The organism is Nocardia inohanensis NBRC 100128 (genome assembly GCF_001612945.1).
GTDB lineage: Bacteria > Actinomycetota > Actinomycetes > Mycobacteriales > Mycobacteriaceae > Nocardia > Nocardia inohanensis.
Map to the genome: position 1 here is coordinate 228816 of NZ_BDBK01000008.1, position 54928 is coordinate 283743.

A 54928-nucleotide genomic window follows, 5' to 3' on the forward strand; every position below is an offset into this window, starting at 1 on the left:
GGGGCCCATATTCACGACGATGCGTTCCTCGGCGGCCCCGTCCAGGGCGGCGGCGATCTCGTCCCAGTCGTTGCCGACGGCGGTGAATTCCCGTTCGGGAGTGGGAGAGACGGGTGTATCCGGCGTACCGCTCTCGGTGCGCCGGGTGTCGATGTCGTTCATTACTTGTACGCCCTCCGCTCGTCGGGCGGCGGGATGCGCGCGCCCTTGTACTCGACCGGGATCCCGCCGAGCGGGTAGTCCTTGCGCTGGGGGTGTCCGCGCCAGTCGTCGGGCATCGCGATCCGGGTCAGCGAGGGGTGCCCGTCGAACAGGATGCCGAAGAAGTCGTAGGTTTCCCGCTCGTGCCAGTCCGTCGTGGGGTAGACGGAGTAGAGCGAGGGGATGTGCGGATCCGCGTCGGGCACCGAGACTTCCAGGCGCACCCGGCGGTTGTGGGTGATGGAATTGAGCGGGTAGATGGCGTGCAACTCCCGGCCCTTCTCATCCGGGTAGTGCGCGCCGCTCACGCCCAGGCACAACTCGAAGCGCAGCGGCTCCTTGTCGCGCAGGGTCTGTGCCACCAGCGGCAGGTGTTCGCGGACCACGTGCAGGGTCAGCTCGCCGCGGAAGACCACGATCTTCTCGATGGCCTCGGCGAAGACGCTGCCCAGCGCGACCCGCAGATTGGCCACCAGGTCGTCGAAGTAGCCGCCGTAGGGCGGTTCACTGCCGCCGGGCAGGCTCACCGTGCGCACCAGGCGGCCGTAGCCGGAGGTGTCGCCGGTGCCGGTCACGCCGAACATGCCGTGCCGGACGCCGATCACCTCCGCCGCCTGCGGTTCGGACGCGGAATCCGGTGTGCCCGGGGCGGTTTCCTCGGGTGGTTCGATCGGCTGGTTCGATTCGCCGTGCGCTTTCACGGCTTCCTCCGGGGGGCTCTCCGTGCCTGTGGCTGAATCGAATGTCATCGCAACAGCCCCTTCAACTGGATGGTCGGGGTGCTGGCCAGCGCGGCGCGTTCGGCCTCGCGAACGGCCTCTTCGCGATTGACGCCGAGCGGGGATTCCTGAATCTTCTCGTGCAGCTTCAGGATCGCGTTCAACAGCATCTCCGGGCGCGGCGGGCAGCCGGGCAGGTAGATGTCGACCGGCACGACGTGGTCGACGCCCTGCACGATCGCGTAGTTGTTGAACATGCCGCCGCTGGATGCGCAAACACCCATGGCCAGTACCCATTTGGGTTCGGTCATCTGGTCGTACACCTGGCGCAGGACGGGGGCCATCTTCTGGCTGACCCGGCCCGCGACGATCATGAGATCGGCCTGGCGGGGGGAGGCACGGAACGCCTCCATGCCGAAGCGGGCGATATCGAATCGCCCGCCGCCGGTGGCCATCATCTCGATCGCGCAGCACGCCAAACCGAATGTGGCGGGCCACAGCGAACTTTTACGCAGGTAGCCGGCCATTCCTTCCACTGTGCTCAGCAGGAATCCGCTGGGCAGTTTCTCCTCGAGACCCATGTCGAACTACTTCTCCATCGGATCGACTCCGTCGAAGGCGGAGTTGGTTTTCGGAATCCCCCTGTGCGGCAATCAATCCCAGCTGAGCCCGCCCCGCTTCCACTCGTAGGCGTAGGCCACCGAGACGTTGAAGATGAACAGCGCCATGGCGGCCAGGCCGAACAGGCCCAGCGAATCGAAGTGCACCGCCCACGGGTAGAGGAAGACGATCTCGATATCGAAGATGATGAAGAGCATGGCGGTGAGGTAGTACTTCACCGGAAAGCGTTGTCCGGCAGGGCTTCCGGGCCCGCCGCCGATGGCGTGCGGGGTGGGCTCGATACCGCATTCGTACGGTTCGAGCTTTGCCCGGTTGTAGCGTTTCGGGCCGATCAGCGACGCCAGGAACACGGAGAAGACCGCGAAGCCGGCGGCGACCGCGCCCAGGACAAGCGTGGGTGTTTCGATGTTCACAACAGCACTACCCCTCCTGCGAGCTGGACGACGCGATGTACGGACGCAGCTGCCGACGCGCGGGGGGCCGGTGGAGTAATACGCCTACCGCGCGCGGTGTGAGCTAGGGCACAGACTACAACTCACGCGACAACATACATGACGATTCACCACTGCGTTTGATCGAATTCGGAACAGTCTTTTATGACCGAATAGACGCAATCGCCGTCGTCACGTGACAGAAACAACTCTCGTAACTCTCAGGGGTTTCACCCCTGAAACCCCCGGTCGCGTGGATCGATTTCGCCTGGTCGACGCTGCACCCCAGAAACCTGGTCGCGGGCCGTTCGGCCACTTGGGGTTTCAGGGGTGAACCCCTGAAGAATGATCCAGCGAGCCATGCGGCTTCAGGCTGCGGAACGGCTCCGGAGCACGCCGAGGACCGCGTCCGTCAGGCGGATGGGGTCGATGGGGTGGGAGACCGCGGCATCGGCACGCGACCAGTTCGCCAGCCAGGCGTCATCCGGACGGCCGGTGATGACGACGATGGGTGGGCAATCGGCGATTTCGTCCTTGAGCTGCTTGGCCAGGCCGAGCCCACCGGTGGGTGCGGACTCACCGTCGAGGATCAGCAGATCCAGTTCGTGATTGTCCAGCTGCTCGATGACCACCGCTCCGGTGGCGACTTCGAGGTATTCGATGGGCGGTAGGTCGGCATGCGGCCTTCTGCCCAGCGCCAGCATGACTTGGCTACGGGTATCGGTGTCGTTGCTGTAGACCAGCACTCGCACCGCTGCGGGACGTTTCGCTTCGGCCACGTCCCGCATGGTACGGGTTGCACATGGGTGCAGGTGGCAGCTTCGGGTGAACCCGTGTGCGCGTCGCGATTTCGCCGGACGCACGACAAGTCGATCACAATCGATACCCGATTCACGCCCGGTAGCATCCGGAAAATGCGGGGAGACATCGATGAACGGCTGAGCGAAACCGACGCCCGGACCGATGGGATGCCACACCGGCGCGGCAGCGGAGGCCGGATCGCATGACCGGGCGGGTGGAGGTGGTGCCCGGCGGGCATCTGGTGGCGTGCGTGGACGGGGTGGTGGTGGTCGTCGCGCACCGTGACGACGCCGCGGTGACCGCCGAATCGGAGTCCCTGGCGGTGCTGGACAAGCTCGCCGAACTGGTGCGCGAGGCGGCCTCGCGGGAAACCCGGCGCACCGGAAGGACTTTCGCGCGGCTGGCCTCCACCTGGCTGATGAGCCGCGAGGACGAGGAACGGGTCGAGTTCGGTGTCCTGACGCCCGGGACCCGGGCCCTGGCGGTCTTCTTGCACGGCCGGATCACCGCCGTCCTCGAAGGCGACGACGGACGTGAAGTCCTGCACGGGAGCGATGCCGGGTTCACGGTGGATCGCGTGGTGCTGCCGACGCCCGCGCGTGCGGCCGCCTTGTTCGTGGATGAGGAGACCCCGCGCGACGAGCTGCCCGCGCCAGGCGTCTGGTCATTGGGCGCCGGGCGCATGCCCGGGTCGGGCGCGGTGCTGTGGGTCGGTGAAGCGGGCGAAACTACTTCCAGCGGTGGATTCCTCGCGGTGCGCGACTTCGGATCTCCATCGGAGCGGCCACCGCTGGGCGTGCTGGTGCTCGATGACGGCACGTCGTTCGCGTTGGACGGCGATCTGGTGATCGGGCGGGAACCGGAACGCTCCGAGCGGGTGCGACGGGGTGCGAAACCGATACGGCTGCATGATGTTTCGGGTGGGATGTCGCGGGTGCACGCCGAGGTGCGTTTGGCGGAGCGGGAGGTGACGGTGGTGGACCGGGGATCGGCCAACGGGACGCATATCAAGCCGCCGGGACGGGCGGAGTGGATGCGAGCGGTGCCGGGGCATCCGGTTGCACTCGAACCGGGCAGTCAGTTGATGCTCGGCGGTCGGGTGTTCACGTTCGAGTCGCCGCAATAACCGCGCTGATCCGGCGGTGGGATAGCGTCGAGGGCGAACGCCCAGCGAACCCGAGGAGCCGTTATGCCCGCTGAAGTCGTGGACGCCGTCGTGATCGGGATGGGTCCCGGTGGTGAGGAACTCGCGATGCGGCTGGCTCGGGGCGGGCTGTCGGTGGTCGGCGTGGAGGGGCGGCTGGTCGGCGGCGAATGCCCGTACTACGCCTGCGTTCCCACCAAGATGATGGTGCGGGCGGCGTCGGCGCTGGCCGAGGCGCGGCGGGTGGACGAGCTCGCGGGAACGGCCACGGTGCGGGCGGATTGGGCCCCGGTGGCGGCGCGGATCCGGGACGATGCGACCGCCGATTGGGACGATGCCTCGGCCGTCGAACGATTCGAGAAGGCGGGCGGGCGGTTCGTGCGGGGCTGGGGGCGCATCTCCGCGCCGAACGAAGTCACCGTGGCGACCGCGGACGGAGATCGGGTCTTCCGCACCGAGCGCGCCATCGTGCTGAATCCCGGTACCGCCCCGGTGGTTCCGAAGCTGCCCGGCCTCGCCGATACCCCGTACTGGACCAACCGTGAAGCGGTGACCGTGACCGAACTGCCGGCGTCGCTGATCGTGGTCGGCGGCGGACCGGTCGGTGCGGAATTCGCGCAGCTCTTCGCCCGCTTCGGCGTGCAGGTCACCATGATCGTCCCGCATCGCCTGCTGCCACGTGACGAACCGGAGGCGGGGGAGTTGCTGGCGAAAGTGTTCGCCGCCGACGGCATTACGCTGCGCACCGGCGTGCACGCCGAGTCCGTGGCCCACGACGAGCAGGGCTTCACGGTGAAGCTGGAAGGCGGCGAGAGCCTGCACGCCGAGCAGCTGCTCATCGCCACGGGGCGTTTCACCGATCTCGCGGGCCTCGGTGTCGCCGCGCTCGGGCTGGACGACAGCGCGAAGGGGCTGACCGTGGACGAACACCTGCGCGTCGCCGACGGTGTCTGGGCCATCGGCGATGTCACCGGTCGCGGCAACTTCACGCACGTCTCGATGTATCAGGCCCGGATCGCGGCCCAGGACATCCTCGGCGAATCCACCGAACCGGCCCGCTACCACGCGGTTCCGCGGGTGACCTTCACCGATCCGGAGATCGGCGCGGTCGGGATGACCCAGGCGGAGGCCGAGTCAAGTGGCCTGAACATCCGGATCGGGCACACCGAACTGCCCGACTCGACGCGCGGGTGGATTCACAAGGCCGGCAACGACGGATTTCTCAAGCTGATCGAGGACGCCGATCGCGGGGTGCTGGTCGGTGCCACCTCGGCGGGCCCCACCGGGGGAGAAGTCCTGAGCGCGCTGGCCGTGGCGGTGCACGCCCAGGTTCCCACCGCCACCCTGCGCGAGATGATCTACGCCTACCCGACCTTCCACCGCGCCATCGAATCCGCGCTCGACGCTCTCGCGTCCGGTTAGGTATCGCGTCGTAATCGTTGCTGTTCACCTGCGGCAAATCGCGCGATCCTGTTAAGCATCGAAGGGTCCCGAGGGTTGGCGGTGGACATATGCGCATCTCCGAAATCCTGCGCCGGAAAGGCTCCGACGTAGTCACGATCGCACCCGATGCAACGGTGCGTGAACTGCTGAGAGTGCTTGCGGCACAGAATGTGGGCGCGGTCGTCGTCTCCCCGGACGGGATGGCCATCTCCGGCATCGCCTCCGAGCGCGACATCGTCCGCCACCTGCACACCTACGGCGCGGAACTGCTGGATCAGCCGGTGTCGGCGATCATGACCGCGGCCGTGCACACCTGTGCGCCGGAGGACCATGTCGAAACCCTCAACACCGCCATGACCGAGCACCGCATCCGCCATCTGCCGGTACTGGTGGACGGGCGCATGGTCGGCATCGTGAGCATCGGCGATGTGGTGAAGAGCCAGATCTCCGAACTCCAGACCGAACGCGAACATCTGGTGCGCTACCTGCACGGGTGAAAATGGGGATTGTTCACCACCCCGACAGCTGAAAGAGTGTTTACCGACGCTTCGGTCACCCGCATCGCGGATACCTTCGCGCTCGACCTTGTGCAGCCCGATACTCCCGGCGACGGGAGCATCAACCCTCGAGATTGTGAACGCTCCACCATATGAGTTCTCCACTGTCGGCGAATCGAATTCCCGAACTGGTGTCCATCATCATCCCCGTCTACAACGGACTTCCCGATCTGGACGAGCAACTCGAAGGGCTGGCGGAACAGGATTACCCCGGCGATTTCGAGGTGCTGGTAAGCGATAACGGGTCGAAGGACGGCCTGCGCGAACATATTGCGGGGCATCCGCTCACCGAAAAGCTGCGCCTGCGATATGTGGACAGTTCCGGCAAACGGGGTGCGCCTTTCGCCCGCAACAATGCGGCCGCGGTCGCCGGTGGTGATTTCCTGGTCTTCGTCGACCAGGACGACCGCGCACACCCCACCTGGCTGAGCGCGCTGGTCCGGACCGCCGCGGAGTTCGACGCGGTGAGCGGGGCGATGGAGACCGACAGCCTGAACGACCGCACCGCCGCGACCTGGCGGCCCGCGCCGCCGCCCGAGCAGGGCTTCCCCACCCATTGGATGCCGTTCGCCAATGGAAACAACACGGCGTATTGGCGTTCCGCCTTCGAAAAGATCGGCGGTTACGACGAATCCCTCGTTGTCGGCGCGGACGATGTGGACATCTCCTGGCGTTTGCAGCAGTCCGGTCAGAAACTCGGGCACGCCCCCGACGCGGTGATCGCGTATCGGCTGCGGCGGAATTTCCGTGACGCCTGGAGCCAGTGCTTCGATTACGGCTACACGTATGCCGAGGTTTGCATAAAGCATCGCCCGCTGGGCTGTCCTCGAATTCCGTTCCGCGCCACGCTGCTTTCGCTGGTGACGGCGATCGTCTGCAATCCGCTGAATCCGTTCCCCCGGAAGATAGTGCCGACCGGTCTGTGGATTCTGCATACCGCCGGACTCCTCGGCCGCCTGCGAGCGAACATCCACCACCGCACCTACACCGGCTGACCCCGTCCGCGCCATGCGGTTCGAGGGTTGCCGAAGGTCCCGATTAACCTTCGAATCCTTGGGTGTGGCGGCGGATGGTGAGGTATGGGCAAGAATCGGCGGCACAAGGAGCGGCAGCGGGCCGCGGGCGATCCGGGGTTCGCGGCCGTCGCCTCCGGACTCGGCGCGGACGCGACCGGCGAACAGATCGGGCAGGCGATCCTGACCGGGGCACTGGCGGTCGCTCGCGGCAATGCCAAGGCGGCGCGGCAATTCGCGGGCGAACTGGGCGCACTGTCTCCGGCGCCGCTGAGCGAAGGCGCGGATTCGGCTGGGCGGCAACTTGTTTCGGCGGTGTTCCGCAACGGCTGGCTGCCGGGGGATATCGAGCAGGTGGCCCGCCGCCGGGTGGACGAGTTCGCGCAGGGGTACCTGATCGATGTGATGGCGGCCCACGTCCGCCCGTACCCCGCCGAATCGGTGGACGCGACCTGGCTGGCCCAGCTCGCGGCGGCCGGGGCCACGGTGTGGTGGTCGCCGGACGAACCGCACTTCGGCCAGTGGGCGGCGAAGCGCTTGCTGACGCCCGCCGAGGCGCTCGCCACGGTGATCGAAGCTCTCGCTCTGCTGCTCCAATTGCCCGCGATGCCGCTGATCCGCCCGCTGCCGGGGGCCGCGCGGCCCGAGCAGAGCGTGCCGCACGCGGTCGACGAGAAGGTGCTGGGCCGCGTGCGCGGTCTGCTGGCCAAGGCCGAGTCGACGGCCTACCCCGAAGAGGCCGAAGCGCTTTCGGCCAAGGCGCAGGAATTGATGACCAAGTACGCCATCGACCGGGTGCTGGTCGATGCCGATCACCGTGCGGTCGATCTGCCCGGCGCGCGCCGGCTCTGGCTGGAAACCCCGTACGTCGATGCCAAGGCGCTGCTCGTCGACGCGGTCGCCAAGGCCAATCGATGCCGGGTGATCCTGTCCGCCGAGTGGGGGTTCGTGGCCATCGTCGGCGACGAGACCGACCTCGACGCGGTCGAACTGCTGACCACCTCGCTGCTGGTGCAGGCGACCCGCGCCATGATCGCCAGCGGCAATCACCAGGACCGCGTGGTGGAGGCGCGCAGCCGCACCTTCCGCAAATCCTTCCTGATCGCCTACGCCACCCGCATCGGCGAACGCCTGGCCGCGGCCGAGCAGGCCACCATCGCGAAATCGGCTGCGCCGGAACGCCTGCTCCCCGTGCTGGCGGCCCGGCGGCAGGATGTCGACAAGGCCTTCGAGACGTACTTCCCCGCCGCGAAATCGTCCCGGATCTCCGCGGGCAGCGCCGAAGGCTGGCAGGCCGGGCGTGCGGCCGCGAACCAGGCTCAGCTCGGGGCGCATCCTCCGATCGGGAAAGGACGGAAGTAGCGCCGAACCACCGGCCGCTTACTGGTCCAGTGCGTCGATGAGAAGCAGCAGCGTCGACTTGAGGTCCTCGCGCTGTTTCGGTTCGAGCCGCTCCAGCGCGGCGGCGAACCGGTGGATGCGCTCGGAGGTCAATCCGCTGACCAGGTCATGCCCCGAACCGGTGGCCGAAAGCAGTTGCGCCCGGCCGTCTTCCGGATCGGCGTCGCGGGATACGTGCCCCGCCTTCTCCAGCCCGGTGATCATGCGGGACATGGTCGGGGCGCTGACCCGCTCGAGCTGCGCGAGATCGCTCAAGCGCATGGGACCCGAGCGGGCCAGCGTGGCCAGGGCCGAGGCGGAGCCGGGGCTGAGCGCGCCCAGATCCCCGGAGTGACGCAGGAGCCGGATGGTGCGGCCGATCGCGTGATAGAGGTCGGCGGCTTCGCTGAGCTGGTCGGTATCGGCGATACTCGCGGACTCGGTCAGCACATCCTCCTGCGTCATCGGATCAGATTCCGGCGCGGTCGGCTTCGCGGAGTTCGGTGGCCTCGTCGACCACCTTGGGCGTACCGGCGAACCAGGACGCCACCGCGCCGATCAGCATCATAAGCGCCGCACCGAGGAACACGACCACCAGCCCGGAGTGGAAGGGACCGGAGATCAGGTTCGGGAAGAACTCGCGACCGGTGAGCACATCGGTGTGCACGCCCGGCTGGTTCAGCACGCCGCTGTGCCCCAGCAGTTCCTCGATCGGGTTGTAGCCCAGGAACGCCGCGAACAGGCTGCCGACCGGCGGCAGATCCGCGACCTGACCGGCGACGTCGGCGGGTACGCCCTGCGCCTGCAAGCCCGAGTCCATGGCATCGGGCAGCGGACCGGAGAGGCCGATGATCATGAGCGAGAAGAAGATTCCCATGGACAGCGCCATGCCGCCGTTGAACAGCGTGCCGCGCATACCCGAGGCCACGCCGCGCTGCGAGGCCGGAACGCTGTTCATCACCTCGGCGGTGTTGGGGGAGGCGAACATGCCCGAGCCCAAACCGTTGAGCATGACGATGGCCGCGAAAGCCCAGTAGTCGAAGTCCGCCGGAATCACCACCAGCAGTACGAAAGTCGCCGCGGTGATGAGCATGCCGAGGGTGGCGAAGGTGCGGGTGCCGTACCGATCCGACAGCCAGCCCGACACCGGACCGGCGATCAGGAATCCGACCGTCAAGGGCAGCAGGTAGATGCCCGCCCACAGCGGCGTCGCCTCGTAGTCGTACCCGTGCAGCGGCAACCAGATGCCCTGCAACCAGACGATCAGCATGAATTGCAGGCCGCCGCGCCCGATCGAGGACATCAGCCCCGCCAGATTGCCGAACGCGAACGCGCGATTGCGGAACAGCGAGAGCTGGAACATCGGCTGCGCGACCCGGGTCTCGATCCAGCAGAACAGCGCGAGCAGCGCGAGACCGCCGAACACCGACCCGATCACCCAGGGGTTGCCCCAGCCGGTGGCCGAATCACCGTACGGCTGAATGCCGTACGTGATGCCGGTCAGCAGCGCGGTGAGACCGAGCGCGAAGGTGAGGGTTCCCGGCAGATCCAGCGAGCCCGGGGTCCGCGCCCCGAAATCGTGCAGCGACCGGTACGACCACACCGTGCCCAAAATGCCGAAGGGCACGCTGACCCAGAAGACGGCCTTCCAATCCCACTCCGACAGCACGCCGCCGATCACCAGGCCCAGGAACGAACCGGCCACCGCGGCAACCTGATTGATACCCAGTGCGAATCCACGCTGCTGCACCGGGAAGGCATCGGTCAGGATCGCCGTCGCATTCGCCATCAGCATGGCTCCGCCGACGCCCTGGATCACCCGCCATACGATCAGCCACATCGCGCCGCCGCCGTGCGTGAACGGGTCGAACGACAACGCGATCGCCGACAGCGTGAACACCACGAACCCGAGGTTGTAGATGCGCACGCGGCCGAACATGTCGCCCAGCCGCCCGAACAACACCACCAGCACCGCGGATGCCAGCAAGAACCCCATGAGCAGCCACAGCAGGTAGCTCACGTTCCCTGGCTCGAGCGGATTCAACCCGATCCCGTGGAAGATCGCCGGCAGCGAGATGATGACGATCGAGGAGTTGATGGTCACCATCAACATCCCCAGCGTCGTATTGGACAGCGCCACCCACTTGTAATGCGGATGGTCCCGGTCGACCCGGAGCCGCCGCCGAATGGTCTTCACATCATCGGCGTCCAAGCCGGTGGTGGGAGCCGTAGCCATCTGAGCCTCCCCAGGAGTCGAACAAGTACGAACAGCGTCCCAATATAGTTGCATTACGCTAACTAACGAAATCGAAGACGCTGCCCACCCTCGCCGCGGCACCACATTACATACGGTGACCTGCGGTTTTTACTCCAAAGATCGGTTCGGACGGCGGTGGCCGATCAGCTGAGACGGACCTCGGCGGTGGCGAGGCCGAAGATCTTGCGGCCGCCGGACTTGGCTGTGATGACTACGACGGCGGTCTTGGTCTCGGGGTCGAGGGATTTGATGCGGCCGGTGAATTCGACGGTGCCAGCTGTTTCTGCCTCGATGACGGTGTAGTTGGAGAGACGGACCGCGTACCGGGTGAGCGCGCCGGGATCGCCTAGCCAGTCGGTGACGAAACCGGCGCCGAGGGCCATGGTGAGCATGCCGTGCGCGATCACATCCGGCAGTCCGGCTCGAGCGGCGATGTCGTCGTGCCAGTGGATGGGGTTGGCATCGCCGGCCACGCCCGCGTAGTTGACGAGGTCGCCGCGAGTCAGGCGGGCGGTGCGGGGCGGCAGTTCGTCGCCGACCGCGGCCTTCTCGAAGTCGATCGCGGTGCGCGCGACGCGGTTTCGGGTGACCGCGGAGTACGGGCCGAGTTCGGGCGCGGAGGTGGATTCGGTCTCCGCGGTCGTGGTGCGGGACGGGATCTCGATGCCGTGCATCATGACGCGCTGAATCGCCTCGCCGAGACCGGCATCCACGTCCTCGTCGGTGATGCCGACGACCGTGGTGTGCATGACCTGCACGATCTCACCGGTTTGCGCGGTGAAGGTATTGGTGACGGTGAGCAGTTCCTTGCCCGCGATCCGGCGCACCGCACTGAGTTCGACATCGCTGGTCAGGCGGTCGCCGGTGACGACGGGCTGATACATCTCGAAGACCTGGTCGGTCTGCACGAACACGTCGTAGCCGCTGATGACGGTTTCGAAGAGCCGCCGATTGGCCAGCATGGCGACGATCGAATAGAAGGTGGTCGGGGCGACCAGTCCGGTGTAGCCGAGTTCGTTCGCGGCATCCTCGCTCCAGTGCGCGGGATGGAAATCCTGCACCGCCCGGGCGTATTCGCGGATCTTCTCGCGACCGACCTCGTAGTAGTCGTCCACCCGATAGTGATGCCCGACCAGCTCGGCCGTATCGAACGTCGCTTCCACCAAGGTGCTCCTCACTTCAGACTCCCCGGCATCGCCCGAAAAACTTCTTTCGAAAATCTTCGGGTGATGCGTCGAGATCCGGTCGGCGGCTCCGACCTTCGGGTGACAGTAGTTCAAACGCTTCCCTCAGGAGTCGTCATGACCACGCTCAATACCTTCATCTGGTTCGACAACGCCGCCGAGCAGGCCGCCGAGTTCTACGCGGCGACCGTGCCCGGTTCCAAGATCGTCGAGATCACCCGCAATTCCGACGGTTCCGCGTTCATCGTCACGCTCGAGCTCGCCGGGCAGGCGGTCACGATCATGAACGGCGGCCCGGATCATCCGCTCACCGATGCCATCTCGCTGCAACTGGTCGTCGACACCCAGGAGGAAATCGATCAGCTGTGGGCCGTGCTCACCGAAGGCGGCGCCCCCGGCCCGTGCGGATGGCTCACCGACCGCTACGGCCTGAGCTGGCAGATCGCGCCCTCCGCCATGCCGCGGCTGATGAACGGCGAACCGGAGCAGGCCCTCGCCGTCGCCATGGCGCTGCGGTCCATGTCGAAGATCGACGTCAAGGTCTTGCAGGACGCCTACGACCACGCCTGATCCGCGCTTTTGCCACCATCGCCGCCCCCGTGGATGTGAGTCATCGCGTGGGCGGCGATGTAGGCGTGCAGGCGGGCTACCGCCGGGGTCGGGCGGTGCGCTCCGGAGACCAGGCCGATGCCGCGGGTGCGCGGATCCCGGATGGTGAGGCGATGCAGATCGGGGTGCGGGGTCTCCGGCTCCGGCAGCAGCGCGACACCCAGCCCGTGGCCGACCAGGGCGCGCAGGGTGTCGAATTCGGTGATCTCGAATGCGACGGTGGGCGCGAATCCGGCTTCGGCACACCAGGTATCGAGCAGCTGGCGCAGGTGATAGCTGGGCGGGTTGGCGATGAACCGCTCCCCGGCCAGGTCGGCCAGATCGATGACATCGTGCCGAGCCAGCGGGTGACGCCGGGCGACGTAGAGCTGAATGGGCTGCTGCCCCAGCACCATCGCCGGTAGGTCGGCGGGCGCGGGAATCATGACCGCGAGGTCCAGTCGTCCGGTGCGGATCTGCTCGGCGAGGGGCTTCGCCGTGCGCCTGCACCAGGTGCAGCCGGATTCGCGGTGCCGTGGCGTGGAAGCCGGCCAGCAGCGACGGCATGCTGACCGGTCCGAGGCTGAGCGGGAAACCGAAACGCACCAGCCCGGTTTCCGGATCGGCGTTCCCGCGCACCATGTTGATAGCGTCGTCGAGTCCGCGCACCAGATGCCGCGTGCGCTCGAACAATTCACGCCCCGCCGGGGTGAGCGTGATTCCACGACCGACCGGTTGGAACAGTTGAAGCCCGAGCGTCTTCTCGATGGTCTTCAACCTGCGGCTCAAGGATGACTGCGGCACGCCCAGCACCTGCGCCGCGCGTGTGATGTGGCCCGCACCCGCCGCGGTATCGAAGGCCGCGAGCAGGGGCGCGAGCGCCTCCAGCTGCGCGTACGGCGACTCATCCATATTCGGATCATATTGGCCCGCAATCGATATTGGACGGATCAATCCGTGCGGTGTGACGATCCCAGCATCACGACGGTAGGGAGGCCGAAATGGAAGACGTCCTGGATGTGGCATTGATCGGCGGGGGCATCATGTCGGCGACCCTGGGTGCGATGCTCGCGCGGCTGCAACCGGATTGGTCGGTCGCACTCTTCGAGCGCCTCGGTGAACTCGCCGCCGAGAGCTCCGATCCTTGGAACAATGCGGGCACCGGGCATTCCGGGTATTGCGAGCTGAACTACATGCCCGATCCGGAGGATGCGGGCAAGGCCGCCGAGATCGCCAGGCAGTTCCGGTTGTCGCGGCAGTTCTGGGCCTCGCTCGCGGATACCGGATTCGTCAGTGCGGCACCGCATATGGATGTGGTGTTCGGCGAGCGTGACGTCACTTATCTGCGGGCACGATTCAAGACCTTGCGGTCGCTGCCGGCGTTCGAGGCGATGGAGTACACCGAGGATCCCGAGCGGATCGCGCAGTGGGCTCCGCTGCTGATGGACGGCCGCGAGCCCGGCGAGCCGATGGCGGCGACACGGTTCGAAGGCGGAACCGATGTGGACTTCGGTGCGCTGACGCGGTCACTCGTGGACGTCATGACGGAGACCGGGGCGCGAATCCAGCTAGAGCAGGAGGTGGTCAAGCTGCGCCGCGATGCCGACGGCGTGTGGACGCTGACGGTGCGTAATCGAATCACCAAGCGCCGCCGCACCGTTCGAGCACGGTTCGTCTTCGTCGGCGCGGGCGGGTACGCCCTGAAACTGTTACAGAAGGCACGCGTGCCGGAAGTACGCGGGTATGCGGTGCTTCCGTTCGGCGCTCAGTTCCTGCGCACCGACAATCCCGACGTCGTCGCACGTCACGGGGCGAAGGTCTACAGCCAGGCCGCGTTGGGCGCGCCGCCGATGTCGGTCCCGCACTTGGACAAACGAGTGGTCGAGGGTGGTGAATACCTGTTGTTCGGGCCGTACGCGACCTTCAGCACCCGGCTGCTGAAGCGCGGCCGCCTCATCGACCTGTTCACCACGATCCGCCTCCGCAATATCGCGGTATTGCTCGCCGCCGGACTCCAGAATCTGTCTTTGGTTGTCTATCTGCTCGGTCAGCTCCTGGCGACGCGCCGTCGCAAATTCGCTGAGCTGCAACGGTTCTACCCGTCCGCCGACCCGAGTGATTGGACGCTCATCCAAGCGGGCCAGCGCGCCCAGGTGGTGAAACCTCATCCCGGCAAGGTCGGCGAATTGACATTCGGCACCGAGCTCGTCACCGCGGCCGACGGCAGTATCGCCGGATTGCTCGGGGCCTCGCCGGGCGCGTCGACCGCCCCCGCGATCATGGCCGGCCTGCTGCCGCGCTGCTTCCCCGATCGCTACCGCGACTGGGAACCGGCGCTCCGTGATCTTATGGCGGCGCTGCCACCAACTAATGTCGAATCGTGAGCGAGAGCATCGAAGAGGTGACCCGGTTCGAACCGGTTCCGGATCCGCGGCCGTTCGACGAGCCCTGGCCGGAAATGGTCTGGCCGATCCCGGCGGATACCGAACTGACCGGAACCTCGGTGCTGCTGACGCCGCTCGACCCGGCCGCGGATACGGCGGACCTGTTCCGGGCGCTTGATCATGACGAGGTCTGGGCGCACGTCCCGTGGCGGCCTTCGGATCCGGACGAGTTCCGAACCCATCTGGAGGCCCGGTGCGCGCTGCCGGATTGGCAGGTCTGGACCGTGCGGACCCGGGCCACCATCTCCGGAGTGCCGGCCGGCACGGTGGTGGGTGTGACCGCATACCTGGCGGTGTCGGCGCGGGACGCGGCGCTGGAAATCGGATTCACGCTCTATGACCCGCAGGTTTGGGCCACCACCGTGAACCCCGAGGCCAAACTGCTGCTGCTCGAGTTCGCGTTCGAGAAGTTGAACGTCGGTCGCGTCCAGCTGAAAACCGATGTCCGCAATCATCGTTCGCAGCAGGCGATCGCCCGGCTCGGTGCGCGCTACGAGGGCGTGCTGCGCCGCAATTTCCGGCGCTCCGACGGCACCATTCGCGACAGTGTGCAGTTCTCGATCATCGCCGAGGACTGGCCCGAGACTCGGGCCCGGCTGACGGCACGCCTCTAGGGAGCGGGATCGTGCGGGGGATGAGTACCTTGTGGCCCGGGGGCGAGCCGGTCGGGGAGCCCGCCTCGGCGAGCAGCGTGGCCGATCTGCGGATCGATCACCGGATCTTCGCCGCCGACCCGGAGGACGGGCAGGCGGTGTGGTTGCGTCCGGTGCGGGATGTGGCGACCGTGCGGTTCCGCCACGAAGTGTTCCGTGATCTCCAGGATGAGCCCGTGCGCATGGCTTTCGAAGCGTTCGGGGCCGGAATGCGTTCGGTGCGAAAGCATCTGGCACAGGGACGGCGGCTCGAACAGCGCGACCGCTGGCAGCTCGATGCCGAAGAGGTGTACTGCCGGACGGTGGCGGAATTCGGGGAGGCGCTGCGAGCCTTGCCGATCCGCGCGCATGCCCTCCGGCGGTTGCGAGAGCGGCTGACGGAGTACCTCGAGGGGGAGTGGTTCACGAATCTGGTCCGCGAGCGGGCAGAAGTCCACGCGGCGCTGGACCGGGTCCGCTACAGCGTGCAGTTGAACGGGCGCAAGGTGGTGGTCGACCGCTATCGGGGGCAGGCGGATTACAGCGAGACGATAGCCGCCGCGTTCGCTCGATTCCGGCCCGGCGACGCGGAAAAGCCGGTCGTCGTGGTGGATCCGTGGCCGGATATGAACGAGGTCGAGGAACAGCTCATCGCCGCGGTCACCGAGCAATTTCCGGAGGTGTTCGAAAGGCTTGCGCGGCATGCGGAGCAGTTTCGCGAGTTCATCGATCCGATGCTCGCGCGGGTGGATGCCGAGATGCGGTTCTACCTCGGCTACTCCCGGTTCGTGCGGGGCTTGGGCGAGCGCGGGCTGACGTTCTGCTTCCCCGAAGTCACCGAGCGTTTCGAGGGCATCGTCGCCGAGGGCGCTTTCGACGTGATGCTGGCGCGTGCCCGGCACGGCGACCCGGCCGCCGTGGTGGTGCGCAATGACATTCGCCTCGATGGCCCCGAACGCTTGATCGTGGTGACCGGCCCGAATCAGGGTGGCAAGAGCACCTTCGCAAGGATGGTCGGGCAGCTGGCGTATCTGACCGCTCTGGGCTGCCCGGTGCCGGGAACGCGCGCGCGAATGATGCTGCCGGACAGGGTGCTCACCCATTTCGTGCACGAGGACGATATCGCCGAGCCGGGCGGTGCGCTGGCGCAGGAGCTGGCTCGCATGCGCGACATCCTGGGCGCGGTCACCGAGCGCAGCGTCGTGATTCTGAACGAGAGCTTCAGTACCACTACCGCCGCGGATGCCGTATCCATCGGCGGTGAAGTGGTGCGCCGGATTGTCGAACGCGGTGCGATGGGCGTGTACGTGACGTTCCTGGAAGAGCTCGCCGAGGTCGGGCCGGAGGTGGTGAGCATGGTCGCGGGCGTGGAATCGGATGCGGATACGACGCGTACGTTCCGGATCGAACGCAGGCCGCCCGATGGATTGGCGTACGCCACAGCGGTGGCGCAGCGGCACGGGTTGACCTACGACGCGATCCGGGAGCGAGTGCGATGATCCCGATCGGTCTGCTCCACCCGCCGGGACAGCGGGCGCAGGTGGCGCGCAACGGCGAAGCGGTGGCCGAGGACTTGGGCCTCGCCGACCTCTACACCGCGATGGCGGCCGGTGACGAATTCGTCGCCGATGTCGTGAAAGCGATTGTGCCGGTGAGCCTCACGGACCCCGACGTCATCCGGTACCGGCAGGATGTGCTCGCGGACTTCTGTGCCGACCAAGCACTGTTGCGCGAGCTGTACGCCATCGCCCGGGAGGCCGCTTCGGTGCGCCGCTGGACGGCCATGGCTTTGCAATCGCTCGAGGAGCTGGTCGGTCATCTGCGCCGACTCCGGCAGACCTGCGAGAAGCATGCCGCGGGCAGTTCCGCGGGGCTGACCCGATTCCGCGAGGTCCTCGCCGCCCAGCTCGACGACGAGTATCTGAGCGGTCTCGAAAAGCATTTGGCCGCCCTGTATTTCGAACACGGCATGTTGTTCAGCGCCGCCCTCGGCACCGGCAACAAGCTCGACCGGGTAACACTGCACGAACCACCCGCCGCGACCAGGCGTTCCCTCTTCGGCGGTCGCAGCGGATCGAGCTTCGTCGCCCTCGAGAACTTCGAATTCCACGACGGCGATCCGTTGCGGATCGTCACCGCCCCGGCGCTGGCCATCGTCAAGGAGGTGGTGGGCCGCGTCGCCGACAATGTGCAGGGCTTCTTCCGTGAACTCCGCACCGAGCTGGCGTTCTACCTCGGCTGCGTGAACCTGCGGGAACGACTGTCCCGTGCGGGAACCCCGACCTGCTTCCCGATACCGGCGCACCCCGGCGAGAACGTGCTGTCGGCCCGCGACCTACGCGACCCGCTCCTTTCGCTGGCGCGCTCCGAGGTCGTCGGCACCGACATCGACGCCACCGCAACCACCTTCACAGTGGTGACCGGCGCGAACAGCGGCGGCAAATCCACCTTCCTGCGCAGTGTCGGCTGCGCCCAGCTGATGATGCAGGCCGGCCTGTTCGTCACCGCCCGCGCCTGCACCGCCGACATCCGCCACGGCCTGTTCACCCATTTCGTCCGCGCCGAGGATCCCGCCATGCAGCACGGCCGCCTCGACGAGGAGCTGGCTCGCCTGCGTGAGATCACCGACCAGCTCGCACCCCACGCGATGGTGTTGTGCAACGAGCCTTTCGCCTCCACCAACGACCGCGATGCCGCGGCCATCACCGACCCGATCCTGTCCGCGCTGCTCGACTCCGGCGTGAAAGTCGTGCTCGTGACCCATCTGCACGATTTCGCCCGGCAGCGCTTCGCCCAGCGCCACCCGACGGACCTGTTCCTGCGCGCCGAGCGGGCTCCCGACGGCCGCCGCACCTATCGGCTGACGCCCGGCGCGCCCGAGCCGACCAGTCACGGCACGGATATCTTCGCCCAGATTTTCGGGTACGCGCCCGGCACGAACCCGCGACACGGACCGGATCGGTAGTCTCGTGCGGATGACGAGGACTTCAACGGCAGGGGTTGTGAGTCTGACGATCGCGGCCGTCTGCGTGACGCTGACAGCCTGCGGCGACGATGCGGGCAGCAGCGCGACCTCCACTCGCACCGCGACACCGCAAACAACGACATCTCTTTCCGCACAACCTGTTTCCCCCACGACCACCGCTTCATCCGCCCCGGGCCCGGCGGTGACGGTGGGCGCGGTGCCCGGCAACCCGAACGCCGCCACCGCCCTGACCCCTTGGGTGCGCGACCTGGTCGCAGGCGATATCGACCAGCTGGTCCGCAAATGCTGGACCATCGAACCCACCAACGCCCGCAACATGTACGCCGACCAGCCCGGCATCCTCGACGCCGTAGCCCAGCCCGGCCTCGACGGCCAATTCGCGGTGATCTGGAAAGGCGCGACCCGCACCGTCAGCGTGAAACGCAGCGAAATCGCCTCCGGCTACGCTTGCCCCCGCGTCAGCCCGGCCGACGACCCGGCCGCCTTCAACACCGCCGACGCCCGCTACGCCGTCCACCGCTACCTGTCCCGCTGGATCGGCAAGCCCGTCGACCCCAACGACGCCGAAGGCAAATACCCCCTGGTATGCGCAGGCTCGACCCTCGCCAACAACCCCGGAAAACTCACCGGCACAACCGGATTCAAAGACTCCGACATCACCGTCCAATCAGCCGGCCCGGACCAGGTCGAAGTCTCGGTTCCCCTGACCAACTCCTCCGGCGTGACCCAACCGGCCACCTTCGTCCTCAACATCGGCCAGGAAGGCTACTGCATCACCGATATCCGTTCCTGACCCCGCCTAGGCGCGGGGGCGTTTGTCGGTGGCTTCGGGTTCGAAAGCGTTCTCGCCCACCTCTTTCGGGTTCATGATGTGGGTGATGAAGAGGCGGGCGGCGGGGGTGGGGGTGCGGGTGGTGACGGCGTGCCAGGGGCGGGTCAGGGGGGTGCCTTCGAGGGGGATGACCTCGAGGCGGTGGGCGGAGAGGTCGGTTTCGATGGCGTCGGAGTGGATGAGGGTGATGCCGAGGCCCTCGCGGGCGGCGGCGAGGGCGGCGCCGTGGGTGCCGAGAGTGAGGGTGGGCGGGCGGATTTGGAGGCGGTCGAACAGGGCCAGGGTGGTGTCGCGGGTGCCGGAGCCGGTGCCGCGCAGTAGCCAGGTGGCTTCGAAGGGGTCGGGCCAGCGGTTGGGGGCGCCGACCACGACCAGTTGGCTGGGGCGGCGGGCGCGGGTGACCAGGCCGGTGTCGCGGGGTGGGCGGCCGGCGACGACGAGATCTGTTTCGTGGTGGGTCAATTCGAGGAACAGGACGTCGCGGGGCTGGATGGAGAGGCCGAGTTCGATATCGGGGTAGCGGGTTCGGAAGGACGCCAGCAGGCGCAGGAGTACGTACTCGCCGGCGGTGGCCACTACCCCGATGCGCAGGCGGCCGGTTTCGGCCTCGCGCACCGCGGCGTGCGCTTCCTTCATCAAGCCGAGGATGCTGCGGCAGTAGTCGGCGTATACCCGGCCCGCTTCGGTGAGGGCGATACCGCGCCCGGATTTGGCGATCAGTTTGGCGCCCAGCTGTTTTTCGATGTGCGCCACGGCCGCTGAAGCCGCGGCTTCGGTGATGTGCAACTGTGCGGCCGCACGGCGAATGCTGGAGTGGCGGGCTACGGCGAGGAAAGTTTCCATGCGGACCGCGCTCACCGTACCCATCTTCAGACGGTAGCAAACTCCACTAAACGGTTGAGGGAGACCAGGAATTATCCAATTGTTTGTGGTTAACGCCCCCGTCATCCTTGGAATCACTAGTCGCCCAACCCGCTTCGCAGGAGGAATGATGGCTGGAGCTTCCGATGATCAGGATGGGCGCGGCCGGTGGGATCCGGGTGTGCAGACCTATGCCTCGATGGGATACTACGCCCCGGACTATCAGCCCAAGGACACCGATGTGCTCGCCGTGTTCCGGGTGACGCCGCAGAAAGGCGTCGATCCGGTGGAGGCGTCCGCGGCGGTGGCGGGCGAATCCTCCACGGCCACGTGGACGGTGGTGTGGACCGACCGGCTCACCGCGCACAACCGCTACCAGGGCAAGTGCTACCGGGTGGACGAGGTGCCGGGCCGGCCGGGCGAGTACTTCGCCTACGTCGCGTACGATCTGGACCTCTTCGAGGAAGGGTCGATCACCAATCTGACCTCCTCGGTGATCGGCAATGTATTCGGCTTCAAGCCGTTGCAGGCATTGCGCCTGGAGGACATGCGAATTCCCGTTGCATACGTGAAGACCTTTCAGGGTCCACCGCACGGAATCGTTATGGAACGGGAATATCTGAACAAATACGGCCGGCCGATGCTCGGCGCGACGGTGAAACCGAAACTGGGCTTGTCGGCACGCAACTACGGCCGCGTCGTATACGAAGCCTGTAAGGGCGGACTCGATTTCACCAAGGACGACGAGAACATCAACTCGCAGCCGTTCATGCGCTGGCGGGATCGCTATCTGTTCGCTATGGAGGGCGTCAACCGCGCTATCGCGGAAACCGGTGAGATGAAGGGGCATTACCTCAATGTCACCGCCGGCGATATGGAGGACATGTACGAGCGCGCCGAGTTCGCCAAATCGCTGGGCAGCGTGATCATCATGATGGATCTGACGGTCGGCTACACCGCCATGCAGTCCATGTCCAAGTGGGCGCGCAAGAACGGCATGCTGCTGCACCTGCACCGCGCCGGGCACTCCACCTACACCAGGCAGAAGACCCACGGCGTGAGCTTCCGGGTGCTGGCCAAGTGGTGCCGGTTGATCGGCGTGGATCACCTGCACGCGGGCACGGTGATCGGCAAGCTCGAGGGCGACCCGCACACGGTCAAGGGCTTCTATGACACGTTGCGCGACAACCACATTCCGATGAATCCGCAGAACGGCATCTTCTTCGATCAGGAGTGGGCGAGCCTGCCCGGCGTCATGCCGGTGGCCTCGGGCGGCATCCACGCCGGGCAGATGCATCAGTTGCTGGATCTCTTCGGCGACGACGCCATCCTCCAGTTCGGCGGCGGCACCATCGGCCATCCGATGGGTATCGCGGCGGGCGCGGAAGCCAACCGCGTCGCCCTCGAAGCAGTCGTCAAGGCGCGCAACGAAGGTCGCGATCTGCTCAAGGAAGGCCCGGACGCGCTGCGCCGCGCCGCCGAGATCTGCCGCCCGCTGAAGGTCGCCCTCGATGTCTGGGGTGATGTCACCTTCGACTACACCTCCACCGACGCCCCCGACGCCGTCCCCACGGCCACCCGCTGAAAGCCGAGGTAAGACCATGCATCTGCGTCAGGGCACCTTCTCACACCTGCCCGAACTCGACGACACCGAGATCGCCGCGCAGGTCCGCTACGCACTGCTCAACAATTGGCCGGTCAGCATCGAGTACACCGATGATCCGCACCCGCGGAACGTGTACTGGGAGATGTGGGGCCTGCCGCTGTTCGATCTCGACGAACCCGACGGCGTGCTCGCCGAGATCAATGCCTGCCGGGCCACGTTCCCGCGCCACTACATTCGCGTGAACGCCTATGACGCCGCCTACGGGCGCCAGACCACGGCATTGAGCTTCATCGTGCAGCGCCCGGCGAACGAGCCGGGCTTCCGGTTGAACCGCTTCGACACCGACGACCGGCGTCAGCGTTACGGGTTCCACTCCTACGCCCAGGACGCCCGGCCGGGCGAAAGGTACGACGGCTGAATGTCTTTCGGTGACGGAGGTTTATTGTGAGCGCGGAACACCCCGCGGCAACGGACGGCCGCGGACCTGCACCCGGCCGTCCGGCGAGTGGGTTCCAGATGCATCGGCCCGGGGTCACGAGCCCCGGCCCGCTGCGCGGTACGGCCGCCGAGGGTCCCCGATCGGGGGATCCCGGGGCCGGCCACCCGGACCTGCTGCCCGACGACGCCCTGCTGGACCTATCCACGGATGTGGCGGGCAAGGACGTCGAGGACACCCTGCATCGCCTCGACGCCGAACTGGTCGGCCTCGCGAATGTGAAGCGCCGGGTGCGGGAGATCGCGGCCCTGCTCCTCATCGACCGCGCCCGTCAGCGTTTCGGCCTGCAAGCCACCCGGCCCACCATGCACATGAGCTTCACCGGCGGTCCCGGCACCGGCAAGACCACCGTGGCTCTGCGCATGGCCGAAATGCTGCACGCCCTCGGGTACATCCGTAAACCCAAGGTGCACACCGTCACCCGTGACGATCTGGTCGGTCAGTTCATCGGCCACACCGCGCCCAAGACCAAGGAAGCCCTCGCCAAAGCCGCCGGGGGCGTCCTGTTCATCGACGAGGCGTACTACCTGTTCCGGCCGGAGAACGAACGTGACTACGGGCAGGAGGTCATCGAGATCCTCTTGCAGGAGATGGAGAACGAGCGCACCAGCCTGGTGGTCATCTTCGCCGGCTACCCGGATCGGATGGAGACCTTCTTCTCCGCCAATCCGGGTCTCTCGTCGCGGGTCGCCCACCACATCGAGTTCCCCGATTACACGCACGGGGAGCTGCTGGCCATCGCCGAGCTCATGGTCGAACAGGAGAACTTCCACTTCGACGAGGCTGCGGTACAGGCGTTCTCGCACTATCTGCGGTTGCGGATGGACCGGCCGCGTTTCGCCAATGCCCGCAGCGTCCGCAACGCCCTGGACCGCTGCCGCCTGCGCCAGGCCAAGCGCCTGGTGGAACTCCAGCGGCCGGTGAGCCGAACCGATCTGATCACCCTGACGGACAGCGACGTCTACGGCAGCAGTGTGTTCGCCGATGCCCCCATCGACGAGGGGGCGTCCGGATGAGGAAATGAGCAGGGGATGCCCGAAGGATTGAAGACCCTCACCCGCTACACCATCGAGCAGGAGCATCGGCATCCCGGATCGTCCGGGGAGTTCTCGGCGCTGCTGAACGTGCTGGCCACCGCGACCAAGATCATCGCCAATCAGGTGACCAGGGGCGCGATCGTCGGGTCGCTCGGCGCGTCCGACGCGGGCAATCTGCCGATCACGGTGCACCGCAAGATGGATGCCATCGCGCACGACATCATGGTGGCCGAATCGCAGTGGACGGGTTTGCTGTGCGCGCTGGTCTCCGAGCAGCTCGCCGGATTCCACCCGGTGCCCGGCGAATACCGGCGCGGTAAGTACCTGCTCGCCTTCGATCCGCTGGACGGGTCCAGCAATATCGACGTGAACCTGCCCGTGGGAACGATTTTCAGTGTGCTGCGCGCGCCCGAGGACGGGGGTGAGGCGGGCGCGGCGGACTTCCTGCAACCGGGGGTGCAGCAGGTGTGCGCGGGCTTCACCCTGTACGGGCCCGCGACCATGCTGGTACTCACCACCGGCAACGGCGTGGACGGGTTCACCCTGGACCGGGAGGTCGGCGCATTCGTGCTCACCCATCCGCGCATGCGAATCCCCGAGGACACTTCGGGATTCGCCATCAACGCGGCCAATGAGCGCTTCTGGGAACGACCGGTGCGCCGCTACGTCCACGAATGCCTGGAGGGCGTCGAGGGGCCGCGCGGACGGGATTTCAATATGCGCTGGGTCGCGTCCTTGGTCGCCGACACCTTCCACATCCTCACCCGCGGCGGCCTCTACATGTACCCGCGCGACACCCGGCATCCGGCACGTCCGGGCCGGGTGTCGCTGCTGTACGGCGCGAATCCGATCGCCTTCGTGGTGGAACAGGCCGGGGGAGCGGCCATCACCGGTCACGAGCGCGTGCTGGATGTGAAACCCGAGGAACTGCATCAGCGGATTCCGTTCATCTTCGGATCCCGCAACGAGGTCGAGCGCATCGAGCGCTATCACCGCCACCCCGACGAAGGCCCGAGCTTCGACGCCTCGCTGTTCGGGTCGCGGTCGCTGTTCCGTTCGGCGGGGCACTGAGTTCGCGGTTCACCAGAACCGTTGTCCGGCAATCCAGGAGGTGCCATGTCGGTCAAACATCCCGTGGTCGCGATCACCGGGTCATCCGGTGCGGGAACGACCAGCGTCACGCGGACCTTCCAGGAGATATTCCGCCGCGAAGGCATCAATGCGGCCATCGTGGAAGGGGATTCGTTCCACCGCTTCGACCGCAACGAGATGAAGCTGGCCATGGCCGAGGCCGAACAGCAACGCAACCTGACCTTCTCGCATTTCGGGCCGGAGGCGAATCTGCTGGCCGAACTCGAAACTCTGTTCCGCGATTACGGGGAGACCGGGGTGGGTGCGGTGCGCAGGTACCTGCACGACGACGAGGAGGCCAAACCCTACGGACAACCGGCCGGCACTTTCACGCCGTGGGAGGAATTGTCACCGGGTTCGGATCTGCTGTTCTACGAGGGGCTGCACGGCGCCGCGACCAGCGGTGATATCGATGTGGCCCGGCATGCGGATCTGCTCGTGGGCGTGGTGCCGATCGTCAATCTGGAATGGATTCAGAAGGTGCACCGCGACCGCAACGAACGCGGCTACGACGATGAAGCCATCATCGATACGATTCTGCGGCGCATGCCCGACTACGTGAAGTACATCTGCCCGCAGTTCTCGCGCACCTACGTGAATTTCCAGCGGGTGCCGACCGTGGACACTTCGAATCCCTTTACCGCGCGCACCATTCCGACCGCCGACGAGAGTTTCGTGGTGATCCGGTTCGCCGATCCGAAGGTGATCGACTTTCCGTATCTGCTGTCCATGCTGCACGATTCGTTCATGTCACGGCCCAATTCGATCGTGGTGCCGGGCGGCAAGATGGACCTGGCCATGCAGCTCATCTTCACGCCGCTGATCCTGCGCCTGATGGACAAGCGGCCGAAGCGTTTGCGCTGAAACGAGAAACCGGCGGCCGTCTCGGAAGACGACCGCCGGTGTATCGGTTCGGGTGCTGCTCAGAGGCCCCTCGGCACGGCCTTCGAGCCGCTCTTGACCTGGAACGCGCTGACGATCTCCATAATGCCCAGGAAGATCAACCACCAGCCCGCCACCAGGGTCAGGGTCAGAATGGAGGTGAACGGCACCGCAATCAGCCAGCCGCCACCGATGATCAGCACGATGCCGAAGAAGATCGCCCAGCCGCGCCCCGGCACACCGTCCGCCGACAGGCCGACGATCAGCGAGGAAACGCCACGGAAGATCCAGCTGATGCCGATCCAGATGGCAAGCAGCAGAACGGCTGTCGCCTCACCCTGGTCCCGCCAATCGTGGAAGCACAGAAAGCCCAGGATCAGCGACAGAATGGCGCTGACGAAGGACAGGATCCGCATACCGGCGCTGATATGCACGCCGAATGCCGCGATGAGCTGGAAAACACCGGACACGATCAGGTAGACGCCGAACAGCACGCCCGCCACCAGCAGGGTCTTGCCCGGCCAGGCCAGGACCAGAATGCCCAGCACCACCGAGAGGATGCCGGTCAATAGAATCGACTGCCACGCACTGCGGGCCAGGGCGTGCACCGGCCCTTCGGAAACTTCCTCTTTGCTGGTTGTCATGATCGACAGAGTAAGCCGACGTCAGACCGTATTGCGGTTTATTTGCGAGGTGTTGCGCGGCTGTGATCACCGGCGCATTTCGCCGCTATTCGACCTCGACCGCTTCCCGTTTGATCTGCCGTTTCACCCAGCGGATATCCGCCCGCCAGGTATAGGCCGCGACCAGCGCCGATCCCAATGCGGCGGCGCCGAGCATGTTCTCGCCATCGACAACGAGACTGACCAGGCCGCCGAAGAGCGCGCCGAGTGCGAACGAGAAATATTGCAGCCCATATCCGGCCCAATCGCGGATCGTGCCGCCACCGAAGAGGTGGCGTTCGATGCCCTGGGCCAGTTTCACCAGGGTGCCCGTCACATAACTGACCGGGATGGAGACCTCGCCGTTCTTCACGAACGAGGTGTTCAGCGCGCCCATGCCGAAGGCCACCAGCAGAATCGGCGCCAGGCCGATGCTCTTTTCGCCCAGCGAGATATCCACCAGCGAGGCGAGGATCAATGCCACGGTAGCCAGCACGGTCGCGCCGTGCGGATGGTTGGTCCACCAATACCGCCGGCACATCGACGCCACGAAAACACCCGCCAGGAAGCAGACGATGATGGCGGCGGCGCCGAGTGCGAGGGTGTGGTCGCCGGTGAAGTTGCCGATGATCGCCCGCTCGGTATTGCCGGTCATGAAGGTGACGAAATAGCCGATGGAATGGACGTAGGCGGCGGCGCCGACAAAGCCCGCGAGCACCGACAACACCGCGGACAGCCGCATTTCCAGGTCCCAGAAGGGCGCTCGTGAATCGTCCTTGGCCGGATGCATGGCAACAGGCTAGCAACCTTCACATGAGGAGAAGCTGAGCCCGAGCGTGCGGTACAGTGCTGATGTTAACCGGAATTCTCATCCGGTTGAGCAGGGAACGAACAAGGAGCTGCCATGACCTCCGCCGTCATCGTCGACGTCGTACGCACCCCGTCGGGTAAAGGGAAAGCCGGTGGCGGGCTGTCGGAAGTACACCCCGCGACGCTGCTCTCCGGAGTCCTCGCGACGCTCGTCGAACGCACCGGCATCGACCCGGCCATCGTCGACGATGTGATCGGCGGTTGCGTCACGCAGAGCGGCGAGCAAGCCTTCAATATTTCCCGCACCGCGGTGCTGGCCGCCGGGTTCCCGGAGTCCGTGCCCGCCACCACCGTCGACCGGCAGTGCGGATCCTCGCAGCAGGCGGCGCATTTCGCGGCGCAGGGCGTGATCGCGGGAGCCTACGACGTGGCCATCGCGTGCGGCGTGGAGTCGATGTCGCGGGTGCCGATGTTCTCCAATGCGGCGGGCAAGGACGCCAATCGCGGGCCGATCGCGCACCGCTACCCGGACGGGCTTGTGCAGCAAGGCATTTCGGCGGAGGTCATCGCGGCGCGCTGGAAGTTCGACCGGGCGGCCCTCGACGAGTTCGCGGCGCGCTCGCATCGGCTCGCGGCCGAGACCGCCGCGTCCGGCGGATTCGACAACGAACTGGTGGCGGCGGGCACGCTGACCGCCGACGAGACCATCCGACCGGCCACCACCGTCGAGGGTCTGGCCGGATTGCGGCCCGCGTTCGAGGACGCCGAGTTCAAGGCGCGGTTCCCGGAGATCGAATGGTCGATCACGCCGGGCAATTCCTCGCCGCTGACCGACGGGGCCTCGGCCGCACTGATCATGAGCGAGCAGAAGGCGGCGGCCCTGGGACTGAAGCCGCGCGCCCGGTTCCACTCCTTCGCGGTGACCGGCGACGATCCGCTGCTCATGCTGACCGCCGTCGTTCCTGCCACCAGGAAGGTGCTGGCGCGGGCCGGATTGACCATTGACGATATCGACGCCTACGAGGTCAACGAGGCGTTCGCACCGGTGCCGCTGGTGTGGGCGGCCGAGGTGGGCGCCGATCCCGCCAAACTGAACCCGCGCGGCGGGGCCATCGCGCTCGGGCATCCGCTGGGCGCGTCCGGCACCCGCATCCTGGCGACCATGCTCAACCACCTGGAGCAGACCGGCGGGCGCTACGGGCTGATGACCATGTGCGAGGCCGGTGGGCTGGCCAACGCCACCGTTATCGAACGGCTCTGAGCTACGTCCCACCACACCGCACTTGCCGGAATCTGTCGGCGCCGGGTCGTAAGGTGTCCTCGGCAGCGAGATTTCGGTGAGTGGGTGTGGGAGGCGCGGTGCGGCTTACCTGGGACCAGGTGCTGGCCTGGCGGATGCGGCGGCAGTATGTCGATCCGCGCGCCGGTCGTGACGCGGTGGAGGTGGCGCGGCGGCTGTGCGGAGTCCAGGCGCAGGTGACCTCCGCGGCGGAAACCGCGGTGGCGCTGCGCCGTTCGGCGGGGGAGCCGGGTGCGGTCGTCGCCGCATTGAACGAGGGCCGGCTGGTGAAGACCTGGGCCATGCGCGGCACCCTGCACGCCTTGACTCCCGACCTCGCGCCGAGCGTGCTTTCGCTGATGGCCTCCGCGCGGACCTGGGAAAAGCCCGCATGGACAAGGGTTTCCGGAGCCACGCCCGAGGATGTGGCCGCACTTGTCGACGCGGTCCGCGAGATTCTCGACGGCGCGGTGCTGACCCGTGACGAACTGGTCACCGCGCTGCTGAAGAAGCCGCGCTTCCATCCCATGGAGGAGCATCTGCGTTCGGGCTGGGGTTCGATGCTCAAACCGCTGGCCTGGCAGGGGGCGTTGTGCCACGGCCCGGCCCAGGGCACTTCGATCACCTTCGCCAACCCGGCGCAGCTGATCCCCGGCTGGTCCGGCATTCCCGACCCCGATACGGCCGCCCCGGCGGTCATCTCCGCCTACCTGGGCGCGTACGGACCCGCCACGCCGGAGATCTTCAACGCGTGGATGTTCCGCGGTTTCCTCTCCAAAAAGACTGTGCGCCGCTGGTTCTCGGACCTCGGTGAGCAACTGACCGAGGTCGAGGTCGAAGGCCGCACCGGTTTCGTGCTCACCGCGCACGCCGACGAACTGGCCGCCACCGAGCCCGCCCGTTCGGTCCGCCTGCTGGGCCCGTTCGACCAGTACGTGCTCGGTCCGGGCACCAATGACACGATCCTGCTACCCGGGGACCATCGCGCGAAGGTCAGCCGGACCGCGGGCTGGATCTCGCCGCTGGTCCTGATCGACGGCCGCATCGCCGGAACCTGGGAAACCACCGGCGCGGACCTGGTCGTCTCCATGTTCGACGATGCGCGCGCCCCGCTGAAGGAGCTGAAAGGCGAAGCGGCACACGTGGCCCGCGCGCTCGGGCAGCCCGGATTCACCATCCGGGCGGCTTGATTCTCAGGGATGGATTCAGGGGATGTCCGGATGTCCCGGAGGTGGGTCGGCCCCTAGCGTCGGAGCATGCGATTCCTGCCGATCTCGGGTGTACTGGTCGTTCTCACCGTCACCGGTTGCGCAAGCATGACCGAGAACACCGCGCCCACCAGCGTCACCGCCCCGGCCGCGGTGTCCGCCAAACGCATTCAGCAAGTCCAGGAGGATATCGACGGACTGGTGCGCGGCGGGGTCGCGGGGACCATCGCCACCCTCACCGAGAACGGACAGACGGTCACGCTGACCTCGGGCGTCGCCGACCGCGGCACCGGTGCCCCCATCCCCACCACACCACCACAACAGGTCCGGGTCGGCAGCGTCTCGAAGTCGTTCGTCGCCGCGATCCTGCTCCAGCTCGCCGGTGAGGGCCGCATCCATTTGGATGATCCGGTCGACACCTATCTGCCGGATCTGCTGCGCGGCGACGGCGTCGACGGCCGGGCAGTCACGGTGCGGCAGATCCTCCAGCACCGCAGCGGCTTACCGGAGTTCAGCGATGCGCCCGAGATCGACGAATACCGCGCCGCCGTCGAGGGCCGCACGATGACCCCGGCCGCCGAGATAGCGATCGCCCTGCGCAATCCCGCACAGTTCGCCCCCGGAACCCGATACAAATACACCAACACCAACTACATCGTCGCCGCGATGATCATCGAAAAGGTCACCGGCCGTGCCTATTCCGAGGAACTCACGGGCCGCATCCTCACCCCGCAGCAGCTGACCGCCACCTATCTGCCCGGCACCGGCGAAACCGATATCCGCGGCCCGCACCCGCACGGCTACGCCACCCTCGACGGCGTCCGCACCGATGTCACCAGCTCGGAGCCATCCGTGCCCTGGGCGGCCGGCGCGATGGTCTCGACCGGCACCGACCTGAACCGCTTCTACCTGGCTTTGCTCGCGGGCCGGATCGTGGGCGAAGGTCAACTCAGCGACATGCTCTCCACCGAAAACCTCATCCCCGACAGCGATTTCAGCTACGGCCTCGGCATCGGCTCCGGCCGGCTCTCGTGCGGCACCCGGTTCTTCGGCCATACCGGGGGCATAACCGGCTACCTCACCTACGCGTACGCCACCCGTGACGGCCGCGCCGTGACCATCGCCCTCACCGAATCACCCGAGCAGGAGCCGCCCATGACAACGATGCTCAGCCACGCCCTCTGCCCGTGAGATGGAGTTCGGCGGCGAGGGTGAGGAGTTCGGGCATATGCGGCCCGTCGGTCGCCGCGTGCACCCGGGCTTCGGACAGCGGGAACGCCCGGACCTCCAGAATATGTTCGGCATCATCGGGATTGGTCGGAGCCGAGGTGAGGGTGACATCCGCGGTGCACCACAGCCAGGCTTTGCGCGGGTGCGGCTGCCAGGGCCGATAGGGCTCGGCGTGATCACTGCGAGCGTGGTGCGCGCCGAACCGATACAGCGGCCCCGCGAGCTCCGCCCCCGCTTCCTCGCGCAGTTCCCGAATCACGCAGTCCAGCACCGATTCCGAGGCTTCCCGGGTGCCGCCGGGCACGATCCAGACGTCGCGATCGTCACGGCACAGCACGATGTCATCGCCCACGAAGCTGATCACATGGATATTGGTGACGAGATCGTCGGGCGGCAGCTCGGTCGAGAAGTGCACGTCCAGGCCGCCCCATTCCCAGCGGGTCGGCATGTGCAGCAAGGGGAAACGGTCCGCGAGCGTCATGCCTCGACGGTAGCGGTCCGAGGCAGGTCCGGGTGCACCCCTAGAACCGGTGTCAGTATTGTGCCCTCATGGCCTTCGTCATCGATTACAGCGTGGAGATCGACGCACCCAGCGATCTGGTGTGGCAGGTACTCACCGATGTGGACAGCTACGGCGAGTGGAACCCCTTCGTTCCCGCTTGCTCGACCACCTTGGAACCGGGGTCGCCGATCGATATGCAGGTGCGGCTGGTGGGGCCGAACCCGAAATCCCAGCGCGAGTACATCCGTAGCCATACCCCGGGTAAGGAGTTCAGCTATGCGATGAAGCCGGCGCCGCTGGGGTTGCTGCGCAGCGAACGGTCGCACACGATTACCGCGCTGGCCGACGGGAAGACCCGGTACGACTCGCATTTCCAGCTCGAGGGGCCGTTCAGCCCGGTGGTCGGCGGATTGCTGGGCGGGGCCTTGCGTAAGGGATTCGGCAGCATGACCGAGGGTGTGCGGTTGCGCGCGGAGTCGTTGCGCGCGGCCGACGGCAACTGAAAGAAAGAATCCCTGCCGCTCGGCGCGGCAGGGATTTCGTGAGGTCTCAGGCCTCGAACACCACTACGTTCCCGAAGCTGTCGCGCGCGCCGCTGTCCTTCTCGATGGCGGCGGCCAGATCCTCGACGGCCTCCCAGGTGCGGGGTTCCTCGTCGTCTAGATTGCCGATGGTGTACCAGGTCGCGCTGCCGCGATAGCGGACCAGACCGTGGCCGACGGGGTCCAGCGTCACGTCGAGATCACCGGAAACCGTGCCCTCCTCCTGGGTCATCACGGCTGCCGCGCTGGGGATCTCGACGATGGCGTCTACTTGAACCCTCCTCGATCGATGCAGTCCTGCACTGCGGTCTTCAGTGCGGCCTGCTCCTTGGAATCGACGTTCAGGCCATACTTTACTTTCACCTGGAGGTAGCGGCCCACATATCCACACCGGAAATTCCCGGGCGGCAAATAGTTGGCGGCGTCCTGGTCACCCTTGGAACGGTTTGCGGTCGGGTCGGAGGGGGAGAGGTTCACCGCGTCGTTGGCGATATTGCGGCGGGTGTCCTCGTCCATCTTGGCCGCGCCGGAACGCCACGCTTCGGCAAGCGCCACAATGTGATCGATGTCCACGCCCGAGGAATCGGTAATGAACTTGTAGGGCTTGAGCTCATTGGTCTTCTTGTCCGGCACGCCGTACTGGTCCCGCCAGCCGCCGTCCTTGCCGACGGTGAACTTGCAGGTGGCGGGGTCCAGCTTGACCGAGCCGGTGGCATCGCGCAGCAGCATCACCTCGCGGGTGGTGCATTTGCTGTACGCGGCGTAGGCGTCACCGAAGCCGTGTTCGGGCTTGTTGGTGTCCCAGTGCGGGAACTGCTCGCGGCTGTACCCGGTCATCGGCAACTCGTCGGCGACCTTGAGTTTGCCGAGCAGCGCCTTGATCTCGGTGGCCGAGCCCGCGACGGTCGGATTGGTCTGGCCCGGGTTGGTTTTCGGCGAGTCGCCCGATTTGTTCAGCAGGGCGGCGACGACGATCAGCACGATGACGAAGAGCGCGGAGCCGATGGCTCCGGCGATCTTGGTGAGGCTTGACGGCTTCTTCTGCAACATATCCCGACCACCGTCGCAATCCACTACCCGAAACAGCAAGTTACGCCCCGGGTTCGGAGACGGGTCTCACATCACTCGGCCCACGGCGAACACAGCGTTACTTACATAGTGAGCTTCGTCAAGATCGAGAACAACGGAGTGGCAGCACTTTTCGGCGTGGCGTCGCGAATGTTCCGGCGAGTCGTCAAATTTGATGCAGCCAGGCTATGAAGAACGCGATCGCGGCGACGAAGGCGAGGGCGGCGAGCGGGATCGGCCACCACGGTCCGGTGCGGGCGAGCAACCGCCGGGCGAGTTGCCTTTGCAGCACTCCGATTCCGGCCAGCAGCAACACCCAGAGCGGGAGCAGTCCGACGCCGAGCAGGAAGTGCACCGCCCACGCGCCCGCCAAAGTGGGGCCGCCCCAGGAATGTTCGTAGTCGCCCGCGGCGACCAGCGGGTAGGCGATGCCGCGGACCGCCGCGACCAGGGCCAGGAAGACCGCGAACCAGGCGACCAGTCCGATGGCGGCGGCGAGCGCCGAATGCGCGACGGTGCGGAACCAGCCCGGAGAGTTCAGCGCGAAGGGCACGCGCAGGTTCCGGCGCGTCACCCGGGCGCGAACCCCGGTGGGCGCGAAGGCAACCGGCAGCGCGAGCACCGCGTAGTACGCCGATCGCGTCACCGCCTGCACCTGACCCATGCGCCCACGGTAGCGCGCCGCGTGACCCGCCCGGGGGATTGAACCTTGACCACTTCACAAACGAGCCCGGCCGTCCGGAAGAACCGGACGGCCGGGCTCGCGAATCACGCAGCGGGCGATACCCGCTATCGGGATATCAGGCGTTGTTGAGCTTGTTGAGGCGCTCGCACGCCTCCAGGTACTCGGTGATCAGCCGCTGCACCACATCGGCCGAGCGCTCGACCTTGTTCATCAAACCGACGACCTGGCCGACCGGGTTGAAGTTCACGTCCTTGGCGGCCTCGGGGTAGCGGTGGCCGCGCTTGACGCCGTCCAGGGCGACCATCATCTGCAAGGGCATGGGCAGCGGGTTCGGGGTGTCGTCCCGCTCCCACGCCTCGGTCCAGTCGTTCTTGAGCATGCGGCAGGGCTTGCCGGTCCAGGAACGCGAGCGCACCGTGTCGTGGCTGGTGGCCTCGAGGTAGGTCTGCATCTGTGCGGGCGGCACATTGGCCTCCTCGACGGTCAGCCACAGCGAACCGGTCCACGCGCCGGCCGCACCCATCGCCATGGCGGCGGCGACCTGACGACCGTTGCCGATACCGCCGGCCGCCAGCGCGGGCATATCGCCGATCGCGTCGATGACCTGCGGCCACAGCACCACCGAGGAGACCTCGCCGCAGTGACCGCCGCCCTCGGTGCCCTGCATGACGACGAAGTCCAGGCCGGCGTTCTTGTGGTTGAGCGCGTGCTTGACCGAACCACACAGCGCGCCGATCAGACGGCCCGAGTCCTGGATCTGCTTGATCACGTCATCGGGCGGGGTGCCCAGCGCGTTGGCGACCAGCTTGGCCTTGGGGTGCTTGAGGATCACCTCGATCTGCGGGGCGACCGTGGTGGCGGTCCAGCCGAGCAGCTGGTTGTGGTGCTCCTCCGGCGGCAGGTGCGGCACATTGTGGTCGTTGAGCAGCTGCTCGGCGAAATCACGGTGGCCCTGCGGAACCAGTTCGCCCAGCTTGGATTCCAGTTCCTCCGGGGAGAGGCCGTCGACGCCCTTGCCCTCGTACTTGGAGGGGATCACCAGGTCGACGCCGTACACGCCGGTGACGTGCTCGTCGAGCCACTGGAGCTCCACCTCGAGCTGTTCCGCGGTGAAGCCGACAGCGCCGAGCACGCCCAGGCCGCCCGCATTGCTCACCGCGGCCGCCACATCGCGGCAGTGGGTGAAGGCGAAGATGGGTACGTCGATGCCGAGGCGATCACAAATCTCGGTACGCATGGTGCAGTGGGCTCCTCTGAACTTTCCGGCACTGGAATGTTGTTCCCACCACACTAGAACATGTTCTACATTCAGGCCAGAGTATCCACGCCTACCCCTCGGTAGCGGTCAACAACTTGTTCCAGTTAGTGGGACAGCAGGCCGTCCGCGACCAGATCATCGAAGAGAAGTTGGTCCACCGGCGGGACCTCGTCCCGGTCGGCGTAGGTGAACCAGGCGACCTCTTCGATCTCACTGCTGGCGGCGAGGATGCCCGCGTAATCGGCGGTGTAGCAAGCCATTCGGACCACCGCGTCCGGGATCGGGGCCTCGTAGGTGCCCACGTGCGCGACGGACGCCGGGATCAGCTCGACGGTCAGCTCCTCGCGGATCTCACGGATCAGCGTCTCCAGATCCGTTTCCGCGCCTTCCCTTTTGCCACCCGGAATGTAGAAGACGTCCTTGCCGCGCGGGCGGGCGCACAGGATCTTGCCGTGCTCGATCCGCACCCATGCCACCGTGTCGATCAGCCGCTGCTCCGTCTGCATTCGAGCAGCCTAGCCAGCGGTCAACGGAGCGCCCGGGCGACCAGCAGGTCCACGGCGCGGGTGACGCGATCGGTGTCGCCCACCGCGCGATCGCTGTGGTTTGATCATCGCGTGATGTTCATGGCGCAGTCGTGGTGGTGGCCGGAGTTCCGGCAGCCCTGACCCGCGCTCGCGTATCGGCTGCCTCGCGCGGCAGCCGTACGTTACTGATCACCCGGCTGGTGTGCGCCGGCAGCCTCGTATCGAAAGGATCGAGGCATATGTCCTTGGAAGAAGTCCGCGGCGAAATCGACGCGATCGATGCCCGAATCGTCGAGTTGCTCGGCGCACGACAGCAATTGGTGTTCCGGGCCGCGACCTTCAAACGCGACCCCGACGAAGTGCGGGCTCCGGATCGACGGGCGCGGATGATGGTTCGGCTGCGTGAGCTCGCTCTACAGCACGGGGTGGAGCCCGAACTCATCGAGCGGGTGTACACCACCATGATCGACGGATTCATCGAGATCGAGCAGGGCCGCCATCGCGCACTCACGGCCGACGGAACAGTCACGGAATAGTTGTCAGCCTCGGACGAACTCGTAGGTGTAGAACAGCAGGCCGTCACCGATCGTCCGGGTGTTTGTCAGGCGCAACGGCTTTCGGTCCCTGGGCTGGTCGAAGATGCGGTGGCCGGTGCCCAGCACGACCGGGAAAACAACCAGTCGCAGTTCGTCGGCCAGGTTCTGTTCTATGAGTGTGTGCACGAGTCGGTAACTGCCGTAGACGAGGATTTCGCCGTCCACGGTTCGCTTCAGCTCCGAGATCTTCTTTGCCGCATCGCCATCGAGGACGGTGGCGTTGCTCCATCGGGGATCTTCGAGCGTGGACGAGACAATGTATTTGGGGAGGCTTTTCACTCCTTCCGCCCACTCGCGGCTCACGCGGACCTCCGCATCGTCGCGGGACAGCATGCGGGTCGCGAACCAATCGCTGGTCTGCCTGCCCAGCAGGAGCGCTTTGGCACGCAGTAGTTCTTCGGTTTCGCGGGTGACCCAGGCTTGGAGGTCCTTGCCTGTCACGCACTGGTGGAACCAGCCGCCCCGGTCGAAACCCTCCTCGCCGTCCGGGTCTTGAACCACTCCATCGAGTGTGATGTTCGAGCTGATGACGATCTTTCCCATTTGCGTGCTCCTTCGCGGATGCGGTCGGCTATCACTGGTCTGGACGTCGTGGCGGCAAGCAAAGAGGCGCTGGGCGACCGCCCCTTTCGCAGCTCGGCCGGCGTCGAAACAGGATGGGATTGCGCATAAGCGATGAGGTGGCCGGAGTGGAGTCGGTGCGGACGGATTTGATGTCGAGGGCGCGGGCCGGTGATGGCGAGGCATTCCGGGCGCTGACCGAGCCACACCGCCGGGAGCTACAGGTGCACTGCTACCGGATGCTCGGCTCGGTTCAGGATGCCGAGGACGCGCTCCAGGACACGATGCTCGCCGCTTGGCGAGGTCTCGAACAGTTCGACGGGCGCGCCGCGCTGCGCACCTGGCTCTATCGCATCGCCACCAACCGGTGCCTGGACGCCTTGCGGGGCGCGCGCCGGCGTCCCGCGAAGCAGTGGGATATTCCGGGAATCGAACCGCCGGAACCCACGGGGCTGGGCGAAATCCACTGGCTGGAGCCATATCCGGACGCCCTACTGGGCGGTGCGATCAGTGTGCCGCTCGGCCCGGAGGCGCGCTATGAGCAGACCGAATCCATTTCGCTGGCCTTCGTGACCGCCCTCCAGATCCTGCCGCCTCGCCAGCTCGCCGTGCTCATCCTGCGCGACGTTCTCGGATTCCATGCGAACGAGGTGGCCGAGATGCTGGACACCACAATCGAATCGGTGAAGAGCGCCCTCAAACGCGCACGGGCGGGAATGCAGCGCCGACTGCCGGATCCCGCCCGCGAGCAGCCGCCCGCCAACGGCTCACCTGCCGAGGACGCGATCGTAGCGAAGTTCGTCAGCACCTACGAAGCCGCCGACATTGAGGCTTTGGTGGCGCTGTTGACCGACGACGTCTTCATGACGATGCCACCGATGCCGTTGGAATATCGGGGTCTGGACAGCGTTGCCCGCTTCTGCGCGTTCGTCTTCGGTTCGGGACAGCAATTCGAGCTGGTGCCGACGCGTGCCAACGGTCAACCGGCGTTCGGGGTCTACCGGCGGACGCCGACCGGGAGCCATGGAGTCGGCCTCTTCGTCCTCGCGCTCTCGGGCGACCGAATCAGCGCCATGACACGCTTCGAAGAAACCGTCCTCCCGACATTCGGTCTGCCGCAATCCCGCCCGAGCGCAGTGGGGCCGACATAGTTCGAAGAGTTCGGCGTTGGAGTGCTGAGACCAGTCGGCATTCGGGGGCGAATTCGGGGTGGGATGAAGAGATTAAAGAAGGATAGTGTGGCTGGGTCGTGTGCCCTGCCGGACCTTCGCTGACGCGACTTGGGAGCCTCGACCGGCGGTTTTCGACGGTAGTGGCTGCACGTATCACCTTTTACAGATTTCCCGATCCCGGGAATTTCACGACCGCAGGATCGGGGAGCGCGGGTGGATGCGCGCCAAGGCGCGTTCCATCATCTCCCCGGCATGGTGGCGGTGATTCACTCTCGGTGTCCCGGTCGGATCGATATGGGCAGGCGCGATCCAGCCCGTCCGTCCCGCATAGCGCGAATCTTTCGGCATGACAACAGTTTTCCAACCCCCAGGTCCGTCGTGCACCAGGGCATGACAGCGATCACACGCCAACGTCAGATTATCCAGATCGGTGGTGCCGCCCTTGGCCCATTCAGTGACGTGATGCACCGCCGCCATCGACGCGGGGGCATCGCAGCCGGGGCGCGTGCAGCCCTTCTCGGTCGCAGTCAACGCCAAGCGCTGGGCGGGGCTGGCCAGACGACGAGAACGCCCGAAATACAACGGCATTCCCACCGGATCGACCACCGTCACAAACCGCGAGGACTTCGCAGCGGCCAGCTTGACCGCATCGGCGACCGGGATAGTGCCGCCGGTCGCGGTGGTGGCGACACCGGACAGGGTTTCCAGCTGCTGGACACTCATCGTGATCACCGTCGCAACGGGCAGACCCCGGTGAGTGCCGAGCCCGTCGAGGGTGACGCTCGGGGCCAGCAGCGCCAGCAGCGCGTCATGGGTGCGTTGCCCACTGGTGCGAGTATCGCGGGCGGCCGCCGCCTCGAGCATCGCGCGATCGACACCACGGTCGGCATCAGCGTCGGCGGCCGTCGGGCTGTCGGGATCGGCCGGGTTACACATGCCCGGGCGCGCGTACTTGGCCAGCACCGGCTCCAACAACGCCCGCAATTCCGGGACGATCTCGCCCTTGAGGGTGGACATGCCATCCACGCGCTGCTTGCCCAAGACCAGCTCCCGCATCCGGGCCCGGTCACGGGTGTCGGTCAGGGCGCCGTCGGGATCCAACCGCCCCAGAATCGCATTCCCCACCTTCGGCTGATCATCGGGGGAACCCCCGGACCGGGCGTGGGCGACCAGGATCTGTTCGGCTTCGGCCTTGGCTCCCGCCGGTGCGGCCGCCGGGATCCGGTCCAGGATCTTCACGATCGCGCGCACCTGCTGCACCGACAACTCCCCCTCGGCCTGGGCGGCCGCGGTCACCGGCAGCAACGGTTCACGCTCGACACCATGCATGTCACGAAACACCCCCACATACGTGGCGGCGTTGACCCGCGCCCGCGCTTCGGCACGCGACAAGGTCAGGGTTTCAGCGAGAAAGCTTGCGATGTTGGCGCATCCGGCCCGCGCGGGCATCGACCGATCGGAAACCTCGATCACCAGCCGGTGCCCGACCGCTTCCAGGCGACGCTTGGAATTCTCGATACTGCGCAACACCGCGGTGATATCGGTGTCGGACAAGGAATTCAACGATGCGGTCAACAGGATATCGGTGGCGTCGGCGAACTCCGCCACCGCTTCGATGAATTCCCCCTGCATCCCCATACCCCTATTTTACGCGGGTATCTCACGCACCGGAATACGAATCCTGTTGTGATATAAGGATATTCACTCCGTCTGAGCCGTTATCGGGCTCGTCGGCATATGGAACTCTTCCAATGGGGCCGAGTCGTACCAGCTGACCAGTTTTGAATTTCAGAGTGCGTTGTTCTGCATCAGTTGGCGGCGGTGGCGGCGCTGGAGGTCGAAGAGTTCTTCGTCGGAGTAGGAGGACCAGTCGCGGGTGGGGGCGAATTTGGGGCGTAGGTCGCGGATTCGGTCGGCGCACCAGAGGACTTCTTTTTCGAGTACGCGAGGGTTGGTGCAGCCGGGCCAGAGTGGGGAGACGGTGATCGAGTGGATCGATTCCCGGTTGCCGGTCATGGAGAGAACGGGTTTGGCGTATTGGGTGGTGGCGCCGCGGATCAGGTAGTTGCCGTCGGAGAGGAGGTCGTCTTGGATTCGGCAGTATTTGTTCCAGGTGCGCGTCTCCAGCAGCATGATCGCTTGTTCGCGGGCGGAGAGTAGACCGCTGCGGGCGGAGCTGTGCGAGGCGGAGTGCCGGCCGTGGCGCTCGTTCATGGCGTCCTGGTACGCCTCGAAGAGCTCGTCGCCGACGTCTTTCGGTGCTACCCGCTCGTGCCAGTCGGAGGTGAATTCCAGGCGGCAGGGGAGGCCGCCGTCCAATGTCATGGTGACGAACGGGCCGGGAGCTGGCGTGGCGGACGGGACGGCGTAGAGCGCGGGGAATTGTTCGGCGGGCGGGGAGGCCGTCACCGCGTAGGTCGATTCCTGGTGCAGTGGTTGCGAAGTCACGTTCACCGTCACCGATACCGAGACGTTGACCTTCGGATTCCGATCGTCGTCATAGTCGTCGACATGTCTGATCACCATGACGAAATCAACTCCTGCGCAGCCGCTTTCGGCGCACGCTATCAGATCTTGAAGGAGAAGATCCCGAAGTCAGGGGAGTTTGTCGGTTTGGACTCGGGGGTCGAGTTTGCGGAGGGTTTCGGGGCGGTCGGTGAGGCAGGGCCAGTCGCGGCTGACGGCTTCGATGGTGGCGTGACCGGCGGGGATCAAGGCGTCGGCGTCGGGACGGTCGGCGAGAGCCGCGCCGAGGTGATCGCTGGCGGGGCGGTCCAGGGGTTGGATGACCGTGTTCGGCAGATCCAGCAGGACGGCGAGGATATCGAGGCGGCCGGAGGGGATGAGCGCGCGGGCGGCGGCGAGGGCGGTCGCGGGGACGATGATGGTGTGGCCCGCGTCGGCGGTGGCCCAGACCACGGATTGGACGTAGGCGACTCGATGGGCCCAGGCGGTGAGGGCGGCGGTGTCGAAAACCACGCCTCCGAGCGTGGAGCCTGCGGTGGTCATGCCGCGCCGGCGTGGTCGCCGGGAGCCTCCTTGTCAGGTAAGGGCGGTAGACCTTGGACCGCGCGGGCCCGGTTGATGAGGTCGAGGGGTGGGCGGCCGCCGAGGGCGTTCTCGAGGCGGGCCAGGGATTCGGCGCGGTTGACCCGGGCGCGAACCGATTCGGCTACGAAGGAGGAGATGGATTCGATGCGGCCGGTGGCGCGCCAATCGTCGAGGGTGGCGGCGATCTCCTCGGGCATCGACACGGTGATCTTTCTGGTGCGACGCGCTCTTGCCATACCGGAATTGTAATGCGGTATGGGCGGGGCCACTGAGATGACAGACCGTTCGCCTCGGGTTTCGGATTCGGGTGATCCGAAACCTGCCGGTCACGCCGCGATCGGTGTTCGATACGGTGGGCGTGTGCCCGCGACTCGCGGGCGGTGCCCGATTATCTGCGTCAAGAGGACATTACTTAGATGGATCAGAGTTCGATCGTGTGGGACGAGGGTGCCTTGGTCACCATCGACCAGCGAGCATTGCCGCAGGAGTTGCGGGAGTTGCGGATCACCACGGTCGATCAGGTCATCGATGCGATCAAGACGCTGGCCATTCGCGGCGCGCCGGCGATCGGGGTGTCGGGGGCGTTCGGGGTTGTCATCGCCGCGCTGGCGCACACCACCGATGGAGTCGTGGATGCCGCGGCGGTGCGGAGCGATGCCCAGCGGATCGCGGACGCCCGGCCCACCGCGGTCAACTTGGCGTGGGGTGTGCAGCGGGCATTGCGCAAGCTGGACGACGGCGTGCAGGCGGTGCTCGACGAAGCGCTGGAGATGCAGGCCGAGGACGGGCGCACCAATCTCGCGGCGGCGACGCATGCGGCGGATCTGCTTCGGAACCTGTGCGGGGACCGGCCTTTGCGGCTGCTCACGCATTGCAATACCGGGCGGCTCGCGACGACCGCCTGGGGGACCGCGATCGGTGCGATGCGCGTGCTGCATCAGCGCGGCCGGCTGGCCGAGGTGATCGTGGATGAGACCCGGCCGCTGTTGCAGGGCGCGCGGCTGACCGCCTGGGAGATGGCGGAAGCCGGTATCCCACATCGGCTCACCATCGATTCGGCGGCCGCGTGGGCCATGGCCACCGAGAATGTGGACGCGGTGATCGTGGGTGCGGATCGGATCACCGCGGATGGCGCGGTAGCCAACAAGATCGGCACTTACATGCTGGCGCTCGCCGCCAAGCATCACGGCATTCCGTTCATCGTGGTCGCGCCGGAATCGACACGTGACATTTCGACGGCGCACGGTAGCGACATCGTGGTGGAGCAGCGTGCCGCCGCCGAGGTGACCGGATTCGGCGGTGTGACAACGGCTCCCGTAGGTACGCAGACCTTCAACCCGGCGTTCGATGTCACGCCGGGTGAGCTGGTGACCGCTGTCGTCACCGAGAACGGCGTACTGGTCGATCCCGCCGCAGCTGATGGCGCGGTGCCGCCCGCCGAACTGGCTGGACATGCATCCGGTGCAACATTGCAGGCCGGGCAGCAAATCGCCGACATCGCCCGCAAACTGTATGCCAATGGCTGGATGCCGGGGACCGCAGGCAATATCTCGGTGCGGCAAGGCGATACGGCCGTGATCACCGCGAGCGGCCTGTCCAAGGGCGAGCTGACCGGGACCGATATGGTCACCGTCGCCGTCGTGGATTCGCAGCCGGTGCGCGCGGACGGTCGCCGCCCGTCGGCCGAAACCACCATCCACACCGCCGTTTACCGCACGCGCGGCAGTGAAGCCGTCGTGCATGTGCACCCGCCGCACGCCACCGCGCTCTCGATCGGTGCAGCGAGCGCAACCGTGCAGACCGTGCGCTTCTCCGGATATGAGCTGATCAAGGGACTGGGCGGAGTTCGCCCGGACGCCATCGACATTCCGGTGTTCCCGAATCACGCGGACGTGCCGCGCATCGGCGAGGACATCGAGAAGTACCTGACCGAGCATCCCGACGCGCCGCCCGTGCTGTTCATCGCCGGCCACGGCATCACCGCCTGGGGCGCCACGCTCGCGCAGGCCCGCGATCGCGCGGAATGCCTCGAGGCCATGTGCGAACTGACCACCTTGACCGGGCACCGTGAGATTCCGGTGGGCGACAATTAGTTCCGAGAAAGGAACCCCGATGACTCTGCTTCAGATCATGTCCGATCAGGACGCCGCCGATGTCAAGCTGCGTACCAGCGATGACGCCGAGATCGCCGCCGAACTCGGCAAGCGCGGCATCACCTTCGAACGCTGGCCGCTGCTCGAAAACCTGACCGGCGCGACCTCAACCGAGGACCTGCTGGCCGAGTACCGCTCGCGCATCGACGAATTGAATGCCGACGGCCGGTACAAGTTCATCGACGTGGCCCGAATCCACCCGGACGACGCCGATCCCGAATGGCCCGCCAAGGCCGTGGCCGCGCGCACCAAGTTCCTCGACGAGCATCGGCACGCCGAGGACGAGGTGCGGTTCTTCGCGGCGGGCCAGGGCTGCTTCTACCTGCATCTCGGCAATGAGGTGCTGGCGACCGTCTGCACCGCGGGCGATCTGGTGTCGGTTCCGGCCGGCACCCTGCACTGGTTCGATATGGGCACCCATCCGGAGTTCGTGGCCGTCCGTTTCTTCGAGGAAGAGGACGGCTGGGTCGGCGATTTCACCGGCGACAAGATCTCCACCGGCTTCCCGACCCTCGACGAGCTGACCGCGGCATGATCAAAGCGATCGTGCTCGATATCGAAGGCACCACCAGCCCGACCAGTTCGGTGCGGGAGGAGCTGTACGGGTACACGCGCGACCGATTGCCGGGCTGGCTCGCCGAAAACCAGGGCGGAGCAGCCGATTCGATCATCGAGGCAACCCGCACCCAAGCCGAGCGCCCCGATGCCGACGCCGCCGAGGTCGCCGCAATCCTGATCGGCTGGCTGAACTCGGACGTGAAGTCCGAACCGCTCAAGGCCGCCCAAGGCATCATCTGCGCCGAGGGTTTCCGCAACGGTTCTTTGTACGGCGAATTCTTCCCGGATGTCGAACCGGTCCTGCGTGCTTGGCGTGACGCCGGAATCGAGCTCTACATCTACTCCTCGGGTTCGGTTCGCAACCAGAAGGATTGGTTCGCCTTCGCGCGCGGGGGAGACCTCTCGCCCCTGATCAGCGGTCACTTCGATCTCTCGACCGCAGGCCCGAAGCGCGAACCCTCCTCCTACGAGAAGATCGCCAGCGCGATCGGCGTACCGGCGGACAGCATCCTGTTCCTCTCCGACCACCCGGACGAAGTGGATGCCGCCGTAGCAGCCGGTTGGTCCGCGATCGGCGTGACGCGTCCGGGCGAACCCAATACCCCGCGCCCGCCGCACCGCTGGATCAGCGACTTCGCCGACATCGAATTCGACTGAGCGGGCCGGGCTTATCGGGCGCGGCTCGCGCGGATGGGGTCGTGGGTGTCGGTGAAGCGCAGGAACCGTGGGATCACCTGTTCCGGGTTCGCCCAGAACAGGTCATGGCCGACACCCGGGAAGATCTCGACCTCGGCTGACGGGATATGTTCGCGGGCACGGGCGGACACGATCTCGGGATCGTTGACGACGGTTTCCGCGCCGATGAGCACCAGGGTCGGGGCGGCGATGGCGGCCAGCTGAGCGTCGGTGAATGGGCGGTCCCACGGCAACGCCATGCGGAACTTCATGATGGTCATCGCGGCCGCGAACTCCTCCTCCGGGAGGTCGGCGCGGGGCATCAACCACTGGTTGAGCTTTCGCATCCGCTCGGGCGTCGGTCGCATGCCCGCTATCAGGAATTTGAACAGCAGGCTCCAGCGCGGCTTGCTGAAGGTCGCCCCGCTCGGTTCCAGCATGGTCAGGCTCGCCAACCGATCGGAGCGATACACCGCGATCGCACCGGCCAGCCACGCGCCCAAGGAGTTTCCGGCCAGGTGAACCCGATCCTCGCCGAGCCCGTCGAGCACCTCGCTCATCCACTTCGCGATGTCCTCCGCGTCACGTAATGGAGCCGTCTGCACGCAGCGCCCAGCCCACCCCATCACATCGGGGGTGTACACGACGTGGTCTCGTGCCAGATCCTCGATGAACCGCAGCCACACCTGACCGTTGCCGCCGACGCCCGGCAACAACACGATCGGCGCGCCCTCCCCGTCTCCGGATCTGCGCACTCGTGTTGTCCCGAACGATGTTTCGACGTCCACGATGGTCGACGGCACCGGCCATTTCGCGGCCATCGCGTCGTAAGCGCTCAGGAAGGCCGCCTCTGCTTCCTCGCTGGTGAATCGCCCGATCTTCGGCATCGCCCTCCCTCTCGTCAGTTTTTACGGTATGAACGTATCATCTATGATGATACGTGTGTACCACTTATGAGATTCGGGGTTCACGGCCACGGCATTCACACGTGATGGATTCCGGCCGTCGGATTCGATGTGCAGGACGTGCTGTCGCCGGGGTGGGGCGTCAGGTTCAGCGTTGCGTCACAACGGGTATCGACGCCACGGATCACTGTGACGGCCAGCTCGGTGCTTGTTGCCTCGCGACAGGCGGCGTACAGGGCTGCTATGGAACGCAATTCGTGGCCGCCCGCATTTATCAGGACGTCTCCGGTGGTGATGCCGGCTCGGTCCGCGCGGCCGCCCTTGTCGACGGCTTTGACCAGTAGGCCGGTGATCTCGGGCAGACCGACCGCACGGCGGGCGTCCATGGCGCGATGGGCGGATGCCAGCGTCATTCCCAGTCTGGGCAGTTCACCGGCCGCGACAGAACCTTCGTAGGAGACGAGCAGCTGCCGGAGCAGGTCCGCGAGCATTTCGCGTTGATCCGGGTTCAGGGCCGCCAGCATGCGATCCTCGCTGCTCACATGGGCGGGGGTCACCCGGTCCATGAGTTCATGGCCGGCTTCGGTGAGCGCGACCAGGGTGTTGCGGCGGTCCTTCGGGTCGGGGCGGCAGACCACGAAGCCCTGGGCGGCAAGACGATCCACGCGGGTGCTCATGGTGCCCGAGGTGAGGCCGAGTTCGCGCATCAAGCGGCGCTGCGGGACGCCGTTCGGATCGTCGAGTTGCCGCAGGGTCGCCAAGGCGACGTAATCCGGGCCGTTGAGGCCGAAGTCGGCGAAGGTCGACTCGATCTCGGCCTCGAGGGCGCGGCGGACCCGGCCCAGGCGCTGGACCACCGACAGCGGAGACAGGTCGAGTTCCGGTTGGATCCGACCCCACGCGTCGACGAAACGGTCGACCGAATCCTTCGGCCCCGCTGGCGGATTCGGTCTTTCGGCGGGGGAACGGTCAGCTCTGGACATGGACACACACAGAGCGTACCTTCTGGGCAATGGCTTTGGCCAAAGCTATCTCTAAAAGCTAACTCGCACAGAGGAGTCCGTCACCATGGATATGCGATTGCGGGGCAAGCGTGCCCTGGTCACAGGTAGTACCAGCGGGATCGGGCGGGCCATTGCCTGCGGGCTGGCACGAGAAGGGGCGGCGGTCGTGGTGCACGGTCGCGACGCCGAGCGGGCGAAGGACACGGCGGAAGTCATTGTCGCCGAAAGGGGTAGAGCGGCTGTCGCGCTCGGGGATCTCGCGGACGATATGGCCGCCGCCGCGGTCGCCGAGCGGGCCTGGGATGCTTTCGGCGGCATAGACATCCTGGTCAACAATGCCGGCGGTCTGGGCACCGATGGCTGGGATGCGGCTACGGCCGCGGATTGGCTCGCGCTCTACGACAGCAATGTGGGGTCGGCGGTGCGGATGATCCGGGCGCTCTCCCCGGGTATGCGGGCGAACGGGTACGGCCGCATCATTCAGATCGGCAGCGCCGCCAATCCCAATCCGCTGCCCAACCGTGCCGCCTACAGTGCCGCCAAAGCGGCGCTGGCCAATCTCACCGTCAGCCTCGCCAAAGAGCTCGCGGGCACCGGCGTCACCGCGAACACCATCAGCCCCGGGCCGACGCGGACCGATGGATTCCGGGAACTGGCAGCGCATTTCGCTGAGCAGCACGGGCTTCCGGATATCGAATCAGCCACCCGCGTACTGTTGGAAGGCCCGCTGAACAGTCCTTCTCACCGGCTCACCGAACCCGAGGAGATCGCGGCCTTGGTGGCGTTCGTCGCCAGTCCGTTCGGTGCTTCCGTCAATGGCGCCAACCTGCGCATCGACGGCGGATTCACTCCCACTGTCAATTAGGAGAGGTAATCATGACTGAACGTCCTGTGCTGCAACCGGGATCTGACCATCCGCTCGTGTTCGAGGCGAATCCCGGTCGGGTGACGGTTCGGGTGAACGGGCGCACCATTGCCGATACGAAGCGTGCTGTCACGGTGCGGGAGTCAAACTATCCTGCGGTGCAATATATTCCGATCGAGGACGTCGACCGGTCGCTGCTCGTGCCCAGTTCGACTACCAGCTACTGCCCGTACAAGGGGGACGCGTCGTATTACGGCGTATCGGTCGACGGGGAGCGGCGCGAGGATGTGGCGTGGGTTTATGAGCGGCCGCATCCGGCATCGGACCGGATCGCCGGCCATCTCGCGTTCTATGCCGACCGGGTCGACGAAATCAACGGCTAGGGAACGATGATCAGTTTGCCGGCGGCGCGGTTGTCCTCCATGTATCGATGGGCGGCGGCGATATCGGTCAATTCGAAGACGCGGTCGAGGTTGGGGCGGTAGGCACCGGTCTCGACCTGGTCGACGACTCGCTGTAAAGCGGCTGTGTCGCCTTTGCAGTTATCGCTGTGGAAGGCGGTGAGTTTGGTACCGGAGGGGATCATGGCGATCGGTTCGAAGTGGGGGATCAGCCAGCCGCTGAGCGAGCCTGACATGCAGACGGTTCCGCCGCGACGGACCAGGTGCAGGGAGTCCAGCACGGTGTCGGTGCCGATCAGATCCAGGATGTAGTCCGGTCCGTCGGGCCAGATCTCTTGCATGCGCACTGATAACGGCCGGCCGTCGTCAACGAGGACGTGAGCGACGCCCGCGGCGGATAGGGTGCCGGCCTTGGCCGGCTGGCGAGTCGTGGCGGCGATGTCGAAGCCGTAAGCGGCGGCGATGGTCGCGGCCGCTATGCCCACGGACGAAGTACCGCCGCGAATCAGTAACCGTCCTTTGCCATCCGGGGTGATGCCCGCGGCGTCCAACGCGCCCTGGGCGGTCAGGTAGGTCTCGGGGAGTGCCGCCAGGGTCTCCCACGGGAGGGCGGTGGTGATCGGCATCAGCAATGCGTTCGGGAGCAAGGCGTATTCGGCGTAGCCGCCGTCGAATTCGCGGCCCATCTCGCCCATGACCGCCGCCACGGTGGTGCCTTCGGGCAGGGCGGGGTCGGTCGAGACCGCGATGGTGCCCACGCATTCGATGCCGAGCACCCGGGGGAAACGCACGGACGGCGAATGGCCTTGACGGGTCCGCAGTTCCGAACGGTTCAAGCCTGCGGCGCGTACCCGCACCAGGCTCCAGCCCGCACGAACCGCGGGGATCGGAAGCTCGCGGACCTCCAGTACCTCCGGGCCGCCCGCCCGGGTGCAGACCGCTGCTCGCATCGTCGTATTCAGGTTCTCGCGCATGGGATCTACTGTTGTCGAGGACCGATATGGCCGACTACCGATAGAAAGCCAACTTATGCCCGATAGCCGCCAACCTGATGAGGCCGGCCCGACATCCCGGCTGTGGCCGTCGGGTGGGATGCATCTGTGGCTGTCCGGGGGCACGAGTTCGGCGCATTCGCATGATCGCGGGCATCTGGTGTACGCGGCCCGGGGCGTGCTGTCGGTGCACACCGAATCCGGTACCTCGATCGTGCCCGCCGATCGTGTCGCTTGGACACCGGCCGGGTTCAGGCACTATCACCGGGCGCACGGTCACACCGATATGCGGATCGAGTTCCTTCCGCCCTCGCTGGCGCGGCTGGTGCCGGATCGGCCGGTCGTGTTCCTGGCCTCCGGCCTCGCCCGCGAAATCCTGCTCACGCTGACGGGACCACGCAATCTCGAGGCCGCGAGCGATCCGGACCGCGCCGCCCGGGCGCGCCTGCGCCGAGTCCTCGTCGATGAACTCCGCGAGACCCGTGAACAACCACTGCAACTGCCGGAACCGCGCGACGACCGATTACAGGCCCTCGCGCGATTGCTGTACGAAAACCCCGGCGACAGCACTCCTTTGGCGGACCTCGGGCAGCGAATCGGAGCCAGTACCCGCACCCTGAGCCGATTGCTCCACGACGAACTCGGCATGACCTTCTACGAGTGGCGCACCCAGCTGCGCATCTATCACGCGCTCGTGCTGCTCGCGGACGGCCACGACACCACCCGGGTCGCGCACGCCTGCGGATGGGCGAACCCCAGCGGCTTCATCGCGGCCTTCACCGCCGTCATCGGCACCACGCCTGGTCGCTACCGAACCGGCTGAAACAGCTGCGCGGCGGCGCCCGATCGCCCCGAGGGGTGACCGCGCGGCCGCCGCGCAGTTGGGTGTCGCTCAGACGCGCGCGCCGCCGGCGGCCCGCTCGATGAGGTACTCCACCAGCGTCATCAGCACGTTCTTGGCCGAACTGCGGTCCCGCGCATCGCAGAGCAGGATCGGGATGTGCTCGTCCAGGTCGAGTGCGTCGCGCACCTCGACCGGGGTGTACATGGGCGCCCCGTCGAAGCAGTTGACCGCCACGGTGAAGGCGACGCCGCGGCGTTCGAAGAAGTCGATCGCGGCGAACGATCCTTCGAGGCGGCGGGTGTCGGCGAGGACCACCGCGCCGAGCGCGCCACGCGCCAATTCGTCCCAGAGGAACCAGAAGCGGTCCTGGCCGGGCGTACCGAAGAGGTACAGGACCAGGTTCTGGTCGATGGTGATACGACCGAAATCCAGCGCGACGGTGGTGGTGGTTTTACCCTCCACGCCGCGCAGATCGTCCACGCCGGTGGACATTTCGGTGATGAGTTCTTCGGTGCGCAGCGGAGTGATCTCACTGATCGCCGACACCATGGTCGTTTTGCCGACACCGAAACCGCCCGCGATGAGGATCTTCACCGAGGCGGCCAGGGGGCGCGCATTGTCAAAGTTTTCGGATGCCATCGAGTACAGCTCGCAGAATGTTGAGGTCACCGGGCGCCGCCTCCGGGGAGACGGGCGCGCGGAAGTTGAGGATATTGTCCGAGATGAGGTCCCCGACCAAGATTTTGGTCACCGCCAGCGGGAGCCGGATGGCGGCCGAAACCTCGGCCACCGACAGCGGCAGGCGGCACAACCGCACGATCTCCGCGTACTCCGGTTCGACACGCCGCAGCGGCGGGGCGGCGTTGGGAACCACCACCACCGTCAGCATGTCCAGATCGTGCCCCGCGCCCATGGTTCGGCCACCGGTCCGTGCGTAGGGGCGCACGAGCGGACCGGCCGCGTCATCGAACCACTGTTGTTCCCCCGGCCGCGGCATCATGACAATCGAGGGTTCCCTTGTCCGGCCAGGTTCTGGCGCGGTGTGGTGGACAGGTAGGTGCCGACCCGCTGCACGGTCAGGTTCATCTCGTAGGCGACCATGCCCAGATTGGCCTGCTCGGTGGCTTGCAGAGCCAGGCAGGCGTGACTGCCGGCGGCGGTCACGAACAGCACCGCCCGGTCGAGTTCGATGACCGCCTGGCGCACGCCGCCGCCGTCGAACCGGGTGCCCGCGCTGCGCGCCAGACCGTAGAGGGTGGAGGACATGGCGCCGAAGTGTTCGGCGTCCTCCCGGCTCATGGCCGAGGAGCGGCCCAGCAGCAATCCGTCGGTGGAATGCACCACGGCGTGACGGACACCCGCGAGCCGATCCACCAGATCGTCGAGTAGCCAGTTGAGATCACCAGCGTTGGAGGTGGTCACCGTCGCCTTCCTGTCGGTCTGAGTAGGAACCTGACTCAGGCCCGAAAGCACCGGGATCGGCCCGGCGGCCCTGCCTGGTTCCGTTTTCGATGGCGGACATGAGGTCTCGGGCCTGCTCGGCCGTGCGGGAGGATTCGGGAGGCGCCTCGGGCGCCGCCGTATCCTGCGCCAATTCCGGTGCGAGACTTGCCTGCCGGCGCCTACGCGGAAGCGCGGGCCGGACGTCGGAGCCAGTGTACTGGGAGCGATCGCGTTCGCGCGGGCGGAACTCGATATCCGGTTGCTGGGCCGAAACCTGCTGCGAGCGAGCGCCCCTCGGGTCGGTCGGCGGCTCGTACTGTTCGGGCTCGAAGGTGCGCGAAGGTTCGAACGATTTGAACGGCTCGAACGGCCTCGGCGTCTCGAAGGACATCTGGCGCTCCGGTAGTTCTGGTGCGGCCGGAACCTGGGGCAGGGCTTCGATGACCGACCGCGCGGACTCCAGTTGGCGTGATTCGGGGGCCGGTTCGGGACGCCGCGGCACCACCGGGATCTCACCGGTGCGCCCGGCGGCCACGGTCAGGGTGTTCGGCACCAGCACGATCGCCCGTACGCCGCCGTAATCGGATTCGGTGAGCCGCACCGAGATTCCGTTGCGCTGCGCCAGCCGGGCCACCACGAACATGCCGAGGCGGGAATCCTCCGACAGCGTGTTGACGCCGAAATCCGGTGGGTTGCGCAGCATGTCGTTGAGCCGGGCCATCTCGGGCTCGGGCATGCCCATGCCCTGATCCACGATCTCGATTGCCACGCCCTTGCCGACCACATTGCCGCGCACCTCGACCTGCGACTGCGGCGGCGAGAACTGGGCGGCATTGTCGACCAGCTCGGCCAGCAGGTGCACGACGTCGGCGACGGCGGATCCGGCGACCGCGATCTCGGGCAGGCGGGCGATCTTCACGCGCGTGTAGTCCAGGGCCTCACCGACACCCGAGCGCACCACCTCGACCAGCTGAACGGGATTGCGCCACTGGCGACCCGGCTGGCCGCCCGCGAGAATGATCAGGTTCTCGGCATTGCGGCGTTCGCGGGTGGCGAGGTGATCCAGGCGGAAGAAGATCTCCAGCAGCGCCGGATCCTCCTGCTTGGACTCGGCCTCGTCGAGCACCTCGAGCTGGCGGTGCACGACCACCTGGCTGCGGTGGGCGATATTGAGGAAGACCGCCTTGACGCCCTCGCGGGTGCGGGCCTCGGTGACGGCGGCCGCGACGGCGGCGGCGTGCGCGTGCGTGAACGCCTTCGCCACCTGGCCGATCTCGTCCATACCGAAGTCCAGCACGGGGGTCTCGGCCGCGGCGTCGATGGTCTTGCCCTCGTTGAGCTTGGCCATCATCTGCGGCAGGTTCTCGTCGGCCAGCTGCATGGTCTGGTCGCGAAGCCGCTTGAGCCGCCGGATGATCCGGTTCGCCAGCACCAGCGCGACCAGGAACGCCGAGACCGAGACCGCGAGCATGCCGGCGCCGGCGAGCGCCGAATCGGTGGCATTGCGGTCGGCGGCGTCGGCGGCCAGGCCCTGCGCGTATTTGCTCTGGCCGTCCCAGAATTCGAGCAGCGCCTTGTTGACCGAGGTGACGGCCTCCTGCCACTCCTGGTCGGTGAAGGTCAGCGGCGCCGGCTCGCGGGTGGTCCCGGCCTTGGCGGGGGCGGCGGTGATGGGATCCATCGCGCGGGCCAGCAGCGAGTTCTCCATCATGACCAGCTTGGTCCAGTTCGGATTGCCGGTCACCGCCTTGGCGGCTTCGGAGTGCTTGTTGTCCCCGTCGGCGACCAAGGCTTCGATGTTGACCCGGTACGCGCCGATCAGGCGGGCGAATTCGATGGCCAGCTCCGGCGGCAGCACGCCGTTGTTGATCAGCACTTCGGCCAGAGCGGCGCCGCGGGAGAGCATTTCGGAGGCGGAGACGATCTGGAGGGTCTCGCCGATCTCGACGGCGGTCTCGGGGTTCGGGGCGGCGCCGGTGACGGCTTTGGTGCCGATGGAGACCAGGTCGAGCAGGTGGCCGTAGAAGCTGTACGCCTCGGTCATCTGGAGTGCGTTGCCGTCGATCTGGGTGCGCACGCCCGCCAGCGCCCGGGTCAGCGTCTGGAAGCCACCGACGTCGCCCTTGACGCCGTCGGGGCCGAGCTCCTCCATGTCCGGGGTGGTCTTGTCCATCGCGCGCAGCGCGTTGTCGAGCCGCAATCGCGCCTGGGCCAAGCCTTTCGGGTTGGCGTCGCCTCCGGCCAGCTGTGACAGCGTGATCTGCCGCTCCTGCTGCACCGCGCTCACCAATTCCTTGGTGAGCGGGGTGGCGGCATTGAGCGCGTCGGCGAATTCGCGCGCGTTTCTGCCCTCGACAACCAGGTATCCCGCACCACCCACACCGATCACGAGCAGCGCGAGGCTCGGGACGAGTGCGATGGCGAGAACACGGGTCCGGACACCGAGTCTCGCTCTGAACATCGCCAAAACGTAACGGTACGTATGTAACACTCGATGACGAGATCCCGTTGAGCGGGAACATGATTGACAAGTCGACTCATGCATGTAACGGAATGATGCACGCGAATTCGCGATAGCCCGGAAGTCGCTGGGCCTCAGCCGAATTCGCCGCGCCGCGCCCCGGTGGAGAGAAACGTGCCGACGCGCTGCACCGTCATGTTCATCTCGTAGGCGACCATGCCCAGGTTGGCGTCGGCACCGGCTTGCAGTGCCAGGCAGGCGTTGTCGCCCGCCGCGGTCACGAACAGCACCGCGCGATCCAGCTCGACCACCGCCTGCCGCACCCGGCCGCCGTCGAACCGCTGCCCGGCGCTGCGCGAGAGCCCGTAGAGAGTGCAGGACATGGCCGAGAAGTGCTCGGCGTCCTCGCGGGTCATCCGCGACGAATTCGCCAGCAGCAGCCCATCGGTGGAGTGCACGACGGCATGCCGCACCCCCGCCAGCTTCTCCACCAGATCGTTCAGCAACCAGTCCAGATCACCGGCATGGTGGGTGTTCACCCGAGTCCTCCTGTCCATCCGCCGGGCGCGCCCTCGGCACCCGGATCGCTCTGCCTGCCCCGCCGCGTCCCGTTCTCGATGGCGGAGAACAGATCTCGCGCCTGATCGGCGCTGCGTTCGGGGGCCGGGCCGCGCTCCGGCGACGCCGCATCGGCCGCGCCGGGATCATTCGCCAGCTCCGGCGCGAGACTCGCCTGCCGCTGCCTACGCGGCAGGGCGGGCTTGGATTCGCGGCGCTCGTCGCGGTCCGGTGCGGCGTCGGGGCGTCGCGTCCAGTCCGGCGGGGCGTTATGCCTGAAGGCCGACGTCACGCCGGGCTGGTCACCGCCGCGGGCGCTGCCTCCGGTTGCCGCTGCGAGCCAAGGGAATCGGTCTTCCGGGAGGGCGGCCAGTCCTCGGCCGGGATCGGGCGGCGCGGTGGAATCCAGGTCGGCGCGGCGTAGAGCGGGAAGGCCGGTCGCCGGTTCCGGGTCGCTGGCCTGGGCCAAGAAGGGAGCGGGGATGAGGACGACCGCGCGGATACCGCCGTAGTCGGATTCGGCGAGGCGGATCGAGATGCCGTGGCGCGCGGCCAATTGCGAGACCACGAACACGCCGAGACGGGAATCGTGCGAGAGCGTGGTGATACCGAAGTCGGCGGGGTCGGCCAGACGGGTATTGATGGCCGCCAGGTCGGATTCGGGAATGCCCATGCCCTGATCGGTGATCTCGATCGCGACGCCGCGGCCGACGGTATTGCCGGTGATCTCGACGCGGGACTGAGGCGGGGAGAAGGAGGCGGCGTTGTCGATGAGTTCGGCGAGCAGGTGGATGAGGTCGCCGACCGCGGGACCGAGCACGAAAACCGCCGGCACCCGGCCGGTTCGCACTCGGGTGTACTCGATCGTCTCGCCGACGGCGCTGCGAATCACATCCAGTAGCGGGACCGGGTTGCGCCATTGGCGGCCGGGACGCCCACCCGCGAGAATGACCAGGTTCTCGGCATTGCGGCGTTCGCGGGTAGCGAGATGGTCGAGGCGGAAGAAGGTTTCGAGCAGCGCCGGATCCTCTTGACTGGATTCGGCTTCGTCGAGCAACTCCAGCTGGCGGTGCACCACGACCTGGCTGCGGTGGGCGATATTGAGGAAGACCGCACGGACCCCTTCGCGGGTGCGCGCCTCGGTGACGGCAGCCGCGACCGCGGCGGCCTGGGCGTGACCGAAAGCCGATGCCACCTGGCCGATTTCGTCGCCGCCGAAGTCCAGCGCCGGGGCCTGGATCTCGTCTTCGACGGGTTCGCCGGCGGCCAAGCGGCGCATGGTCTCGGGGAGTTGCTCATCGGCCAGGGCCAGGGTGCGGTCGCGCAATCGCTTCAATCGCCGGATGATCCGGTTCGCCAGCACCAGTGCGACGCCGATCGCACCCAGCGCCACCACCAGCATTCCGGCCGCCGCCAGCAGCGATTTGCGGGTGGTGTCGGAGGCGGCGTCGGCGGCCAGTCTTTGTGCTTCGGTGTTCTGGGCCTGCCACAGATCCGCCAGCCCCTGGTCGACGGTGGTCGCGGCGGCGGACCATTCGGCCACGGTCAGGGGCAGCGCCGAGGTCCTGGTTCCGTTGTTACGCGGCAGCGTTCGCTGTACGAGTGCGGCTTCCATCGCACCCAGCTGTAGCCACGGCGCTCCGCTGACCAGCTGTTTGGCCGTGGCGGCCTG

Annotated in this window: 61 protein-coding genes and 1 pseudogene (2 of these 62 only partly in view); 29 read left to right on the forward strand and 33 right to left on the reverse strand. The window is 66.6% G+C overall.

The window, feature by feature from the left end:
* The 5 genes from nuoD to NI1_RS16840 form a co-directional block, all read right to left on the reverse strand.
* Positions 1-162 carry the 5' portion of an NADH dehydrogenase (quinone) subunit D gene (gene nuoD / locus NI1_RS16820; RefSeq protein ID WP_067821144.1) on the reverse strand. 1188 nt of this gene lie to the left of the window's left edge, so only the first 162 of its 1350 coding nucleotides appear in the window; it begins with the start codon at positions 160-162; its stop codon lies off the left edge, out of view.
* Positions 162-950 (reverse strand): NADH-quinone oxidoreductase subunit C, encoded by a 789-nt coding sequence (locus tag NI1_RS16825; protein WP_084523331.1) that lies wholly within the window; start codon positions 948-950, stop codon positions 162-164. Before NI1_RS16825 ends, nuoD begins: the two co-directional genes overlap by 1 nt.
* A complete protein-coding gene (locus NI1_RS16830) occupies positions 947-1501 on the reverse strand; it encodes a NuoB/complex I 20 kDa subunit family protein (protein ID WP_067821147.1) in 555 nt (184 codons plus the stop codon). Before NI1_RS16830 ends, NI1_RS16825 begins: the two co-directional genes overlap by 4 nt.
* A 72-nt stretch (positions 1502-1573) precedes the next feature.
* Positions 1574-1954 carry an NADH-quinone oxidoreductase subunit A gene (locus tag NI1_RS16835; protein ID WP_067821150.1) on the reverse strand — a complete coding sequence of 127 codons (381 nt, stop codon included), beginning with the start codon at positions 1952-1954 and terminating at the stop codon, positions 1574-1576.
* Positions 1955-2340: 386 nt separating this feature from the next.
* Positions 2341-2760 (reverse strand): Rv3143 family two-component system response regulator, encoded by a 420-nt coding sequence (locus tag NI1_RS16840; protein WP_067821153.1) that lies wholly within the window; start codon positions 2758-2760, stop codon positions 2341-2343.
* A 215-nt stretch (positions 2761-2975) separates the two neighbouring features.
* On the opposite strand from NI1_RS16840, the gene NI1_RS16845 reads away from it, so the two are divergent.
* From NI1_RS16845 to NI1_RS16865, 5 genes are all read left to right on the forward strand, one after another.
* Positions 2976-3899, forward strand: a complete 924-nt coding sequence (locus tag NI1_RS16845) for an FHA domain-containing protein (protein WP_067821156.1) — start codon at positions 2976-2978, stop codon at positions 3897-3899.
* A gap of 63 nt (positions 3900-3962) precedes the next feature.
* Complete coding sequence (locus NI1_RS16850; protein WP_067821160.1) at positions 3963-5339, forward strand: dihydrolipoyl dehydrogenase family protein; 1377 nt, start codon at positions 3963-3965, stop codon at positions 5337-5339.
* A gap of 89 nt (positions 5340-5428) precedes the next feature.
* Positions 5429-5857, forward strand: a complete 429-nt coding sequence (locus tag NI1_RS16855) for a CBS domain-containing protein (RefSeq protein WP_067821163.1) — start codon at positions 5429-5431, stop codon at positions 5855-5857.
* Positions 5858-6009: 152 nt separating this feature from the next.
* Positions 6010-6912 (forward strand): glycosyltransferase family 2 protein, encoded by a 903-nt coding sequence (locus tag NI1_RS16860; protein ID WP_067821166.1) that lies wholly within the window; start codon positions 6010-6012, stop codon positions 6910-6912.
* Positions 6913-6996: 84 nt separating this feature from the next.
* The gene (locus NI1_RS16865; RefSeq protein ID WP_067821169.1) at positions 6997-8292 is read left to right on the forward strand and encodes a DUF2786 domain-containing protein; all 1296 of its coding nucleotides are present in this window, start codon (positions 6997-6999) and stop codon (positions 8290-8292) included.
* Between the two features lie 18 nt (positions 8293-8310).
* On the opposite strand, the gene NI1_RS16870 is transcribed toward NI1_RS16865, so the two are convergent.
* From NI1_RS16870 to NI1_RS16880, 3 genes are all read right to left on the reverse strand, one after another.
* The gene (locus tag NI1_RS16870) at positions 8311-8775 is read right to left on the reverse strand and encodes a MarR family winged helix-turn-helix transcriptional regulator (RefSeq protein WP_067821172.1); all 465 of its coding nucleotides are present in this window, start codon (positions 8773-8775) and stop codon (positions 8311-8313) included.
* 4 nt (positions 8776-8779) lie between these two features.
* Positions 8780-10546, reverse strand: coding sequence for an MFS transporter (locus NI1_RS16875; protein ID WP_067821175.1), 1767 nt, complete (start codon positions 10544-10546; stop codon positions 8780-8782).
* Positions 10547-10710: 164 nt separating this feature from the next.
* Complete coding sequence (locus tag NI1_RS16880) at positions 10711-11745, reverse strand: fused (3R)-hydroxyacyl-ACP dehydratase subunits HadA/HadB (protein WP_281179498.1); 1035 nt, start codon at positions 11743-11745, stop codon at positions 10711-10713.
* A gap of 123 nt (positions 11746-11868) precedes the next feature.
* On the opposite strand from NI1_RS16880, the gene NI1_RS16885 reads away from it, so the two are divergent.
* Positions 11869-12321: a VOC family protein gene (locus NI1_RS16885; RefSeq protein WP_067821178.1), complete on the forward strand. Its 453-nt coding sequence runs from the start codon at positions 11869-11871 to the stop codon at positions 12319-12321.
* Here the strand turns inward: NI1_RS16885 and NI1_RS39330 are convergent.
* Positions 12306-12785, reverse strand: coding sequence for a LysR substrate-binding domain-containing protein (locus tag NI1_RS39330; RefSeq protein ID WP_245663260.1), 480 nt, complete (start codon positions 12783-12785; stop codon positions 12306-12308). The two genes, NI1_RS16885 and NI1_RS39330, sit on opposite strands and share 16 nt — an antisense overlap.
* Positions 12786-12837: 52 nt before the next feature.
* Between NI1_RS39330 and NI1_RS39335 the strand changes: the two genes are divergently transcribed.
* Entirely contained in the window at positions 12838-13134 is a 297-nt protein-coding gene (locus NI1_RS39335) for a hypothetical protein (protein ID WP_245663261.1), read from the forward strand.
* Here the strand turns inward: NI1_RS39335 and NI1_RS40120 are convergent.
* A pseudogene (locus tag NI1_RS40120) lies at positions 13096-13365 on the reverse strand (helix-turn-helix domain-containing protein); the annotation flags it as partial. The gene NI1_RS39335 and the pseudogene NI1_RS40120 sit on opposite strands and share 39 nt — an antisense overlap.
* On the opposite strand from NI1_RS40120, the gene mqo reads away from it, so the two are divergent.
* From mqo to NI1_RS16915, 5 genes are read left to right on the forward strand one after another with little or no spacing between them, the layout of a single operon-like run.
* Positions 13341-14723, forward strand: a complete 1383-nt coding sequence (mqo, locus tag NI1_RS16895; protein WP_067821181.1) for a malate dehydrogenase (quinone) — start codon at positions 13341-13343, stop codon at positions 14721-14723. The pseudogene NI1_RS40120 and the gene mqo overlap by 25 nt on opposite strands.
* On the forward strand, positions 14720-15397 hold the full coding sequence (locus NI1_RS16900) for a GNAT family N-acetyltransferase (protein ID WP_245663262.1): 678 nt from the start codon (positions 14720-14722) through the stop codon (positions 15395-15397). The genes mqo and NI1_RS16900 overlap by 4 nt, the downstream gene beginning before the upstream one ends.
* A 20-nt stretch (positions 15398-15417) precedes the next feature.
* Entirely contained in the window at positions 15418-16914 is a 1497-nt protein-coding gene (locus NI1_RS16905) for a MutS-related protein (protein ID WP_067821184.1), read from the forward strand.
* Positions 16911-18380 (forward strand): MutS-related protein, encoded by a 1470-nt coding sequence (locus NI1_RS16910; protein ID WP_084523335.1) that lies wholly within the window; start codon positions 16911-16913, stop codon positions 18378-18380. The genes NI1_RS16905 and NI1_RS16910 overlap by 4 nt, the downstream gene beginning before the upstream one ends.
* A gap of 37 nt (positions 18381-18417) precedes the next feature.
* Positions 18418-19194: a hypothetical protein gene (locus NI1_RS16915; protein ID WP_157535161.1), complete on the forward strand. Its 777-nt coding sequence runs from the start codon at positions 18418-18420 to the stop codon at positions 19192-19194.
* A gap of 6 nt (positions 19195-19200) precedes the next feature.
* Here the strand turns inward: NI1_RS16915 and NI1_RS16920 are convergent, their stop codons facing one another.
* Complete coding sequence (locus NI1_RS16920; RefSeq protein WP_245663263.1) at positions 19201-20100, reverse strand: LysR family transcriptional regulator; 900 nt, start codon at positions 20098-20100, stop codon at positions 19201-19203.
* A gap of 124 nt (positions 20101-20224) precedes the next feature.
* Here NI1_RS16920 and NI1_RS16925 point away from each other — a divergent pair, with 124 nt between their 5' ends.
* The 5 genes from NI1_RS16925 to NI1_RS16945 are packed head-to-tail and all read left to right on the forward strand — an operon-like array spanning position 20225 to position 25228.
* On the forward strand, positions 20225-21679 hold the full coding sequence (locus tag NI1_RS16925) for a form I ribulose bisphosphate carboxylase large subunit (RefSeq protein ID WP_157535162.1): 1455 nt from the start codon (positions 20225-20227) through the stop codon (positions 21677-21679).
* Between the two features lie 16 nt (positions 21680-21695).
* On the forward strand, positions 21696-22118 hold the full coding sequence (locus tag NI1_RS16930; RefSeq protein WP_067821194.1) for a ribulose bisphosphate carboxylase small subunit: 423 nt from the start codon (positions 21696-21698) through the stop codon (positions 22116-22118).
* Positions 22119-22144: 26 nt separating this feature from the next.
* Positions 22145-23212, forward strand: a complete 1068-nt coding sequence (locus NI1_RS16935; RefSeq protein WP_245663264.1) for an AAA family ATPase — start codon at positions 22145-22147, stop codon at positions 23210-23212.
* A 15-nt stretch (positions 23213-23227) separates the two neighbouring features.
* Positions 23228-24304 carry a class 1 fructose-bisphosphatase gene (locus NI1_RS16940; protein ID WP_067821199.1) on the forward strand — a complete coding sequence of 359 codons (1077 nt, stop codon included), beginning with the start codon at positions 23228-23230 and terminating at the stop codon, positions 24302-24304.
* Positions 24305-24349: 45 nt separating this feature from the next.
* Entirely contained in the window at positions 24350-25228 is an 879-nt protein-coding gene (locus tag NI1_RS16945; RefSeq protein ID WP_067821202.1) for a phosphoribulokinase, read from the forward strand.
* A 59-nt stretch (positions 25229-25287) separates the two neighbouring features.
* Here NI1_RS16945 and NI1_RS16950 read toward each other — a convergent pair whose 3' ends face one another.
* Together NI1_RS16950 and NI1_RS16955 are read right to left on the reverse strand one after the other, a co-directional pair.
* Complete coding sequence (locus NI1_RS16950) at positions 25288-25890, reverse strand: HdeD family acid-resistance protein (protein ID WP_067821205.1); 603 nt, start codon at positions 25888-25890, stop codon at positions 25288-25290.
* 85 nt (positions 25891-25975) lie between these two features.
* Positions 25976-26698, reverse strand: a complete 723-nt coding sequence (locus NI1_RS16955) for a YoaK family protein (RefSeq protein WP_067821208.1) — start codon at positions 26696-26698, stop codon at positions 25976-25978.
* Between the two features lie 114 nt (positions 26699-26812).
* Between NI1_RS16955 and NI1_RS16960 the strand changes: the two genes are divergently transcribed.
* The 3 genes from NI1_RS16960 to NI1_RS16970 all read left to right on the forward strand — a co-directional run bounded on the left by NI1_RS16960 (position 26813) and on the right by NI1_RS16970 (position 30396).
* Positions 26813-27979 carry a thiolase family protein gene (locus tag NI1_RS16960; protein WP_067821211.1) on the forward strand — a complete coding sequence of 389 codons (1167 nt, stop codon included), beginning with the start codon at positions 26813-26815 and terminating at the stop codon, positions 27977-27979.
* A gap of 98 nt (positions 27980-28077) precedes the next feature.
* Positions 28078-29187 carry a winged helix DNA-binding domain-containing protein gene (locus NI1_RS16965; RefSeq protein WP_084523406.1) on the forward strand — a complete coding sequence of 370 codons (1110 nt, stop codon included), beginning with the start codon at positions 28078-28080 and terminating at the stop codon, positions 29185-29187.
* 66 nt (positions 29188-29253) lie between these two features.
* Entirely contained in the window at positions 29254-30396 is a 1143-nt protein-coding gene (locus NI1_RS16970; RefSeq protein ID WP_067821214.1) for a serine hydrolase domain-containing protein, read from the forward strand.
* On the opposite strand, the gene NI1_RS16975 is transcribed toward NI1_RS16970, so the two are convergent.
* Positions 30374-30916, reverse strand: a complete 543-nt coding sequence (locus NI1_RS16975) for an NUDIX hydrolase (protein WP_067821217.1) — start codon at positions 30914-30916, stop codon at positions 30374-30376. The two genes, NI1_RS16970 and NI1_RS16975, sit on opposite strands and share 23 nt — an antisense overlap.
* 68 nt (positions 30917-30984) lie before the next feature.
* Here NI1_RS16975 and NI1_RS16980 point away from each other — a divergent pair, with 68 nt between their 5' ends.
* A complete protein-coding gene (locus tag NI1_RS16980) occupies positions 30985-31440 on the forward strand; it encodes an SRPBCC domain-containing protein (protein ID WP_067821220.1) in 456 nt (151 codons plus the stop codon).
* Positions 31441-31486: 46 nt separating this feature from the next.
* Here the strand turns inward: NI1_RS16980 and NI1_RS16985 are convergent, their stop codons facing one another.
* The 5 genes from NI1_RS16985 to NI1_RS17005 form a co-directional block, all read right to left on the reverse strand.
* Complete coding sequence (locus tag NI1_RS16985; protein ID WP_067821223.1) at positions 31487-31711, reverse strand: hypothetical protein; 225 nt, start codon at positions 31709-31711, stop codon at positions 31487-31489.
* A gap of 35 nt (positions 31712-31746) precedes the next feature.
* The gene (locus NI1_RS16990) at positions 31747-32529 is read right to left on the reverse strand and encodes an HNH endonuclease family protein (RefSeq protein ID WP_067821226.1); all 783 of its coding nucleotides are present in this window, start codon (positions 32527-32529) and stop codon (positions 31747-31749) included.
* 184 nt (positions 32530-32713) lie between these two features.
* On the reverse strand, positions 32714-33211 hold the full coding sequence (locus tag NI1_RS16995; RefSeq protein ID WP_067821230.1) for a hypothetical protein: 498 nt from the start codon (positions 33209-33211) through the stop codon (positions 32714-32716).
* A 136-nt stretch (positions 33212-33347) separates the two neighbouring features.
* Positions 33348-34469: an NAD(P)H-dependent flavin oxidoreductase gene (locus NI1_RS17000; RefSeq protein WP_067821233.1), complete on the reverse strand. Its 1122-nt coding sequence runs from the start codon at positions 34467-34469 to the stop codon at positions 33348-33350.
* Positions 34470-34594: 125 nt separating this feature from the next.
* Positions 34595-34996, reverse strand: a complete 402-nt coding sequence (locus NI1_RS17005; protein WP_067821236.1) for an NUDIX hydrolase — start codon at positions 34994-34996, stop codon at positions 34595-34597.
* Positions 34997-35256: 260 nt separating this feature from the next.
* Here NI1_RS17005 and NI1_RS17010 point away from each other — a divergent pair, with 260 nt between their 5' ends.
* A complete protein-coding gene (locus tag NI1_RS17010) occupies positions 35257-35553 on the forward strand; it encodes a chorismate mutase (protein ID WP_067821238.1) in 297 nt (98 codons plus the stop codon).
* A gap of 3 nt (positions 35554-35556) precedes the next feature.
* Here NI1_RS17010 and NI1_RS17015 read toward each other — a convergent pair whose 3' ends face one another.
* A complete protein-coding gene (locus NI1_RS17015; protein WP_067821240.1) occupies positions 35557-36156 on the reverse strand; it encodes a dihydrofolate reductase family protein in 600 nt (199 codons plus the stop codon).
* Between the two features lie 113 nt (positions 36157-36269).
* Here NI1_RS17015 and NI1_RS17020 point away from each other — a divergent pair, with 113 nt between their 5' ends.
* Entirely contained in the window at positions 36270-37325 is a 1056-nt protein-coding gene (locus NI1_RS17020; RefSeq protein WP_067821242.1) for a sigma-70 family RNA polymerase sigma factor, read from the forward strand.
* 207 nt (positions 37326-37532) lie between these two features.
* Here NI1_RS17020 and NI1_RS17025 read toward each other — a convergent pair whose 3' ends face one another.
* The 4 genes from NI1_RS17025 to NI1_RS17040 all read right to left on the reverse strand — a co-directional run bounded on the left by NI1_RS17025 (position 37533) and on the right by NI1_RS17040 (position 40633).
* Positions 37533-38984, reverse strand: coding sequence for an HNH endonuclease signature motif containing protein (locus NI1_RS17025; RefSeq protein WP_245663265.1), 1452 nt, complete (start codon positions 38982-38984; stop codon positions 37533-37535).
* Positions 38985-39134: 150 nt separating this feature from the next.
* On the reverse strand, positions 39135-39872 hold the full coding sequence (locus NI1_RS17030; protein WP_067821245.1) for a hypothetical protein: 738 nt from the start codon (positions 39870-39872) through the stop codon (positions 39135-39137).
* Positions 39873-39941: 69 nt separating this feature from the next.
* Positions 39942-40355 carry a hypothetical protein gene (locus NI1_RS17035; RefSeq protein WP_067821248.1) on the reverse strand — a complete coding sequence of 138 codons (414 nt, stop codon included), beginning with the start codon at positions 40353-40355 and terminating at the stop codon, positions 39942-39944.
* A complete protein-coding gene (locus tag NI1_RS17040; protein ID WP_157535163.1) occupies positions 40352-40633 on the reverse strand; it encodes a ribbon-helix-helix domain-containing protein in 282 nt (93 codons plus the stop codon). Before NI1_RS17040 ends, NI1_RS17035 begins: the two co-directional genes overlap by 4 nt.
* Positions 40634-40813: 180 nt before the next feature.
* Here NI1_RS17040 and NI1_RS17045 point away from each other — a divergent pair, with 180 nt between their 5' ends.
* The 3 genes from NI1_RS17045 to mtnC are packed head-to-tail and all read left to right on the forward strand — an operon-like array spanning position 40814 to position 43765.
* Positions 40814-42490, forward strand: a complete 1677-nt coding sequence (locus NI1_RS17045) for a bifunctional S-methyl-5-thioribose-1-phosphate isomerase/methylthioribulose 1-phosphate dehydratase (protein ID WP_067821259.1) — start codon at positions 40814-40816, stop codon at positions 42488-42490.
* A 19-nt stretch (positions 42491-42509) separates the two neighbouring features.
* Positions 42510-43085, forward strand: a complete 576-nt coding sequence (locus tag NI1_RS17050) for a 1,2-dihydroxy-3-keto-5-methylthiopentene dioxygenase (RefSeq protein WP_067821262.1) — start codon at positions 42510-42512, stop codon at positions 43083-43085.
* Positions 43082-43765 carry an acireductone synthase gene (gene mtnC / locus NI1_RS17055; protein ID WP_067821265.1) on the forward strand — a complete coding sequence of 228 codons (684 nt, stop codon included), beginning with the start codon at positions 43082-43084 and terminating at the stop codon, positions 43763-43765. Before NI1_RS17050 ends, mtnC begins: the two co-directional genes overlap by 4 nt.
* An 11-nt stretch (positions 43766-43776) precedes the next feature.
* On the opposite strand, the gene NI1_RS17060 is transcribed toward mtnC, so the two are convergent.
* Both NI1_RS17060 and NI1_RS17065 read right to left on the reverse strand, forming a co-directional pair.
* The gene (locus tag NI1_RS17060) at positions 43777-44670 is read right to left on the reverse strand and encodes an alpha/beta fold hydrolase (RefSeq protein WP_067821268.1); all 894 of its coding nucleotides are present in this window, start codon (positions 44668-44670) and stop codon (positions 43777-43779) included.
* Between the two features lie 95 nt (positions 44671-44765).
* On the reverse strand, positions 44766-45671 hold the full coding sequence (locus NI1_RS17065) for a MarR family transcriptional regulator (RefSeq protein WP_084523338.1): 906 nt from the start codon (positions 45669-45671) through the stop codon (positions 44766-44768).
* A gap of 85 nt (positions 45672-45756) precedes the next feature.
* Here NI1_RS17065 and NI1_RS17070 point away from each other — a divergent pair, with 85 nt between their 5' ends.
* Positions 45757-46557: an SDR family NAD(P)-dependent oxidoreductase gene (locus NI1_RS17070; RefSeq protein ID WP_067821271.1), complete on the forward strand. Its 801-nt coding sequence runs from the start codon at positions 45757-45759 to the stop codon at positions 46555-46557.
* A gap of 11 nt (positions 46558-46568) precedes the next feature.
* Positions 46569-46940, forward strand: a complete 372-nt coding sequence (locus NI1_RS17075; RefSeq protein WP_067821274.1) for a DUF427 domain-containing protein — start codon at positions 46569-46571, stop codon at positions 46938-46940.
* Here the strand turns inward: NI1_RS17075 and NI1_RS17080 are convergent.
* Entirely contained in the window at positions 46937-47932 is a 996-nt protein-coding gene (locus tag NI1_RS17080; RefSeq protein WP_067821276.1) for a zinc-binding dehydrogenase, read from the reverse strand. The genes NI1_RS17075 and NI1_RS17080 overlap by 4 nt on opposite strands.
* A 55-nt stretch (positions 47933-47987) precedes the next feature.
* Between NI1_RS17080 and NI1_RS17085 the strand changes: the two genes are divergently transcribed.
* On the forward strand, positions 47988-48773 hold the full coding sequence (locus tag NI1_RS17085) for a helix-turn-helix transcriptional regulator (RefSeq protein WP_174564502.1): 786 nt from the start codon (positions 47988-47990) through the stop codon (positions 48771-48773).
* A 69-nt stretch (positions 48774-48842) separates the two neighbouring features.
* On the opposite strand, the gene NI1_RS17090 is transcribed toward NI1_RS17085, so the two are convergent.
* The 6 genes from NI1_RS17090 to NI1_RS17115 form a co-directional block, all read right to left on the reverse strand.
* On the reverse strand, positions 48843-49433 hold the full coding sequence (locus tag NI1_RS17090) for a GTP-binding protein (protein ID WP_067821281.1): 591 nt from the start codon (positions 49431-49433) through the stop codon (positions 48843-48845).
* Positions 49414-49791, reverse strand: coding sequence for a DUF742 domain-containing protein (locus NI1_RS17095; RefSeq protein ID WP_067821284.1), 378 nt, complete (start codon positions 49789-49791; stop codon positions 49414-49416). Before NI1_RS17095 ends, NI1_RS17090 begins: the two co-directional genes overlap by 20 nt.
* Entirely contained in the window at positions 49791-50216 is a 426-nt protein-coding gene (locus tag NI1_RS17100) for a roadblock/LC7 domain-containing protein (protein WP_067821287.1), read from the reverse strand. The genes NI1_RS17095 and NI1_RS17100 overlap by 1 nt, the downstream gene beginning before the upstream one ends.
* Positions 50194-52698, reverse strand: coding sequence for a sensor histidine kinase (locus NI1_RS17105; protein WP_067821288.1), 2505 nt, complete (start codon positions 52696-52698; stop codon positions 50194-50196). Before NI1_RS17105 ends, NI1_RS17100 begins: the two co-directional genes overlap by 23 nt.
* A gap of 134 nt (positions 52699-52832) precedes the next feature.
* Entirely contained in the window at positions 52833-53237 is a 405-nt protein-coding gene (locus NI1_RS17110) for a roadblock/LC7 domain-containing protein (RefSeq protein WP_067821291.1), read from the reverse strand.
* Positions 53234-54928, reverse strand: partial view of a sensor histidine kinase gene (locus NI1_RS17115; RefSeq protein WP_067821294.1) — the 3' portion only. Its footprint extends 696 nt past the window's final position; 1695 of the gene's 2391 nt are visible here — the last part of the coding sequence; its start codon lies beyond the right edge, outside the window — the gene reads right to left on this strand; the stop codon is at positions 53234-53236. The genes NI1_RS17110 and NI1_RS17115 overlap by 4 nt, the downstream gene beginning before the upstream one ends.

Bases quoted from the DNA above. Each gene is read 5' to 3' on its own strand.
- NI1_RS16825 (WP_084523331.1), bottom strand. From the start codon at position 950: ATGACATTCGATTCAGCCACAGGCACGGAGAGCCCCCCGGAGGAAGCC.
- NI1_RS16830 (WP_067821147.1), bottom strand. From the start codon at position 1,501: ATGGGTCTCGAGGAGAAACTGCCCAGCGGATTCCTGCTGAGCACAGTG.
- NI1_RS16840 (WP_067821153.1), bottom strand. From the start codon at position 2,760: ATGCGGGACGTGGCCGAAGCGAAACGTCCCGCAGCGGTGCGAGTGCTG.
- NI1_RS16845 (WP_067821156.1), top strand. From the start codon at position 2,976: ATGACCGGGCGGGTGGAGGTGGTGCCCGGCGGGCATCTGGTGGCGTGC.
- NI1_RS16850 (WP_067821160.1), top strand. From the start codon at position 3,963: ATGCCCGCTGAAGTCGTGGACGCCGTCGTGATCGGGATGGGTCCCGGT.
- NI1_RS16855 (WP_067821163.1), top strand. From the start codon at position 5,429: ATGCGCATCTCCGAAATCCTGCGCCGGAAAGGCTCCGACGTAGTCACG.
- NI1_RS16860 (WP_067821166.1), top strand. From the start codon at position 6,010: ATGAGTTCTCCACTGTCGGCGAATCGAATTCCCGAACTGGTGTCCATC.
- NI1_RS16865 (WP_067821169.1), top strand. From the start codon at position 6,997: ATGGGCAAGAATCGGCGGCACAAGGAGCGGCAGCGGGCCGCGGGCGAT.
- NI1_RS16870 (WP_067821172.1), bottom strand. From the start codon at position 8,775: ATGACGCAGGAGGATGTGCTGACCGAGTCCGCGAGTATCGCCGATACC.
- NI1_RS16875 (WP_067821175.1), bottom strand. From the start codon at position 10,546: ATGGCTACGGCTCCCACCACCGGCTTGGACGCCGATGATGTGAAGACC.
- NI1_RS16885 (WP_067821178.1), top strand. From the start codon at position 11,869: ATGACCACGCTCAATACCTTCATCTGGTTCGACAACGCCGCCGAGCAG.
- NI1_RS39330 (WP_245663260.1), bottom strand. From the start codon at position 12,785: ATGATTCCCGCGCCCGCCGACCTACCGGCGATGGTGCTGGGGCAGCAG.
- mqo (WP_067821181.1), top strand. From the start codon at position 13,341: ATGGAAGACGTCCTGGATGTGGCATTGATCGGCGGGGGCATCATGTCG.
- NI1_RS16905 (WP_067821184.1), top strand. From the start codon at position 15,418: ATGAGTACCTTGTGGCCCGGGGGCGAGCCGGTCGGGGAGCCCGCCTCG.
- NI1_RS16910 (WP_084523335.1), top strand. From the start codon at position 16,911: ATGATCCCGATCGGTCTGCTCCACCCGCCGGGACAGCGGGCGCAGGTG.
- NI1_RS16920 (WP_245663263.1), bottom strand. From the start codon at position 20,100: ATGGGTACGGTGAGCGCGGTCCGCATGGAAACTTTCCTCGCCGTAGCC.
- NI1_RS16925 (WP_157535162.1), top strand. From the start codon at position 20,225: ATGGCTGGAGCTTCCGATGATCAGGATGGGCGCGGCCGGTGGGATCCG.
- NI1_RS16930 (WP_067821194.1), top strand. From the start codon at position 21,696: ATGCATCTGCGTCAGGGCACCTTCTCACACCTGCCCGAACTCGACGAC.
- NI1_RS16940 (WP_067821199.1), top strand. From the start codon at position 23,228: ATGCCCGAAGGATTGAAGACCCTCACCCGCTACACCATCGAGCAGGAG.
- NI1_RS16945 (WP_067821202.1), top strand. From the start codon at position 24,350: ATGTCGGTCAAACATCCCGTGGTCGCGATCACCGGGTCATCCGGTGCG.
- NI1_RS16950 (WP_067821205.1), bottom strand. From the start codon at position 25,890: ATGACAACCAGCAAAGAGGAAGTTTCCGAAGGGCCGGTGCACGCCCTG.
- NI1_RS16955 (WP_067821208.1), bottom strand. From the start codon at position 26,698: ATGCATCCGGCCAAGGACGATTCACGAGCGCCCTTCTGGGACCTGGAA.
- NI1_RS16960 (WP_067821211.1), top strand. From the start codon at position 26,813: ATGACCTCCGCCGTCATCGTCGACGTCGTACGCACCCCGTCGGGTAAA.
- NI1_RS16970 (WP_067821214.1), top strand. From the start codon at position 29,254: ATGCGATTCCTGCCGATCTCGGGTGTACTGGTCGTTCTCACCGTCACC.
- NI1_RS16975 (WP_067821217.1), bottom strand. From the start codon at position 30,916: ATGACGCTCGCGGACCGTTTCCCCTTGCTGCACATGCCGACCCGCTGG.
- NI1_RS16980 (WP_067821220.1), top strand. From the start codon at position 30,985: ATGGCCTTCGTCATCGATTACAGCGTGGAGATCGACGCACCCAGCGAT.
- NI1_RS16985 (WP_067821223.1), bottom strand. From the start codon at position 31,711: ATGACCCAGGAGGAGGGCACGGTTTCCGGTGATCTCGACGTGACGCTG.
- NI1_RS16990 (WP_067821226.1), bottom strand. From the start codon at position 32,529: ATGTTGCAGAAGAAGCCGTCAAGCCTCACCAAGATCGCCGGAGCCATC.
- NI1_RS16995 (WP_067821230.1), bottom strand. From the start codon at position 33,211: ATGGGTCAGGTGCAGGCGGTGACGCGATCGGCGTACTACGCGGTGCTC.
- NI1_RS17000 (WP_067821233.1), bottom strand. From the start codon at position 34,469: ATGCGTACCGAGATTTGTGATCGCCTCGGCATCGACGTACCCATCTTC.
- NI1_RS17005 (WP_067821236.1), bottom strand. From the start codon at position 34,996: ATGCAGACGGAGCAGCGGCTGATCGACACGGTGGCATGGGTGCGGATC.
- NI1_RS17010 (WP_067821238.1), top strand. From the start codon at position 35,257: ATGTCCTTGGAAGAAGTCCGCGGCGAAATCGACGCGATCGATGCCCGA.
- NI1_RS17015 (WP_067821240.1), bottom strand. From the start codon at position 36,156: ATGGGAAAGATCGTCATCAGCTCGAACATCACACTCGATGGAGTGGTT.
- NI1_RS17020 (WP_067821242.1), top strand. From the start codon at position 36,270: ATGGGATTGCGCATAAGCGATGAGGTGGCCGGAGTGGAGTCGGTGCGG.
- NI1_RS17025 (WP_245663265.1), bottom strand. From the start codon at position 38,984: ATGGGGATGCAGGGGGAATTCATCGAAGCGGTGGCGGAGTTCGCCGAC.
- NI1_RS17030 (WP_067821245.1), bottom strand. From the start codon at position 39,872: ATGGTGATCAGACATGTCGACGACTATGACGACGATCGGAATCCGAAG.
- NI1_RS17035 (WP_067821248.1), bottom strand. From the start codon at position 40,355: ATGACCACCGCAGGCTCCACGCTCGGAGGCGTGGTTTTCGACACCGCC.
- NI1_RS17040 (WP_157535163.1), bottom strand. From the start codon at position 40,633: ATGGCAAGAGCGCGTCGCACCAGAAAGATCACCGTGTCGATGCCCGAG.
- NI1_RS17045 (WP_067821259.1), top strand. From the start codon at position 40,814: ATGGATCAGAGTTCGATCGTGTGGGACGAGGGTGCCTTGGTCACCATC.
- NI1_RS17050 (WP_067821262.1), top strand. From the start codon at position 42,510: ATGACTCTGCTTCAGATCATGTCCGATCAGGACGCCGCCGATGTCAAG.
- mtnC (WP_067821265.1), top strand. From the start codon at position 43,082: ATGATCAAAGCGATCGTGCTCGATATCGAAGGCACCACCAGCCCGACC.
- NI1_RS17060 (WP_067821268.1), bottom strand. From the start codon at position 44,670: ATGCCGAAGATCGGGCGATTCACCAGCGAGGAAGCAGAGGCGGCCTTC.
- NI1_RS17065 (WP_084523338.1), bottom strand. From the start codon at position 45,671: ATGTCCAGAGCTGACCGTTCCCCCGCCGAAAGACCGAATCCGCCAGCG.
- NI1_RS17070 (WP_067821271.1), top strand. From the start codon at position 45,757: ATGGATATGCGATTGCGGGGCAAGCGTGCCCTGGTCACAGGTAGTACC.
- NI1_RS17075 (WP_067821274.1), top strand. From the start codon at position 46,569: ATGACTGAACGTCCTGTGCTGCAACCGGGATCTGACCATCCGCTCGTG.
- NI1_RS17080 (WP_067821276.1), bottom strand. From the start codon at position 47,932: ATGCGCGAGAACCTGAATACGACGATGCGAGCAGCGGTCTGCACCCGG.
- NI1_RS17085 (WP_174564502.1), top strand. From the start codon at position 47,988: ATGCCCGATAGCCGCCAACCTGATGAGGCCGGCCCGACATCCCGGCTG.
- NI1_RS17090 (WP_067821281.1), bottom strand. From the start codon at position 49,433: ATGGCATCCGAAAACTTTGACAATGCGCGCCCCCTGGCCGCCTCGGTG.
- NI1_RS17095 (WP_067821284.1), bottom strand. From the start codon at position 49,791: ATGCCGCGGCCGGGGGAACAACAGTGGTTCGATGACGCGGCCGGTCCG.
- NI1_RS17105 (WP_067821288.1), bottom strand. From the start codon at position 52,698: ATGTTCAGAGCGAGACTCGGTGTCCGGACCCGTGTTCTCGCCATCGCA.